This is a genomic window from Novosphingobium sp., from assembly GCF_039595395.1.
Lineage (GTDB): Bacteria > Pseudomonadota > Alphaproteobacteria > Sphingomonadales > Sphingomonadaceae > Novosphingobium.
Genome location: NZ_JBCNLP010000006.1, coordinates 120,343 through 178,013, shown reverse-complemented (window position 1 = coordinate 178,013; position 57,671 = coordinate 120,343). Strand labels below are relative to the sequence as shown.

Below are 57,671 nucleotides of genomic sequence, written 5' to 3'. Positions count from 1 at the left end.
GCGCCGGGCGGGGCGATCATCCCCGCCCGGCGCTCACCTCAGAACCAGCTCTTAATGCCCAGCACGAAGACACGGGCCAAGGGGCTTTCCCCATCGGCGCGGCGGTAGTCGGCCGTGCGCCCGCCCGCCCATGTCCATGAAACGCCCAGATAGGGCGCGAACTTGCGGCTGAACTCATAGCGCAGGCGGAAGCCCAGCTCAGCGGTGGTCAGCCCCGCGCCCAGCCGCTGCTGCGGCATATCCTGCGCTGAAAGGTTGAACTCCACGCGCGGCTGCAGAACGATGCGTCGCGTCACCCGTTCATCCACCGAGGCCTCGATCCGCCCGGTCCACTGCCCCTTGTCGGAGAGATAGGCCGCCGCCAGCATCTCGAAGCGATAGGGCGCCAGCCCCTCGAGCGCCAGCATCGCATGGGTGCGCACCGGCCCGGTGCCCAGATCCTGACGCACACCCGCCTGCAGGTTCCACCAGGGGCTGATCGCGCGGGAATAGGCGGCTTCCACCTCGGCATCCTCCAGACGGCCACCGACCGGGCCTTCGCCGCGGCTGCGGACCCACAGGCGGTTGGTGTCACCCAGCCAGCCCTCGCCCTCCCAGCGCCAGGAGTCGCCATTCTTGCCGAACTGATATTCGGCGATGTCCATCTTCACCGCGCCATAAAGCGGGGCCGGACGCTCGGTCATCATCGCGTGATGCGCCTGCGCCATCGCCTGCGGGTCCCAATAGCGGCTGCCCGCCAGATCATGCGCGACGGGCGGCGGCTCGGCGCTGCCCGGGGACTGGTCGGTGCCCTTGGGCTCGTCGCTCGCCCCCTCCGTAGCCGGAGCGGCAGGCGCTGCCGGCTGATCCGCCGCCTGTTGCGCGGGTGGAGCCGGGGCATGGTGATGCTGATGGCCGCCCATATCCATCCCCGGCATCGTGTCCTGCGCATGGGACATGGCCGGCAGGGCCAGAGCCAGCGCGGCCAGCGCGGCCAGCGCGACGGCGCAGCGATGAGTCATGATCCTGCCCCCCATCACGCCGGACGCACCTGGACGACACGCATCATGCCCATCGCCATATGCAGGAAGAGGTGGCAGTGAAACGCCCAGTCGCCGGGCTCGGCGGTGACATCGAAGCTGGCCTTGCCGCCGGGCTGCACCGTCACCGTATGCTTGCGCGGCGAATGGTCGCCATGGCCGGTGACCAGCTCAAAGATATGGCCATGCAGATGGATGGGATGCGCCATCATCGTGTCATTGACCAGCGTGAAACGCACCCGCTCGCCCTTGCGCATGGGGATGGGTTCGTGGGCCTGGCTCATGGTCTTGCCGTCCATCGACCACATATAGCGCTCCATGGCGCCGGTCAGATGGACCTCGATCTCGCGTTCGGGCGCGCGCAGGTCCGGGTTGGGATGCAGCGCCACCAGATCGCGATAGGTCAGCACCTTGTGGCCGACATCGCCCATGCCGATGCCGGGGTCGCCCATACGGTCCTCGGGCATGGCGCTGATCATGTCGACGCCCGGCCCCATCTTCACCTGCGGCGCCAGCGAGCCATCGCGCATCTTCATGGACATGCCTTTCATCGCCCCGCCCGACATATCCATGCCCATATCCTTCATGGTCAGCAGCGGCCTTGCGCGTCGCGGCGGCACCGGCGCCGCCATCCCCGCGGCAGGGGCGAGCGTGGCGCGTGCCATGCCGGAGCGGTCCATCGTCTCGGCGGCAATCGTGTAGGCGCGGTTCTGCGGGGTAACGATCACGTCATAGGTTTCACCGGCGCCAAACTGGAATTCCTCCACGGTGACGGGTTGCACATCCTGCCCGTCGGCGGCCACCACCTGCATCGCCAGCCCCGGAATGCGGACGTTGAAGAAGGTCATCGAGGCGGCGTTGATGAAACGCAGCCGCACCGTCTCGCCGGGGGTGAACAGGCCGGTCCAGTTCTCGTCCGGGCCATGGCCGTTGGCCAGATAATGCATCACCGATGCCGTGACATCGGCGATGTCGGTGGGCGACATGCGCATCTTCGCCCACATCAGCCGCTGATCCATCGACAGCTCATGCCCGGCCATCAGGCCCGACAGCGTCTGGGGCTGGCGGTTGTAGTAATCGGCCTCGACCTTCAGATTGCGCGCGATGCGGGCCGGGTTCACAAAGCTGTGGTCGGAGAGCAGCACCACATGCTCGCGCATGGAAGGCAAAGGCGCCGGCAGCGCCTCGGCGGGTTCGATGACGATGGGGGCATAGCAGCCCATCATCTCCTGCAGGCCCGAATGGCTGTGATACCAATAGGTGCCGTGCTGAACGATGGGGAACTCATAGGTAAAGCTGGAGCGCGGCGGAATGCCGGGGAAGGACACCCCCGGCACGCCATCCATCTGGAAGGGCAGCACCAGCCCGTGCCAGTGCAGCGAGCTTGGCTCATCCAGCTCGTTGATGACGGTCAGGCGCAGCATCTGGCCTTCCTTCAGCCGCAGCATCGGGCCGGGCACGGTGCCGTTGATAGTGATCGCCTTGGCGGGCTTGCCGCCGATGGTCACATGCCCCTTGCCGATGCGCAGGGTGATCGCCTCGCCCGACAGCACTTCGGACGAGGGCAAGGCAGCCCCGCCTTGCGAGAGGGTCTTGGCCCAGCCGGGCGTGGCCTGCCCGGCCAGCGCGACGCCGCCAAGCTGACCGACGGCCCCCAGCAGGGCGCGTCGGTCGATGATCCAGGATGACATGATGTTTCTGTCCCGAAAGATGGTCTGCCTGTTGATACGCGGCCCGGCCATCAACCCCTCAAAAGGACCGCCAATTTTTCTCGGGCGCGGTACAGGCGGGTTTCGACCGCCTTTTCGCTGATGCCCAGCAGGCTGGCAACCTCGCTCTGGCTCATGCCCTCCAGCGTGCGCAGCACCAGCACCTCTTTCAGCCGGTCGGGCAGGCGGGCCATCGCCGCCATCGCCCGGCGCAGCTCCTGCGCATCGGCAAGCTGCGTGTCGGCAGCGACCTGCGGCGCGGCGATCTGCGTGGCCTCGTCGAGCGGGCGGGCGAAGCTGAAGAAATCGCGCACCTTGCGGCGGCGGCCCCAGTCATGGCACTTGTTGAGCGCGATGCGCGCCAGCCAATGGGCAAAGGGCCGCGCGCGATCGTAACGGGCCAGCGCGGCAAAGGCGCTGACGAAACTCTGCTGCGTGATGTCCAATGCGGCATCGTCATCGCCGCAATGGTTGCGGGCAATGCGGAAGACCAGCGCGCGATGGCGGTCGAGCAGCAGGCGATAGGCCGCCTGCCGCCCGGCCATGGCCAACACGGCAAGATCCCCATCGCTGAGCCCGGCCAGATCAGCCAAGAACCGCCTCCCGCCTGCCTGTCCCTGCCGTCATTTGGCCGGACCGGTCAGGGCCTTCACGATCGCCGCGTCGAAGCGGCTCGCCTGATCGGGGCGCAGCACGCTGCGCATGGCAAAGACATGCTCCAGCGTGGCTTTCTGCAGCTCCCCCATGGCATGGTGCGATTTGTCCACGGCGGTGGCGACGCGCGGGCCATAGCCATGCTCGGCCTCGATGGCGGCGGCCAGATCGACATTGGCGGCGCGCAATTGCGCCTCCAGCGCGGCCTTGCGCAACGCGAAATCCTTTTCCAGCGCCTCGACCCGCGCCGACTGGGCGGCATCGAGGTTGAGCTGTTCATGCAGCAACTGATGCATCTGGCTTTCCACCGGGCGCGGCGGGGCGATCACCATATGCCCGAGGCAGACCCCGCCGACCGCCGCCACGAAAGCCAGCGCCGCCGCCAGGATCAGCGAGGAGCGCCGGTTCACGGCTCCTCTCCCAACAGGGTGGAGGGCATCAACTCACGCGGCACCCCGATCGGCGTAGCACTGCCCGCCAGCGCCGCCGGAGCCGGCCACGCTGTGGCCAGAACGCCGCCCAGCATGGCCAGCCCGGTCAGCACACCCAGCGCCCCGCGCGACAGGGCGGGCCGCTGCTCGGCCTCAAGCCCGGCAAAGACCGAGGCATCGATCGCGGCAAGGCGGGGGTCGAGCGGCCTGTCGCCAAGGCCGGCAAGCAGGTGGTCAAGGTCGGTCATGCGCGAAAATCCTCTGGTGCACGCCTCTCCATACGCAGCATCGCGCGGCATCCCTCACGATTTTTGCCCGAAGCAAAAATTTTCGAGGGGGCCGCGCCGCCGCTGCGTATCCCCGGAACAACCAAACGGGAGTTTCCTCGATGCGTCATCGTCTTCTCGCCGCCGTTCTGTCTGCCGGTCTTGCCGTTGCGGGCCTTGCCGCCCCCGCCATGGCCCATCCCAAGCTGGTTTCGGCCAAGCCTGCCGAAGGCGCCGCCGCCAGCAATGTCACGCAGGTTTCGGTGACCTTCAGCGAGCCGCTGATGGCCGCCATGTCGGGCATGGATCTGATGATGACCGGCATGCCGGGCATGGATCACCACCAGCCGATGAAGATGACCGGCGTGAAGACCAGCGTCGCGCCCGATGGCGTGACCCTGCTGGCCAAGCTGGCCCGCCCCCTGCCCGCCGGCACCTATGAGGCCGACTGGCATGTCGTTTCCACCGACACGCATCGCGTCACGGGCAAGCTGACCTTCACCGTCAAATGATGGACGGGGCGCAGGTCTGGCTGCGCTGGGCGCAGTTCATCGATCTGGCGCTGGTGTTCGGCGTTCCCTTCACGGCATATCTGCTGGGGGAACGCCGGATCGGCGGGGCGGGGCGGCTGGTTCTGGGCATCGGCTGTCTGGCCGGGCTTGGCATCGGCACGCTGGGCTTTCTCCTGACGATGGCCGCGATGATGGGCTGCGACCTGACCGATCTCGACCGGGATATGGTCATGATGATGGCCTGCCATTCCGCGCTGGGCTGGAGTGTGCTTGCGCGGCTTTGTGCCTTGCTGATCGGCCTGATCCTCGCGCTTGCTGGCGGCTCGCTGGGCACATTGGCTGTGGTTGCGGGTGTGGCCGCGGCCAGTCTGGCATGGGGCGGCCACGGTGCCGCTTCGCAGGGAGGCGCTGGTCTGATCCGGCTGGCGGGCGACATGGCCCATCTGTGGTGCGGCCTTGCCTGGGTGGGGGCGTTGCTGCTCTTCACCGCCCGCCTGTGGCGTGCTCAGGCCGAGGACCGCGTGTCTCTCTCGCAACTGTTGCGCATGCTCTCCGGCTTTGCGCTGATCGGCGGTGTGCTGGTGGGCGTGCTGCTCGTCAGCGGGCTGGGCAATCTGCTGTTCCTCGCGGCACCGGGCGAATGGCCCGCCATCGCCCATACGCCTTATGGGCAGTTGATCATCGCCAAGCTGGCGCTGTTTGCCGGCATGTTCCTGCTGGCCGCGCACAACCGCTTTCATCTGGTGCCCGCACTGGAGCGGGCCTCTCAGCCCTTGGCCCGGCACAAGGCTCTCGCGGCCCTGCGCGGCAGCGTCTCGCTGGAGATGCTGCTCGCCCTTGGCGTGATCTGGTGCGTGGCTCTGGCCGGGACGCTCGACCCCACCGGAGCCTGATCCCGGATATGAGAGGGCGGGTGGCGCATCCACCCGCCCTCTTCATCTCACCCGCGCCGCATGCGACCGACCCAGGCGGTGATGGCGGGCAACACCAACAACGTCAGCGCGGTCGAGGTCACCAGCCCGCCGATCACCACCGTGGCCAGCGGGCGCTGCACCTCGGCGCCGGTGCCGGTGGCCAGCGCCATGGGCACAAAGCCAAGGCTGGCGACCAGCGCGGTCATCAGCACCGGCCTGACCCGCTCCATGGCGCCGCCGATGATCGCCTGCTCGTCCTGCGCGCCCTCGCTCTGATGGCGGCGGATCGCCTCCATCATCACCAGACCGTTGAGCACCGCCACGCCCGACAGCGCGATGAACCCCACCGCCGCCGTGATCGAGAAGGGAATGCCGCGCAGCAGCAGGGCAAAGACCCCGCCCGCCAGCGCCATCGGCACCGCGCTGAACACGATGCCCGCAGGGGCAAATCCGCCCAGCGCCAGATAGAGCAGGCCATAGATCGCGGCAAAGCAGACCGGCACCACCAGCATCAGCCGCAGCCGCGCCGATTGCAGGCTTTCAAAGGTGCCGCCCCGGCCGGTGTACATGCCGGGGGGCAGATCGATGGCCTCGACCTTGCGCTGCGCCTCCTTCACGAAGCCGCCCAGATCGCGCCCGCGCACATTGACCTGCACGGTCACCATGCGCTTGCCATTCTCGCGGCTGATCTGGTTGAGACCCTGCGTGTAGCTGAAACGCGCCACCTCGCGCAGCGGGATCGATCTTGCGATCTGCCCCTCGGCCGCCGGAAGCATGATCGGGATCGAACCCAGCACCTCCAGATCGTCGCGCTGCACATCGGGCAGACGCACCACCACCGCAAAACGCCGATCGCCTTCGAACAGCAGCCCCGCCTCGCGTCCGCCCAGCGCCGAGGCAACCGTATCGGCCACCTCCTGCACGGAGAGGCCGAAACGGGCGGCGGCCATGCGGTCGATCTTCACATCGAAGGTCGGCGCCCCCGCCGTCTGTTCGGCGCTGACATCGCCCGCGCCGGGGATCTTGCGCAGAATGCCGGCGATGCGCTGGGCCTGCACGGTCATCTGGTCGAGATCGTCGCCATAGAGCTTGACCGCCACATCGGCGCGCACGCCCGCGATCAGCTCGTTGAAGCGCATCTGGATCGGCTGCTGGATTTCGGTCCGGTTGCCGATCAGCGGCTTCATCTTCTCCTCGATGTGGCGCAGGATATCGGCCTTGCTTTTGACATCGGCGGGCCACTCCTTCTCGGGCTTGGGAATGACATAGGTGTCGGAAGCGTTGGGCGGCATGGGATCGGTGCCCAGATCGGCATTGCCGTTCTTGGAAAAGACCAGCGCCACCTCGGGCAGGCTTTTCAGGGCATTCTCGATCTGCATCTGCATCTGCGTCGACTGATCAATCGAGGCGGAGGGCACGCGGAAATTGGTGACGGTGATGTCCTTCTCGTCAAGCTGAGGCATGAACTCCTGCCCCAGCAGGCCAAAGCCCAGCACCGCCGCGACAAACACCCCTGCCCCGCCCAGAATGAAAGGCATGGGCCTTGCCACGGCCTTCTCCAGCCATGGGGCATAGCGCTGTTTGAACCACAGCACGGGCCTGACCTCGCTTTCGCTGACCCTGCCCGAGATCAGAATGGCCGTCATCGCGGGCACGAAGGTGATCGAGAGCACGAAAGCCGAAGCCAGCGCGATCATCAGCGTGATCGCCATGGGCGAGAAGGTCTTGCCCTCCACCCCCTGAAAGGTGAGCAACGGCACAAAGACAAGAAAGATGATGAGCTGGCCATAGACCGTCGGGCGCACCATGGCGGTGGCCGAGGCGATGGTTTCCTCCATGCGCTCCTTCAGCGTCAGCAGGCGGCCCTCATGCTCCTGCCGCTCGGCGAGATGGCGCAGCGTGTTCTCCACGACGATCACCGCGCCATCGACGATCAGCCCGAAATCGAGCGCGCCTAGGCTCATCAGATTGCCCGAGACGCCCAGACCGTTCATGCCCGAGGCGGTCATCAGCATCGTCACCGGGATCACCGCCGCCGTGATCAGCGCGGCGCGAATGTTGCCCAGCAGCAGGAACAGCACCACGATGACCAGCAAGGCCCCTTCCACCAGATTCTTGCTGACCGTGGCGATGGTGGCATTGACCAGCTTGGAGCGGTTGTAGACCGGCTCGGCAAAGACATCGGGCGGCAGGGCGCGGTTCACCTCGGTCAGCTTGTCGCTGGCCCGGTTGGCGACGACCCGGCTGTTCTCGCCCACCAGCATCAGCACGGTGGAGATCACCGCTTCCGACCCCATCAGGCTGCCCGAACCGGTGCGCACCGCTCCGCCGATCACCACCTGGCCGACATCCTTCACGCGCACCGGCACGCCGCCGCGCGTGGCCACCACGGCCTCCTGAATATCCGCGATGGATTTCAGACGGGCATCGGCGCGGATCAGAAAGCTTTCCCCCGCGCGGCGCACATAGTTCGATCCCGCCGAGACATTGGCGCGTTCCAGCGCGGCCGCCAGTTCGGTGATGGACAGGCCATAGGTCGTCAGCGCCGTCAGATTGGGTTCGACCAGATATTGCTTCACATAGCCGCCGTTGGAATCGACCCCGGCGACGCCCTCGACATTGCGCATCTGCGGGCGGATGATCCAGTCCTGCACGGTGCGCAGATAGGCCGCCTTTTCCAGTTCGGTGGTCAGCCGCTCGCCCTCGGGGGTGAGATAGCTGCCATCCGACTGCCATCCCGCCTTGTCGTTGGCGATGGTCGCGCCCTTGCCGTCGGGATGGCGGAAAGCGATGGAATAGAAGAAAATCTCGCCAAGCCCGGTGCTGAGCGGGGACAGCGTGGGCTGGATCCCGGCGGGAAAACTGTCCTTGGCCTGATTGAGCCGCTCGCTCACCTGCTGGCGGGCGAAATAGATGTCGGTGGCATCGGTGAACACCGCCGTCACCTGGCTGAAGCCATTGCGCGAGAAGGAGCGGGTCATGGTCAGGCCGCGAATGCCCGCCAGCGCCGTCTCGACCGGGAAGGTGACCTGCTTTTCGATGTCGACCGGCCCCAGCGTGGGAGCAAAGGTGCTGATCTGCACCTGACGATTGGTGACATCGGGCACGGCATCGATCGGCAGACGCATGATCTGCATCACCCCGAAACCGACCACCAGCAGGGTGAGCGCCGCCACCAGCCAGCGCTGGCGGACCGAGAGCGCAAGGATGCGGGCGATCATTCGTCGCCTCCTTCGCTCTTCTCGATCTCGGCCTTCAGCAGGAAGGCATTGCTGGTGGCGATCTTCGTCCGGGCACTCAGCCCCGAAGCGATGGAGACCAGCCCCTCACCCCGGCTGCCGATCTGCACGGGGCGCGCCTTGAAGCCATTGGCCGTCCGCACGAAGACCACCGAGCGATCCCCCAGCGTCTGCACCGCGTCCTGCGGCACGATCACGCCGCTTTTCACGCCGCCGCCATCGGCCAGCCCGGAGGCGAAAATACGCACCTGCGCCAGTTGCCCCGGCACGAAAGAGCCGCCCGAAGGTTCGATCACCACCGTGGCCGATCTTGTATCGGCCGTGGCCACGCCGGTCGATGAGCGCACGCGCCCCTCGATTTTCCCGCCATCGCCGCTCGTCAGTTCCACCTTGTCCCCGGTGCGCACCCGCGCGGCATCGCTGACCGGCAGGCTGGCCGTGATCTGGATGCGGCGAGGATCGGCGACGCGGACCAGCTCGGTCTCCGCCGGGACAAACTGCCCCAGATTGGCCGGGAGCGCCGTGATCCGCCCGCTGATCGGGCTGACCACCGCCACGCTGCGGCCATCGCGCGCCAGGCGCACGGCCCCGGCCGCCCCGGCGGCGCGGCGCGCCTCGGCCTGAGCCACCGCGAGATTGGCCTGAGCGGTTTCATAATCGGCGCGGGCCGACACGCCCTGCGCCACCAGCGACTGCTCGCGCGCCGCCTGCTGCCGGGCCAGAGCGACACGGGCCGCCGCCGCCGCCTGATCCCCCGCGATCTGCGAGGCATCGCGGCTTTCGACCAGCAGCAGCACCTCCCCCGCGCGCACCGGATCGCCAATGCGCTTGAGGATGCGGGTGACCGTGCCGGGGGCATGGGCCGTCAACACGGCCTGCGCATCGGGCATGGCCTCCACCGTGGCCGAGGCCATAACGGCCGCATCGAGCGCGCCCGTCATCGCCGGAGCCACCGTGATCTGCGACTGGCCGACATCCTGCGCGGACATGGTGACGCTATCGCCGGGGGCGGCAGGCTTGTTGTCCGTCTGGGGCGCGGCGGGGACCGGCTGAGTCAGGCGGGCGGCACCGAAGCCGAGCGTGGCTGCAACGGCCAACCCGAGAGCGCCGCCGACATAGAGCTTGTTTTTCTGGTTCATTGGACCGGTTCTCCGGTAATCGTGAGCCCTTGCAGGCGGGCAAGATTGGCACGGGCATCAAGGCTGGCGGCACTGGCATCGAGCCGGACGCCACGCGCAACACCCAGCCCATGACGGGCGGCGAGCAGTTCGATCAGCGGGGACTTGCCCGCCTCATAAGCGATCCGCGCCAGCCGGTAGGTTTCTTCCGCTGTCGCCAGCGTTCTGGCCGTTGCCTGTGCCCGCGCTTCTGCGGCTTCCAGCAGGGCTTGGCCAGCCTCGACCTCGGCTCTGGCTTCCAGCCTGGCATCGGCCAGCCGGGCCTGCGCGCCGCGTTCCTCCGCCTGCGCCGCGACAATGTTGCCCCGGTTGCGGTCGAAAAGATGAAGCGGCACGGAAATCCCCGCGACCAGCGCGTTGGAGCGCTCCTGCTCCAGCCGCCGCACCCCGAACTGCATGGTGACATCAGGGATGGCCGCCTTGCGCTGAAGCGTGACGCGGCGCCTTGCGGCATCGCCCTCCGCTTCGGCGACGCGGACCATGGCCATCTGCATCGGGTCGATCGGCCCCATCGCCGGGCGCGAGGACTGGCGTTCGAGCAGGGACTCGCCAAGCGCCGTGAAGGGCGTCTCGACACCGGCCAGAGCGGACAGGCGCAGGAGCGCGGCCTTGCGATTGGCCTGTGTGACCACAAGGTCGGCCTGAAGCGTGTTCAGCTCCGTTTCAGCCTGAAGCGACCGCAGCCGCGCCTCCTTGCCCGAGGCCACCAGAGCGCGGGCCAGCATGAGATCGGCGGTGGCTTCCTCCACCTCATCCTCGGCCAGTTCGATGCGCTTGTCGGCGATCTCGACCGAGGCATAGGCGCGGGCCAGATCGAAAGCGTAGGTCAGGCGGCCTTCCTGGCTGCGCAACCGGGCGGCGGTGACGCCCGCCTGCCCCGCCTCGATCCGTGCGGTGCGCTTGCCGCCCAGTTCGAGCGGCTGATTGACCTGAAACGTCGTCTGCGTGCCGCCAAAGCCGTTGTAAGGCGCCGAACCGGCGAAATTCTCGCCATAAAGGCTGACGGTGGGATTGGGACGGGCGCGAGCCTGCACGGCCAGCCCCTGTGCCCGCTCGACATCGGATTGCAACGCCTCGACATGCGGCGATTGCTGGGCCTGCCGCAGAAGCTGCGCGAAAGGTGGCGCCGGTTCAGCCAGCGCCGAGCCCGCCAGCATTGTCGCGGCGAGCATGCCGATCGGCGCAAGACTGCGCCGTCGACCGGAATGGTCGGTCATGATGATGATCCTTCACGAGACACGTCTCCCGCCTGCGCGGCTGCGCGGGCGGCGAAGGATCAGAGCGAGGGAGGTCGCAGCGGTGTGGCGCCAGGGATACCGCTGAGCAAAGGCGTTTCGCGCAGCAGGCGAAGATGCAGGCCGCTGGTCCACAAACGCGGCGTTACCGCCAGCGGCGGCGTCACGAACCAGTGTCCGATGGCATGGGCGACCAGATGCACGCCGCTGTCAGGGTCATCATGGCCCGTGCTGTCGTGGTGATCCAGAGCCGCGACATGGGCGGCATCGTCATCGTGGAAAGCGGCACTGTGCCAACCTGCGGCAAGGCTCATCCCCAGCACGGCCAGCAGCGCCAGCGCCCCCAACAGCGCGGATGAGCGAAATGCCCTCATGACAGGCAGCCTAGTGCCGACTCGGGAGCGCGGCAAGGCCGTCATGACCGCGATGGCCAGAGCAGCATCGCCGCCACAGTGCCGATGGCGGCCATCACAGCCATGGCGCCGAAGGCGGCCGCCATCCCGATGCGCGCGCCGATCAGCCCCACCAGCGGATAGCAGATCAGCCAGCAGGCATGGCTGAGCGCGAATTGTGCCGCGAAAAGCGCGGGACGATCGGCAGCCTCGCCCGAGCGGCGCAGCAAGCGTCCCGAAGGGGTGACGCTTGCCGAATAGGCAATGCCCAGAAACAGCCAACCCAGCAGCAGCACATGCCAATAGGGCGTGCCATGCCGCATCGAGGCGGTCACCGCCGCCAGCAGCGCCAGCATCAGCACCATGCCCACCGCCGCCAGCAGCATCACCGTGCGGTCCGCCACGCGATCGAGGATACGCGGCAGGGCAAGCGCGGTGAGGATCGAGCCCGATCCGAAAGCAGCCAGCGTGAGCGCCACCTCGCTCTGCCCAAGCCCCAGCCCGCGCACGATCACCACCGTGTTGACGATGACCATGGCGCTGGCGGCAGCGGCGGCCAGCGTCAAGGCCAGCAGGCCGCGCAGGCGCGGCGTGCCCAGATACAGGCGGGCGCCTCTTGTGGTGCGGGCATAGACGCCCCCCTCATGCGATGCGGGTTCGGCACGCGGCAGGATGGTCGACACGACCAGCAGCGCCGAGCCGATAAAACCGATCACCGTGCCTGAAAACAGCCAGTGATAGCTCATCACCGTCAGCAGGGCGGCGGCCAGCATCGGGCTGGTCAGGCTTTCCATGTCATAGGCCAGGCGCGAGAGCGACAGGGCCCGCGTATAATCCTGCTCATCGGGCAGCACATCGGGGATCGTGGCCTGAAAGGTGGGCGTAAAAGCAGCCGATGCCGATTGCAGCACGAAGATCAGCACATAGACCTGCCAGACCTGTGTCACAAAAGGCAGGCTGAGGGCCACGCAGGCCCGAGCCAGATCCATGGCGACCAGCAGCGCACGGCGCGGCACGCGATCGGCGAAAGCTCCGGCCAGCGGGGCGACGCCGATATAGGCGATCATCTTGATCGCCAGAGCCGTGCCCAGCACCGCGCCGGCCTGACTGCCGGCGATGTCATAGGCCAGCAGGCCCAGCGCCACGGTGGCCAGCCCGGTCCCCACCAGCGCAATGATCTGCGCCAGGAACAGGTGCCGATAGGTGCGGTTGGCGAGAACAGCGAGCATGCCCCCTCATATCCCCCTGGGGGGATAGCTGTCTATCCCCCCAGGGGGATATTTTTCACCCATGCCGCGCCATGGCTCGACGGCGCCCGTTCCTTGTGGGACAAGGCCGCATGGCCCACCATCAACATAGCTCCCATCCCAAAATCATCCTGCGCCTCAACCGGGCGGCGGGGCATTTGCGCAGCATCGTCACCATGATCGAGGAAGAGCGCTCCTGCGTCGATGTTGCCCAGCAGATGCAGGCCGTCGAAAACGCCATCGCCAGCGCCAAGCGCGAGCTGATCAACGAGCATATCGACCATTGTCTGGTTCATGCCGAAGAAGGGAACGGTCCTCAGCAGGCGATCGAGGAGTTCCGGGCCATCTCGAAATATTGGTGATCCGCGTCCGCTGACAAAGCCGAAACGCCGGACCTCGAAGCCCGCTCCTTGCGAGCGGCGCTTCGTTCAGGTGACAGAACGCATCGCCCGCCAAAGCAGAAAAGTCAGGGGAAGCAGCCCCAGCTCATTGGGCATCAGGCCATGAATGGCCGGGAAAGGGCATGATAGAGCTTTTCGCGGCACACCATTGCACTCACGGCGTCCGCGATAAGAGCCGTCGCGAACAAGGGCAGGATCATGGTGCGGTCCGCCGTCATCTCCATCATGATGATCACCGACGTCATCGGTGCGCGCACCACGCCGGTGAAATAGCCCACCATGCCCAGCAGCACGATGGCCCCCGCCGAGCTGCCCGGAAAGAGCATGGCGATCAACTGGCCAAGCCCGGCACCGACCGACAGCGAGGGGGCGAAAATGCCGCCGGGCGCGCCGCTCAGCGCGGTGGCGATCGTGGCAATGAATTTCGCCGGGCCGAAGATGACGGGAGCCGTCTGGCCCATCAGCAGATGGCGGGTTGTCTCATAGCCGGTGCCCCAGCTCAGCCCGTGGCTCAGCCAGCCGGTGGTGGCGACGATCAAGCCGCAAGCCGCTGCCAGTAGGATCGGATGCGAACGGATCTGCATCAACACCCTGTTGGGTGACTGGCCCATGGCGATCAGGGAGCGGGAAAAGCCGCCGCCCGCCAGGCCGCCCAGAATGCCCGCCACCGGCGCGACCATCAGCATGGTCTTGAGCGGCATGGCGCCGCTCATGGCGCCGAAATAGACATAGTCGCCGGTCAGGCCCAGGCTGACGAGGCCCGAGATCATCACGGCGGCCATCACCAGCACGGCGACCTTCTGCTCGAAGGCGGAGGCCAGCTCCTCAATGGCGAAGGCCACGCCCGCCAGCGGCGTGTTGAACGCCGCCGCCACGCCCGCCGCGCCGCCCGCGATGATGATCCCTGCGGAGACCGGCACCCGCAGCCAGCGATGCACCGCCACCATCAGCGCGGCGCTGATTTGCACCGTGGGGCCTTCACGCCCCACCGAGCCGCCGCTCAGCAACATGGCCAGCGTGCAGCCGAATTTGGCCAGAGCCGTGCGCAGGGAGACAAGATTGCCCTGCTTTTGGGCTTCCGGGTCGTGGCTGGCGGCCATCACTTGCGGAATGCCCGAGCCGCGCGCCGCAGGCCACCAGCGGCGCGTCATCCAGACCACACCGGCAAACATGGCCGGGGTGAGCACGAAAGGCACCATGGGGAAAGCGACGCTCAGGCGGATGAACAGGCTCTGCGCGATCTCGCCAAGCCGGGCGAAGGCGATGGCGGCCAGACCGAGCAGGACCGCGCCGGCCAGGGCGGCCATGCGCCTTCGCGCGACGGTGATGTGGTGCCGATTGAACGAGCGGGGGAGACGGCGCTGCATCGCATGCGCTTAGCCCTTCATGGGGCAGCCCGCTACCATCCTTATGTCGACTTTGTCTTCGCAGCCTGGCAGACGGCTGCTCCTCCTGGCGGCGATCTCGCTCACGGTGCTGAACGCCTCCACTATCCACATCGCGGCCATCGCGCCGATCAGCCAACACCAGTCCGCGACGGAGCCGGCATGGCTCAAAGCACGCGAACTCGACGGGCTGAGCCGATGCCGGGCGCTCACGCCGCCCAACTGTGGCACTGCAACAACTTCATGACGCAAATAACTGATCGGAATGCCACGTTGCACTGGTCAACGCCCTCGCAAAGGCATACATTGTTATTCGTTGACGGACACTTTTGGTGGGAGTCGATCATTGGCTGACAGCGATCTGTTTTCCGATTTCATGCGGAAATTCGACGAGCGACGCCAGTCGGAGATATCGCTGGAAGATTATCTCATCGGATGCCGCAAGGATCCGCTGATGTATGCGACCGCCGCCGAAAGGCTGCTGGCCGCCATTGGCGAGCCGCAGATCATCGATACGGCGCAGGATCAGCGGCTCGGCCGGATCTTCATGAACCGGACCATCCGCCTCTACCCCAGCTTCACAAGCTTCTACGGCATGGAGGAGGCGATCGACCAGATCGTCGCGTTCCTGCGCCACGCCGCCCAGGGCCTGGAGGAGAAGAAGCAGATCCTGTACCTGCTCGGCCCGGTGGGCGGCGGTAAATCCTCGCTGGCGGAACGCCTCAAGGCGCTGATGCAGCGCGTGCCCATCTATACCCTCAGCGCCAACGGCGAGCTCAGCCCGGTCAACGAAAGCCCGCTCGCGCTGTTCGACCGCCGAACTCCACGGCGCGACGATCGAGGACAAATACGGGATTCCCCGGCGCCGCCTGACCGGGCTGGTCAGCCCGTGGTGCCGCAAGCGCCTCCACGAGTTCGGCGGCGACATCACCAAGTTTAAAGTCGTGAAAGTGCGCCCTTCCATTCTGGAACAGATCGCCATCGCCAAGACCGAACCGGGCGACGAGAACAACCAGGACATCTCCGCGCTGGTCGGCAAGGTCGATATCCGCAAGCTGGAGGATCCACGCGCAGAACGATCCGGACGCCTACAGCTATTCGGGCGGCCTGTGCCGCGCCAACCAGGGGCTGATGGAATTCGTCGAGATGTTCAAGGCGCCGATCAAGGTGCTGCACCCGCTGCTGACGGCGACCCAGGAAGGCAACTACAACGGCACCGAGGGCATCGGCGCCCTGCCGTTCAACGGCATCATCCTGGCGCACTCCAACGAGTCCGAATGGCAGACCTTCCGCAACAACAAGAACAACGAAGCCTTCCTCGACCGCATCTACATCGTCAAGGTGCCGTACTGCCTGCGCGTGTCGGAAGAGATCAAGATCTACGACAAGCTGCTGCGCCACATCGAGCTGGCCCACGCGCCCACTGCGCGCCGGACACCCTGAAGATGCTGTCGCAGTTCTCCGTGCTGTCGAGGCTGAAAGAGCCGGAAAACTCGAATATCTACTCGAAGATGCGGGTATATGACGGCGAAAACCTGAAGGATACCGATCCCAAGGCCAAGTCGATCCAGGAATACCGCGACTCGGCCGGCGTCGACGAAGGCATGGCCGGCCTCTCCACCCGCTTCGCCTTCAAGATCCTCTCCAAGGTATTCAACTTCGACCCGCACGAGGTGGCGGCCAACCCGGTGCACCTGCTGTACGTCCTCGAACAGCAGATCGAGCAGGAACAGTTCCAGCCGGAAACCCGCGAGCGCTACCTGCGCTTCATCAAGGAATACCTGGCGCCGCGCTACGCCGAGTTCATCGGCAAGGAGATCCAGACGGCCTACCTGGAATCCTACAGCGAATACGGCCAGAACATCTTCGACCGCTATGTCGCCGTACGCCGACTTCTGGATCCAGGACCAGGAATACCGCGACCCGGAAACCGGCGAGATCCTCAACCGCGCCGCCCTCAACGAGGAACTGGAGAAGATCGAGAAGCCCGCGGGCATCAGCAACCCGAAGGACTTCCGCAACGAGATCGTCAACTTCGTGCTGCGCGCCCGGGCCGGCAACAAGGGCAAGAACCCCACCTGGACCTCCTACGAGAAGCTGCGCGTAGTGATCGAGAAGAAGATGTTCTCCAACACCGAGGACCTGCTTCCGGTCATCAGCTTCAACGCCAAGGCCAGCAAGGAGGACCAGCAGAAGCACAACGACTTCGTCAAACGCATGGTCGAGCGCGGCTACACCGAAAAGCAGGTCCGCCTGCTGTCGGAATGGTATGTCAGGGTCAAGCAGGCTGGGTGATGGAGGCGCGATAGGCCCATATGTATATCATCGACCGACGTCTCAATCCTGGGGGCAAAAGCCTGGTCAATCGCCAGCGCTTCCTGCGCAGGGCCAAGGCGGCGGTGCAGCAGGCCGTCCGCGACAGCCTGAAGGATCGCAGCATCAAGGACCTCGACAGGGAGGGCCAGATCAGCATCCCGCGCGGCGGCATCAGCGAGCCCACCCTGCGCCGCGCATCCCGCGGCGGAGACCGCGAAAGGGTCTTTCCGGGCAACAAGGATTATCTTGAAGGCGACCGGATCGCCCGCCCCAGCGGCGGCTCGGGCAGCGGATCGCAAGCGGGCAGCGGTGATGGCGAGGACGAATTCAGATTCGTCCTGTCGCGCGAGGAATTCCTCGAACTGTTCCTCGACGATCTGGAACTGCCCGACCTCGCCAAGCGCAAGCTGACCGGCGAGGATTCGAGCACCTTGCGCCGCGCGGGTTACACCACGGTCGGCTCGCCCGCGAACCTCTCGGTGCAACGCACGATGCAGAAAGCGATGTCGCGCCGCATCGCCCTGCGCCGGCCCAGCAGCGGCGAGCTGGAGCGGATCGAGGAGGAGATCGCACAGATTGAATCCCGCGATCCACTCGAGAAGAGCGACACAAAGCGGCTGGAAGAGCTGCGCAAGGAGCGCGAGCATATCCGGCACCGCCGCGCGCTGATCTCCTACATCGATCCGGTCGACCTGCGCTATCGCCGCTTCGAAACCGTGCCCAAGCCGGTCACCCAGGCGGTGATGTTCTGCCTGATGGACGTCTCGGGTTCGATGACCGAGCATATGAAGGATCTCGCCAAGCGGTTCTTCGCGCTGCTCCACCTGTTCCTGACACGGTGCTACCAGCACGTCGATGTCGTCTTCATCCACCACACCGACCGCGCCGCCGAAGTGGACGAGGACACCTTCTTCCACAGCGCCGTATCGGGCGGGACGCTGGTCTCAAGCGCATTTGAGGAATTGCTGACGGTGGTGGAGGCGCGCTACCGCCCCGAAGACTGGAACATCTATGTCGCGCAGGCGTCCGATGGTGACAATATGAGCCACGACAACCTGAAGACGGTCGGCCTGCTCAAGGACGCGATCCTCCCGATCTCCCAGTACTTCGCCTATATCGAGGTTGGCCCCGAGGAACAGCCGATGGCCAGGACCGAAAGCGACCTGTGGACCGCCTACGAAAGTCTGACGGCGGCCCATCGGCACTTCGCGATGCGCAAGGTCAACCACCGGCGCGAGATTTACCCGGTGCTGCGCGAGCTTTTCCGGAAGCGCGGCGCACTGGCTCCGCTGGACGCCTGATGCTGGACCGCGCCTCCTTGCCCCTGTTCGAGGGAAGCGATTGGGACTTCGCGCTGATCCAGCGCGTCTACGACGCGGTCGAGTCGATCGCGCTGCATGACCTGAAACTTGACGTCTATCCCAACCAGATCGAGATCATCAGCGCCGAGCAGATGCTCGACGCCTATTCCTCGACCGGCATGCCGCTGTTCTACAAGCACTGGTCGTTCGGCAAGCAGTTCGCCGCCAACGAAATGCTCTATCGCAAGGGCTTGCGCGGTCTCGCCTATGAGCTGGTGATCAATTCCGCCCCCTGCATCAGCTACATCATGCAGGAAAACAGCGCGACGCTGCAAACGCTGGTGATCGCGCATGCCGCATTCGGCCATAACCACTTCTTCAAAAACAACTATGCCTTCCGGCAATGGACCGATGCCGAGGGTATCCTCGACTATCTGGAATTCGCCAAGAGCTTCATTGCCACCTGCGAAGAGCGTCATGGCCAGCAGGCGGTCGAGCGGCTGCTGGACGGCGCCCATGCCCTGATGCATCAGGGCGTCCATCGTCATCCCAGGGTGCGCGCGCGCGATCTCAAGGCCGAGGCCGCGCGCGAGGTCCAGCGCCAGGCCTATCGCGACCAGATCTACGACGATCTCTGGCGGACCCTGCCGACGGGGCCCAAGGCGCCTGAAGTGAAGGCCGACGAACGCCGTAAAGCGCTCAACCTGCCGCAGGAGAACATCCTCTATTTCCTCGAGAAGACCGGGCCACGGCTCGAACCGTGGCAGCGCGAAATCCTGCGGATCGTCCGGCTGATCGCGCAGTACTTCTACCCCCAGCGCCAGACCAAGGTCATGAACGAAGGGTGCGCCACATGGTGCCACTACCAGATTATGACCAAACTCCACGAACGCGGCCTTATCACCGACGGTTCGTTCCTCGAATTTCTTCAGTCGCACACCAATGTCGTTTATCAGCCCAACTACGACTCGCCGCAGTTCAATGGCTTCAATCCCTATGCGCTTGGCTTCGGGATCATGGAAGACATCGTGCGGATCAGCGAAACCCCCACCGACGAGGACCGTGAGTGGTTTCCCGATTTCGCCGGAAAGGGCGACGGGATCGGCGTCCTCAAGGATGTCTGGGCGAACTACCGCGACGAGAGTTTCATCGCCCAGTTTCTCAGCCCCCGCATGATCCGCCACTGGCGGCTGTTCCGGGTCAGCGACAAGCAGTCCGAGTCCCGGCTGAACGTCGCGGCGATTCACGACGAACGCGGCTATCGCCGGATTCGCCGCGCGCTGGCGCGCGAATATGACGTCGGGCGGCAGGAGCCGGACATCCAGATTGTCGACGTCAACCTGACCGGCGACCGCAGACTGGAGCTTGAACACCTCGTCGCAGACGGCATGCTGCTCGATGAGAGCGACACCAAGATGGTCCTGCAAAACCTCGCCAATCTGTGGGGTTACGAGGTCCGTCTGCGCGAACTCAACGCCGCCGACCGCAAGGAGCTCAAGACCCATATCCGGCAACCACAGCTTCAGGCGTGATTGGCCGCATCCGTGCCGGAACACCGGTCGAATCCCGTTCCAATCCCGCGAAAGCCGTGGTATTCTCCCCGGCGCAAAAAGGGCCAGCTCCCCGGCCGTTTGCTATCCTCCATTCTGGGCGGGTCCGGCAGTGTTCGGGAAGCATGGGTTAGGAGTTTGTCCCATGACACATTCGAACAATCAGTCGGATTGCTTCGAAAGGGCGCAGATGCACGAGAGGCTTGCCGCCTCGACCAACGACACGGCAGCGCGTCAGATGCATCAGGCGATGGCTGCCGAATTCAGACGCCGCGCCGCGCAACCCGGCAGCGAAGATATGCCGCAGCAGCCATCAGCACGCGGACCGCTGCTCGAAATGTCTGCGCCGCAATAAATCGGCCCAACCGGGGGCTCAACAGAGCCGCCGTTGGGCGAATTTAGGCTTATTGCTTAAGCTGCCTCGGCAATTCCTTTTTCAAACGCTCTACAAGCATGCTGACCTTGGGCAGAATATGGCGTCGGGGTGGATAGACCGCCCAGATCGGCTCATCCGGCGGCGCCAGCTCTGGCAGCAGCGCTTTCAGCGCGCCTTGCTCGATCAGATTGTGAACGTAGAAATCCGGGAGTTGGCAAATTCCCATGCCGCTCAATGCGGCCTCGACAATCGATTGCCCCGAATTGCAGCGCCAACGGCCCTTGGGCCGATAGGCCTGTTCCTGGCCGGCATTGGAAAACGTCCAGAGCGTGTTCGTCCCGATCAGGCATTCATGCCCGTCCAGATCGCCAATGGAGCGCGGCTCCCCATGCGCAAGCAGATAGGCCGGCGATGCGCAAAGAATGAGGCGCCGTGAAGCGATGCGCGTGGCGATCAATTGGGAAGCAGGAAGGTCCCCGGTCCGGATGGCAATGTCAAAACCTTCGGCAACAAGATCCACAATGCGGTTTGTCAGAGCGATACTGACGCTGAGGGCGGGAAAATCGATCGCAAACTGCCTCACCATCGGCACCACATAACGCTCTCCCAGAGCTATGGAGCAAGTCAGGCGTATGTGGCCGACCGGAGAACTTGTGTCGGCGACGCTGGCAAAGGCATTGTCCCGTTCCTCGATCAGACGCAGGCAGTGCTCCAGAAAGGTTCGCCCGGTATCCGTCAGCTTGACCACCCTCGTCGTGCGATGCAGCAGTTGGACCTGAAGCCGCTTTTCAAGCGCCATCACCGCGCGGCTGACATGGGTCAGCGAGGCTCCGAGCATCTCGGCCCCCTTGGTGAAGGAGCCACCCTTGGCGACCGCCACAAACTCCTCGATCCCGTCCCAGTTTGACATTGATTATTCCAGATGCGGCATAATGACCCCGATAGAGCAATTTTTATCACAACGGCTGGCTGTGGGTAAGAGCGCGTGATGCCTTTTCAGTCAGCACATTCGTCAAGACGATATCACCCTCCCCCGCCGATCCCCACCTATCCTCCCCGCAAAGCAGCGCCCCAGCGGCCAGCGGGAGGATTCCATGAGCGACATGATCACACGGCGCGGTTTCAGTGCCTGGCTGGGTGCCGGGGTCGGGGCGGGCATGATCGCCTGCGCGGCGCCCCGGTCATGGGCTGCATCCGCCGTGACCGGCCACCATTCGCTGCTGGTTTTCAGCGATCCGCTGCCGGGGCAGGAAGAGGCCTTTGCGCAGTGGCACAAGGCGGAACCCGTCACACGCATGCGCGCCATCCCCGGCATCGTCGCGGCGCAGAGTTACGTGCCCGGCGCGCTGGAACTGCGCCATACCGCCCGGAAAACCCCGGCTCATCTGACGATCTACACGATCCGGTCCGCCCGTTTCGCCGCCGCCGCGCATGCGCTTGCCCAGCCCGGTGCATCGGGCCAGCTCTGGCCGCCCGAAAGCTGCGCCTCGGTTCAAACCTTTGCCTATCGTTCGTATCGCCCCACCACGCCCGGCGTGGGCGGCGAACCGCAAGGCGCCGCGCCCGGCAGGAAGGAGCGCAGCATCATTCTGGCTTTCGGCGATGCGGTCGCGGGGCAGGAGGCGGCCTATGACACATGGTACGATCAGGTGCATCAACCCGAACTGATGGCCAAGGCAGGCGTGGTGAGCGGCACGCGCGATATTCTGGCCGATATCCAGCCCGGCCCGCACGCCGATCGCCCGCGCTATCTCACCATGGAGCTGCTGACCAGCGATCTGGCCGCCACCTTCCACGGCATTCTCGATGGTGCGGGGGCGCCCTCTCCGGCGCTGGATCGCACGCGGGGCTTCGGCTTTACCTATCGACCCGTTTGAACAGGCGCCTCAGCGATACATGGCAAGCATCGGGATGGCCCCTTTGCCATCGTTTCTCATATACCCGAAATCGCACATCCTCCCTTTCGCCATCATATCTTTCATGGTGATGCTTCGCGCCAGCGGTCGAAAGAACCCGGCGATTAGGGAGAGCCCGAATGAACAAGAGGAAATGCGGCTTGCTGACCTGCGCCGCAGCGCTGTCGATCATCATACCTGTCGCCGCGCAGGCGCAATCCGCCCCCGCCCAGCCGGCGGCGGACGATCAGGCCAGCGCCCCCCAGCCCGCCGCCACCGACAGCGGCGTGGGCGACATCATCGTGACCGCGCAGCGCCGCTCCGAAAATCTGCAGAAGGTGCCGATCGTCGTCACCGCGCTCAACAACACGCAGTTGACGCGCTCGGGCGTGGTCAGCCTGCCCACGCTCAGCCTGGTGGCGCCGGGGCTCAACTCGCGCACCTCGGGCGGTGGCGTGTTCCAGCCCTCGATCCGCGGCATCGGCACGTCGAGCAATGTGGTGGAGAACCCCGTCGCGCTCTACATCGACGGCGTCTATCTGGCCAACCAGAACGAGAGCAACCGCGAACTGCCCGATGTGGAACAGATTGCCGTGCTGAAGGGCCCGCAAGGCACGCTGTTCGGCCGCAATTCCACCGGCGGCGTGATCCAGATCACCACCAAGCGCCCGACGCAGGAGTTTGGCGGGCAGGTCAAGGCCGAGATCGACAATTACGCCACCTTGCGCACCGGCGCCTATGTGACCGGTGGCGTCGCCAAGGATCTGGCGGCCAGCATGTCCGTCGATTACGCGACGCAAGGGCGCGGCTGGGGCACCAATCTGGTGACCGGCCATGACACGTTCAAGCTGGCCCATTCGCTCTCGCTGCGCGGCAAGCTGCTCTATGAGCCGAGCGCGGATACGTCCCTGCTGCTGATCGGCGATTATATGGATCGCAAGCAGTATACCTACACCTTCGTGCCCTATCCCGGCACGAGCTTTGTGGGGCCCAGGACGCTGTCGGCGGGCAAGCAGGACACCGCCTCGCCGATCGATCCCTATGCCGCCTATCACGGCGGCGGCGTCAGCCTGACGGCCGAGCACAGGCTCTCCTTCGCCAAGCTGACCTCGATCACCGCCTATCGGCAAGGCACCACCAGCTATCTGTTCGATGATGCGCCCAGCGGCACCCCCATCTTCTATGTCGGCGTGGCGCCGGGCAATCAGCCGAACAAGTCCTTCTCCTAGGAACTGCAGCTTTCCTCCACCACCAGCGGCCCGGTGAAATACACCTTCGGCGTGTTCTATTTCTTCAACCGCAACAGCAATTCCCCGGTCTTCCGCGACTTCTTCCCCACCTTCTATGGCGCCACCAATGGCCCGCCCACCGCGAACCAGAGCACGCTGACCTATGGCTCTGAAAAGACGCAATCGGTCGCCCCCTTCGGCCAGATGGACATCACCCTGCTGAACGACACCACGCTGACGCTGGGCGCGCGCTACACCTATGAAAAGCGCGAGCTGGTGGGCAATGCGCTGCTCAACCTCTACAATGGCAACACCATCAATGTGAATTACAACCCCGCCCCGCTGACGATCAACAAGCCGACCTGGCGCGCGGCGCTCAGCCATCAGTTCACGCCGACGGTTCTGGGCTATGTCTCCTACAACCGCGGGATCAAGAGCGGCGGCTTCAACATCCTCACCCCGGCGAACCCGGCCTATCTGCCCGAAAAACTCGACGCCTATGAGGCCGGTTTCAAGACCGAACTCTTCGGCCGACGGCTGCGCCTGAACGCGGGCGGCTTCTACTACAATTACGACAATCTGCAGGTGACGCAGTTCGTCGGCGTGTCGCAGACGGTGGTGAACGGGGCCAAAGCCCGGCTCTATGGTCTGGATGTCGATTTCAACGCCAAGCTGTCGTCAGAGTTCAGCCTGAGCGGCGGCTTTGAAATGCTGCATGCCCATTTCACCTCCTATCCCAATGCCGTGGGCAGCATCCCCAAGGCCACGGGCGGGGCCACGCTGATCAGCGTCGATGCTTCGGGCAACCGCATCCCGCAATCGCAGAAATTCGTGGGCACCCTGGCGCTGGACTATGAGAAGCAGTTCTCCTCCGGCACGTTCCACGCCAATGTTACCGGCAATTACAATGGCAATTACAAGTTCGAGGCCGATAATTTCCTGACGCAGGGCGCCTATACGCTGCTCAACAGCTCGGTAAGCTGGCAGCCCGCGCATAGCGCGCTGACGGTATCGGTCTGGGGGCGCAATCTGCTCAATGAGATCGTGCTGAACAATGCGACGTCGCAGGCCATCGGCTATCCGGTGTCTTACGGCCAACCGCCGCGCACCTTTGGCGTGACGGGCAAGGTCACGTTCTAAGCGATGCCATAGGGGGGGCGGCACAGGATGCCGCCCCCCCTTTTTGCGTTCAGGCCACCAACTGGATCGGGGCCTCGATCAGATCGCGCAGAGTGGCCATAAATTGCGCCGCGACAGCGCCATCGATGGCACGATGATCGAAGCTGGCGGTGGCCGCCATGATCGTGGCCAGAGCGATCTCACCCTTCACATTCCATGGCTGGCGCACGCCCGCCGCCGTGCCCAAAATCAGCGCCTGAGGCGGATTGATGACGGGGAACATCTCGTCCACGCCGAACATGCCCAGATTGGAGAGCGAGACGGTGCCGCCCTGATAATCCTCAGGCGTCAGACGGCCATCGCGCGCCTTTTCGGCCAGCGCCTTGCTCTGCGTGGCAATCGCCGAAAGCGAGAGCACCCCCACATCGCGCAGCACCGGCGTCACCAGCCCGCCCGGAATCGCCACCGCCATCGAGACATCGACCCGGCCAAAGCGATGCAGCACATCGCCGCCGAACTGCACATTGGCATCGGGCACCGCCACCAGCGCCAGAGCCAGCGCCTTGATCAGCATATCATTGACCGAAAGCTTCACCCCGCGCCCGGCAAGGCCCGCGTTGAGTTCACCACGCAGCGCCAGCAAGGCATCGAGATTGCAGCGCGAGGTCAGATAGAAATGCGGCACCTGCTGCTTGGCTTCCGTCAGGCGGCGAGCGATGGTCTTGCGCATGCCCGACAGCTTCTCGCTGACCACCGGCACACCCTCGGGCGGCGGCGCGATCACCGGAGCGGCAACGGCCAGCGGCGCGGTGGGAACCGTGCGCGTGACAATCGTCGCGCCCAGATCGGCAACCACAATGCGCCCGCGCGACCCGCTGCCCTGCACCTTGCCCAGATCGACACCCTTGATCGCCGCGACCCGCCGCGCCAGCGGCGTGGCCGGGAACACCAGCGGCGCGGCGGCCACAGGGGCCTCCACCAGAGCCGCGACAGGCGCAACCTTCTCCACCACAACCGGCGCGGCGGCAGGCACGGTAGCAGCCTCAGCTACCGTCTCCCCAGCATCGCCTAGCACCGCGATCACCGTGCCCACGGCGACATTCTCGCTGCCCGCCGGGACCAGCAGGCGCAACACGCGCCCGCCATCGGCCACCTCGAATTCCATCGTCGCCTTGTCGGTCTCGATCTCGGCGATCTGGTCGCCGGGGTTGATGAGATCGCCTTCGCTCACCAGCCAGCGGGCCAGAGTGCCCTTCTCCATCGTCGGCGACAGCGCCGGCATGCTCAACTCAATGGCCATGTCAGTTCCCCAGAAACAGTTCGGCGGCAGCGTCGATGATCGCCTCGCTGTCCAGCCGGTAGGTGCGGTAAAGGTCTGAAAGATTGCCGGTCTGGCCAAAACGGTCGGTGCCCAACGGGCTGATGCGATTGCCCCGCACCCCACCGATCCACGACAGGGCGGCAGGCGAGCCATCCAGCACCGTCACCAGCCCCGCCCCCGGCGCCAGATCACCCAGCAGGCGGTCGATATGCGAGGGTACCGGCGCCTCATCCTTCCAGCGCGCCCCGCGCGAGGCCGACCAACCGCGATGCAGCAGATCGGGCGAGGTGACATTCAGCAGACCCAGCCCCGGAATATCGTCGACCAGTTGCTCCCAGGCCGCCAGCGCCTCGGGCGCGACAACACCGGAGAAGATGATCGCCGCCGTGGCGTCCACACCGGGGCGACGCAGCCAATAGGCGCCCGCCAGCGCATCGGCCTTCCAGCTGTCATCCTCTCGCGTCACCTGCGGAATGCTGCGGGTGGAAAGGCGCAGATAGACCGAGGAACCGTCCGGGCGCTGCATGATATCAAAGGCATGCGCCATGGTCAGCGCCACCTCATCGGCAAAGGCCGGTTCATAGGTGGTGAGGCCGGGCTGACCCATGCCGATCAGCGGCGTGTTGATCGACTGATGCGCCCCGCCTTCAGCCGCCAGCGTGATGCCCGAAGGCGTGCCGACCAGCAGGAAGCGGCTGTCCTGATAGCAGCCATAGTTCAGCGCATCGAGCCCGCGCGCGATAAAGGGATCATAGACCGTGCCCACCGGCAGCAGCCGCGTGCCGAAATGCGGGCCCGCCAGTCCCAGCGCGGCCAACACCAGGAAGAAATTGCTCTCGGCGATGCCCAGTTCGATATGCTGGCCTGCCGTATGCTGCAGCCATTTCTGGGTCGAGGGGATCTTGGCCTTCAGGAACACATCGCCCAGCTCCTGACGGCGGAACAGCCCGCGCTGGTTGACGAAAGCGCCCAGATTGGTGGTCTGGGTCACATCGGGCGCGGTGGTGACGATCCGGTCGGCCAGCTCCTCGCCGCCCTTGGCCAGTTCGTGCATGATCTTGCCGAAAGCCGCCTGCGTCGATTGCTCGGCGCCGGTGGGAGCCGGGATCGCGGGCACCGGCACGGTGGGCGCAGCACTTTCGCGGCGATGGTGAGCGATGGGGCTGTCGTTGACGAAAGCCTGCAGCGCTTGCGCGGCATTCTCGCCCAGACCGCACCATTTGTCCCATTCAGTGCCCGGCGTGATGCCCAGCGAGTCACGGAACTGCTCCATCTGGGTCGGGCTCATCATGCCCGAGTGATTGTCCTTGTGCCCGGCCAGCGGCAGCCCCTGCCCTTTCACCGTATAGGCGATAAACAGGGTGGGCCGATCATCCTGAGCGCTGTCGAAAGCATCGATCAGCGATTCCACGCAGTGCCCGCCCAGATTGGTCATCAACCGCGCCAGACCGGCATCGTCGAAACTGTCGAGCAGCGCCTTCACATGGGGCTTGTCGCCAATGTCGGCCATCAGGCGCTCACGCCAATGGCTGCCGCCCTGATAGGTCAGCACCGCGAATTCGGCGTTGGGGCAACTGTCGATCCACTCCTCCAGCGCCTTGCCGCCGGGGCGGGCGAAGGCCTCGCGCTGGTGGCGGCCATGTTTGAGCGTCACGACGCGCCAGCCGCAGGTCTCGAAGATATCGTCGAAACGGCGGAACATGCGGTCAGCAGTGGTGGCATCAAGCGACTGGCGGTTGTAATCGACCACCCACCAGCAGTTGCGCAGATCGTGCTTGTAACCCTCGATCAGGCATTCATAGATGTTGCCCTCGTCCAGCTCGGCATCGCCCATCAGCGCGATCATGCGCCCGGCGTTTTCCTCCTTCACCTGACCATGGGCGATCAGATAGTCCTGAACCAAAGAGGTAAAAGCCGTGATCGCCACGCCCAGCCCGACCGAGCCGGTGGAGAAATCGACCGGGATCACATCCTTGGTGCGGCTGGGATAGCTCTGCACACCGCCAAGGCCGCGGAAAGCCTCCATCTTCTCGCGCGTCTGCTCATCCAGAAGATAGTGGATGGCATGCAGGACCGGCCCGGCATGGGGCTTCACCGCCACCTTGTCGTTCGGCCCCAGCGCGTGGAAATAGAGCGCCGCCATGATCGCCGTCATCGAGGCGCAACTGGCCTGATGGCCGCCCACCTTCAGCCCGTCGGTCTTTTCGCGGATGTGGTTGGCATTGTGGATCATCCAGGAGGACAGCCACAGCAACCGCTGGTCCATCATCTCCAGCGAGGCGACCAGCTCCTGCCGGTCGGACGAGATCGTGGTGGTCATCGGGGTGAGCTTTCCATCGGGGCCCTGGATCGGGCCGGGTTGAGGTGGGGTTTGAGACATCACAGCAGGGCTTCCGCATCCTGAGCCAGCATCCGGCGGTCAGGCAGGCGGTCGTGGGGGCCCAGCAGCATCTGGTTATGCGCCGCGCCGCTGGGCACCATGGGATAGCAATTGTCGAAACGGGCCACGCGCACATCCACCAGCACCGGGCCGGGGTGAGCGATCATCTCGGCGATGCCCGCTTCCAGATCGGCGGGGTCATCGATGCGCAGACCGTGCCAGCCATAGGCCTGCGCCACCGCAACGAAATCGGGCAGGGATTCCGAATAGCTGGCGGCATAACGCCCACCGTAATCGACATCCTGCAACTGGCGGACCATCCCCAGCAGCTCATTGTTGAGCAGGAAGATCTTGACCGGCAGGCGGAATTGCACGGCGGTCGACATCTCCTGCATGTTCATCTGGAAGGAGGCATCGCCCGAGACATCGATCACCAGCGCCTGCGGATTGGCCGCCTGAGCACCGATGGCGGCGGGCAGGCCATAACCCATGGTGCCAAGCCCGCCGCTGGTCAGCCAGCGGCGCGGGGCCTCGAAACCCAGATGCTGGGCGGCCCACATCTGATGCTGGCCCACCTCGGTGCTGACGATGGGATCGAGATGCGCCACCTGCCGCCACAAAGCCTGCAAAGCGGCCTGAGGGGCGATGCCCTCGGGCGGTTGTTCAAAGGCGAGGCAATCGCGCGCGCGCCAGCCGTCGATGCGATCCCACCATGGCGAGAGGTCCAGTGCCCGATGGCCGGCACCCCGCCATGCTGCAATCATGCTGCGCAACGCCTGCCCCGCATCGGCGTTGATCGCCAGATCCACGGGCACATTCTTGCCGATGGAGCTGCGATCGATATCGATATGCACCTTGCGCGCATGCGGCGCGAAGGCATCCAGCCGCCCCGTCACGCGATCGTCGAAACGCGCGCCCACTGCCACGATCAGATCGGCCTCATGCATCGCCAGATTGGCCTCATAGGTGCCATGCATGCCCAGCATCCCCAGCCATTGCGGCGAGGAAGCGGGAAAAGCCCCCAGCCCCATCAGCGTGGAGGTGACCGGCGCTCCGGTCAAAGCGGCAATCTCACGCAAGGCCGCGCTGGCCTGCGCTCCCGCATTGATGACGCCGCCGCCGGTGTAGAACACCGGGCGCCGCGCTTGCGCCAGCATCTCCACCGCGCGGGCCACGGCCTGATCCTCGGCGGCAAAGGCCGGGCGGTAGGAGGCGCGCATCGGCGCGGCATCGCCCGGCCACGGGGCGCGGGCCAGTTGCACATCCTTGGGAATGTCGATGGCGATGGGGCCGGGGCGCCCCGATCCCGCGATGTGGAAGCCTTCGCGCAACACGCCTTCCAGCCTGCCCACATCCTTCACCAGATAATTGTGCTTGGTGCAGTGGCGCGTGATGCCCACCGCATCGCATTCCTGAAAGGCATCGGTGCCGATCAACGGCGTGGGAACCTGTCCGCTGAGCACGACGATGGGAATGGAATCCATCATCGCATCGGCCAGCCCGGTCACCGCATTGATGATGCCGGGCCCCGAGGTGACCAGCACCACACCGACCTTGCCGCTGGAGCGCGCATAGCCCTCTGCCGCATGGGCCGCGCCGGCCTCATGGCGGACCAGCACATGGCGGATGCGCGCCTCGTCGAACAAAGCGTCATAGATCGGCAGCACCGCGCCGCCCGGATAGCCGAACACCGTGTCGACCCCCAGATCAACCAGCGTGCGCACCAGAATCTGCGCGCCGGACAGGATGGACAACTCCCGCATTTTTCCCCTCTCTCTTTTCTGGCGCGATCCTATCGCAGGTCTTGCGGAGAGTCCTTGCGAACTATGCCCTGATTGACTCGATTTTTGGCATGATCTACCAATTTGGAAAATTCAGTGGCAGATCATGCCATCATCCGGAGAATTCCATGTCATCGCGAGTCATTGACCAGATCGACCGGCGCATCCTCAACGAGCTTCAGGCGGACGGGCGGATGACCAATCAGGATCTGTCGGACCGGGTCGGCCTGTCGCCCTCGCCCTGCCTGCGCCGCCTGCGCCAGTTGGAGAGCGACGGCGTGATCTTCCGCTATGTCGCGCTGGTCGATCCGATCACCGCCGGGCTGCCGGTCACCGCCTTTATCCGCGTGCGGCTGGACCGGCAGGATGACCGCAATCTGGCGCTTTTCGAGGAAGCCGTGGCCGGTTTCCCCGAGGTGATGGAATGCTACATGATGACCGGCGATTCCGATTACCAATTGCGCGTGCTTTTCGAATCCCTGGGCGCCTTCGAGGATTTCCTGCGCCAGAAACTGACCCGCATCCCCGGCGTCTCGCAGGTGACCACCAGCTTTGCCCTGCGGCCGGTGGTCTACAAAACATCGCTGCCCTTATGAGGCATGGGCGACCTCTTTGGCCACAAAGGCCTCGCTGACTTCGTAATTGTGCACCAAATCTTCGGGCAGTTTTGGCCCCCAACTGGTCAGGCTGTCTTCCATGGCATAATTGGTCGGCGTCCACAGCGCATGGTCGTCGATAAAATCCATTTCGGCATAATATTCGAACCATGATCCCCATGGGTCCTGAATATAATGAAAGAAGTTCGACCCGATCGTGTGGCGGCCAAAGCCCCATGATATCGGTGACCGCAAAGCTCCATCCTTACGCCGCGCCGATCGCGCACGGCATCGGCGCCAGGCATCCGCGCAAGCTGCGCGCCCCCCCTTCCCCGCAAGGTGATCGCGAAACTCTCCGCCGACGGCATCATCTGCATCATTTTGAGATCACGCGCCCGACGCGGCGCCATCCTATCCACATCGTCAACAAGGGAGCAGCCGGCGTTTGCGCGCCTCCTGACATCCCGAAGAATGGGAGAAGACTTCATGAGCCGTTTCAAGACCTTCCTGCTGACCGGCGCCGCCATCGCCAGTCTGCCCACGGTCGCCGCCGCGCAAAGCGCCGCCACCAAGCAGACGGCGGATGCGACAGGACAGGCCGACGATCAGGGTCTGAAGGACATCGTCGTCACCGCCACGCGGCGCAGCACCGGCCTGCAGCAGGTCGCCGCCACCGTGGCCGCCGTGCCCGCCGCGACGCTGAAAACCTACAACATCACCGGCGTGCTGCAATTGCCCAGCCTGGTCTCGGGTCTGGTGGTGACGCCCTCGGGCGGCAACAACATCTATATGCGCGGCATCGGCTCGGCCAGCACCGGCTTCAATGAGGCGCAGGTCGCGATGTATATCGACGGCCTCTATCTGGCCAACCCCACCGCGGGCATCACCTCCTTCAACAACATCGACCGGATCGAGGTGCTGAAAGGTCCGCAGGGCACGCTTTATGGCCGCAATGCCACCGGCGGCCTGATCTCGGTCACCACCCGCGATCCGGGCGAGAAGACCAAGCTCGACGTTTCGATCGGCTATGCCAATTACAACACGGCGACGGGGCAATTGTATGCCTCCACGCCGATTACCGACAATCTGAGTTTCAACGTCGCCGTCTATCACCAGAAGCAGAGCGATCGCTGGAGCATCAACACCTACAATGGTCATGACGCGCAAAAATCGGTCGAGACCGGGGTGGAAACCAAGCTGAAATGGCAGCCGGGCGCCAATACGAAGATCACCGGCAGTTTCATCTTCGATTACAACAACCGCGACACCGGCTATGCCTATCAGGTCTATCCCGGTACTCTGGGCAGCGACGGCACGCCCTATCTGGGCAAGTACCGCTTTGCCTCGCGCATCGATGCCGGGGCGCCGACCACCATCTACATCGGCACGGTCAAGGTCGAGCAGGATCTGGGCTTTGCCACGCTCTCCAGCCTGTCGGGCTTTCAGACCAGCACGGCCAATGTGCTGTTCCAGGGTGGCCTGCCCATTCTGGGTCAACCGGTGGCCGGGCAGCAGGCGACCTACAACCCCTTCTACGAACACAATCAGACCTATACCGAGGAACTGCAGATCACCTCGAAACCGTCGTCATCGCGGCTCGACTGGGTGGGCGGCGCCTTCTACTATCAGGATCGCACCGAACTTCGCCTCGATACCTACAACACCTGCGTGAACAACACCTGCGCGCCCGGCGCCGTGGCGCCCAACCGCAATGACGGCTTTCCCAACACCTTTTCCGCCTCGGTCTATGGCGACGGCACCTATCGCTTCTTCAAGGCGACGCGCCTGACCGTCGGCCTGCGCTACACCAATGAGCGCAAGACGCTTTCGGGGCAGGTCACCCCGCTGGCCGGGCAGCCCAATTCGGTAACGACCCTGCCCGCCAGCACCGTCTTCTATCCGGGCCAGCCCTTTGCCGGCTATCCCAACGGCATCCCCACCAGCCTGCATTTCGAAAAGCTGACCTATCGCTTCGTGCTGGCGCAGGATCTGACGCGCGACATCCACCTCTATGCCTCGCACAATCTGGGCTTCAAATCGGGGGCCTTCAACGCCAATGCCTTCAACAATCCGCCGGTGCGCCCCGAACTGCTCTATGCCACCGAGGCGGGGCTGAAATCGGAATGGTTCAACCACCGCCTGCGCACCAATCTGGCCTATTTCCACTACACCTATAAGGACGTGCGGGTCCGCTCGCTGGTGCCGCCCGCGACCAGCGCCGCGCTGCTGCTCAACGCCGCCAGCGAGCGTGTCGATGGCGTCGATGGCGATTTCACCATCGCGCCCTTCAGGGGCCTGGTGATCAACGGCAGCTTTGAATATCTCGACGGCAAATATGTCAGCTTCCCCGGCACCACCATCGCCACGCCCCGGCCCACGGGCGGCGCGATCATCCAGCAGAATGTCAATCTGGCGGGCTATGCGCTGCCCTTCGCGCCGCCCTTTTCATCCTCGCTGGGCGCCACCTATACGCTGCTGACCAATGCGGGCAGTTTCGCGCTCAGCGCCAATGGCCGCTACAATGCCTCTTACGCCATGGCCTCGGACAACAGCATCCGCCAGGGGCAGCATACGCTGGTCGACATGTCGCTGAACTGGACCTCGGTCGACAAGCATTACGACGTCAACCTCTTCGTGCGCAATCTGACCAACCAATACACTTACGCCGCCGCGCTGGTGAGCAGCAACTTCGCCGTCGTGCCGGGCGCACCGCGTACCTTCGGCGTGACTTTGGGTTATCATTACTGATGCAAGGCGTGCCCCCTGTCCGGACGGGGGCACGCCATAAAAGAAAGGGACGATGCCGATGACTTTCGTGAAAAACGCCTGGTATATGGCCGGCTGGGCGAGCGAATTGGGGCAGGCGCCGCGCGCCATCACCATGTTGAACAATCCCGTCGTGCTGTTTCGCGGCGAGGACGGGGTGGCGGGCGCGCTGCTGGATGTCTGCCCCCATCGCGCCGTGCCGCTCAGCCTTGGCACGGTGGCGGGCAATCACATCGTGTGTCCCTATCACGGCATCGAGCTGGATCGCGGCGCCGTCTGCCGCAAGAATCCGCATGTTCAGGGCGCCCCCGACCGGCTGAAAGGCCTCGCCTACCCCATCGAGGAACGCCATGGCATGCTCTGGATCTGGCCGGGAGACGCGGCGCTGGCCGACCCGGAGCAGATCCCCGACTATAGCTGGTTCAACACGCCCGAAAAATTCACCACCGGGCGCGGCTATCTGCATATCCAGGCCGACTATCGCCTGGTGATCGACAATCTGCTGGACCTTGCCCATGCCGATTACATCCACCCCGGCACGGTCGGCCAGCCCGGCGCCGCCGAGGTGCAGCAGGTCACCGTGCTGCGCGAGGGCAACAGCGTCTCGGTCAACGCCATCTGGCCCGATCTGCCGCCCAGCGCCCTGCACAAGCGCGCCTGGACCCAGACCGAGCGGGTGGACAAATATCTCGACATGAAGTGGCTGCCCGCCAGCAATCTGCTGCTGGATCTGGGCATCATGGCGCCGGGCGCGGCGCGTGAAACCGGCATCCGCACCCCCGCCGCCCACATCCTGACGCCCGAGACCGAAAATTCCACCCATTATTACTGGATCTCGGCCCGCGACTTCGACCTCGACAATGACGAGCTAACCCAGCATCTGGTCGGCGTGATCAACCGCGCCTTCCTCACCGAGGACAAGCCGATCATCGAGGCCGCCCAGCGCAACATCGAGCGCACCGGCGCCACGCTGGTCAACTTCACCAAGGGCGACGCGGGCTCGGCCATGGTGCGCCGCGATCTGGACAAGCTGGCTGCTCAGGAATGAGCTGAACCACGGTGGCTGGCCGGGTCGAACCTGCGCCAGCCGCCTTGGGCTGTGGATCACCTCACCCCGCCAGCATCGCCAACATGCCATCGCGCTGCGCCACCTTGCGGCGCATCAGCGGGATGAGGTCGCGGCCAAACTCCACAGCATCCTGCTCCGGATGCGCGCCGCGCAGCAGGATGTGTTCGATGCCGATGTCATAGAAATCCATCAGGGCGCGGGCGATCTGCTCGGGCGTGCCGATCAGGGGAATGGCGTCGTGGTGCATGGTCAAACCTGCGGCACGCTGCCGGGCCGCCGCCGGGGTTGCTCCCAGAACGGGGGCCACGGCGATCAGAAATCCCGGATAGCGCCCCTGATGCGCCGCGGTCCGCCGCGCCGCGCGAACGGCCTGAGTCACCTGTTTCAGTGGCCCCGGCGGCACCAGCAGGAGATCGGCGGCGGACGCTTCATTGGAGTCGATGCGCTCAACATGGTCTGGCGCGGAGGCCTTCTCCGCCCGAAGATGCCCCGTACCAATGGGCAGCAATGCACCATCGGGTTCGATCAGGATGCGGTCGAAGCCATGGTTCTCATAGAACCCGGCGCGGATGGAAAGGGCATGATCATCTGCGGCAGCGGGGCCGATGAAGGATATGGGCATAGCGATCGCTCCTGAACAGCAGCGCAGGCGGGGCTTTCCGCCTTGCATGCGGGCCGTCAGATAGATGACCGGGACCACCCCATTTCAATTGAGCTTTTCATGACTGCTTATCAGCAATCTTCAAGATGAAGGCATGGCATCCAAATTCTCAAAAATACCTCTTCATTTCCATGAACTTACCAAAACATCCTGATCACCAAAGAATTTATTTCGCCCACTCAACGCCCTATTCTTCGCAACCCCTCGACTGACCGAAGCATGCGGCCAAAACCGCTGTTTCTCGGGGCTTTCCTCAACCGCCATCCTGTCGCGCCTGCCTCCTATGGGCTGGAACGGCCAAGCCCCTGAAAACCCACATTGCCTCCCGCATCGAAAAACTTTATTCCTAGTTTTTAAGTAGGAATTACTAATCGCCCCTCCTGCTGCTCCGCCAGGCTCAAAAAGCGGCGGCGCAACCGTCAATGGGGGACAATCATGGACAAGCCTTTCGGGCGCCCTCGCGCCCTTTTCCTGTGCGGCGCGGCGCTGATGCTGACTGCAAACCCGGCCCGCGCCGCCGAACCGGCCCCCGCCAATGCCGAGACGGACGGCGACGGCACCGCCATCATCGTCACCGGAACGCGGCAGAGCGCACGCACCGTCACCGAAAGCCTTGCGCCCATTGATGTGCTCTCCGCCAAGGATCTGCAAACCAGCGGCAAGCAATCGGTGCGCGACCTGCTGGGCACGCTGGTCCCCTCGATCAATGTCTCGAACAGCGGGTCGGGCGCCAGCTTCGCGGTCAAGACGCTGTCGCTGCGCGGACTGGCGGGCGATCAGGTGCTCATTCTGGTGAACGGCAAGCGGCGCCACAACACGGCAACGCTGTTCATCAACGGCTCCACCCAGAACGGCCAGTCACCCGCCGACCTCGATCTGATCCCCGCCAACAGCATCGCCCGGATCGAGGTGCTGCGCGACGGCGCCTCGGCGCAATATGGCTCCGATGCGATCGCGGGGGTCATCAACATCATCCTGAAGGACGACACATCGGGAACCGGCTCGCTGCTGGGCGGCACGACGAAGGATGGCGGCGGCACCACGGGCCGCTGGTCCTTCGACAAGGGTTTCGCGCTGGGCGAGGCGCGCGTGCATCTCTCGGGCGAGAGCTGGCTGCAGGATCGCACGATCCGCTCGGCCCCCAACCCCAGCCAGTTCTACGCCCGCGTCGGGCAACTCTCCACCGCCACCACCGGCACCCCGGACCCGCGTGAAGCCAGCGTCGATCGCAACGTCAACAAGGGCGGCCAACCGGCCAGCGAAGGCTTCAATCTGGGCTATGACCTCACCGTGCCGCTGGGGGCGGTGCAGGTCTACAGCTTCGGCACCTTCAGCCATCGCCACAATGACGCCTTCCTCACCTATCGCGTGCCCGATGCGGCCAACAACATTCCCGACGTCTTTCCCAATGGCTACAGCCCTCACCTGCATGTCTATGACCATGACGGCCAGTTTGCGCTGGGCGTGAAGAGCACCGGCAAGACCGGCTTTCGCTTCGACCTCTCCACCACCTATGGCGAGGATCGGGTGTCCTACACCGAAAGCACCGCGCTCAATGCCTCGCTGGGGCCGGCCAGCCCGACCAATTTCTACATCGGCCGGGTGAAGTCCACCGAATGGACCACCAATCTGGATGTGCAGAAGGACATCCACTGGGCCCCGGCCCAGCCGCTGTCGCTGGCAGTCGGCGGCGAATATCGCGAAAGCACCTATGGCATCGAGGCGGGCGAACCGGCCTCCTACATCGACGGCAGCTACCGATCGACCAGCGGCGCGCAGGCGGGCGTGCTGCGCACCAGCGGATCGCAGGGGGTGACCGGCTTCTCGCCCGGCTCGGCAGGCCTGTGGCGCCGTCATGCGTGGAGCGCCTATGTCAACGCCGAGCAGACGCTGGCCCGGGGCATCGAGGTCGCTTTGGCGGGCCGCCATGAGGACTATTCGGACTTTGGCACCACCAACACCGGCAAGGCCTCGCTGCGGGTGGAGCCGGTGCGCGGCCTGGCCCTGCGCGGCACCGCCAGCACCGGTTTTCGCGCGCCGACCCTGCAGCAGGAGCATTATTCCTCGGCCAGCACGATCAATGTCGGCGGGCAATTGCTACCCGTTTCGGCCCTTCCGGTGGATTCACCGGCGGGGATCGCGCTAGGCGCCAGACCGCTCAAGCCGGAGCGCTCAGTCAATTACTCGCTAGGCTTTGTGTTCAACGCCCTGCCGCGTTTCAACCTGACGGTAGACGCCTATCAGATCCGCATCAAGGACCGCATCCTGCTCTCCTCCACCCTGCAGGGCAGCACGGTGATCAGCGTGTTGCAGGCGGCCGGGATCACCTCCTCGGCGGGGGGCTTCTATTTCTCCAACGCGACCGACACGCGCACGCGCGGGCTCGATATCGTCAGCACCTACAAGGCCGGTCTGGGCAATCTTGGCACCGCTAACCTCAGCCTTTCGGCCAATTTCAACAAGACGGTCTTCACCCGCGTCGATGCCGCGCCCGCCGTGCTGGCGGCATCCGGACTGGTGCTGATCGGACGCGACCGGCAGGGCGATTTCACGCTGGGCACGCCGCGCAACAAGTTCATCGCCAATGTCGCATGGGAAAAAGGCCCCGCCGCGCTGAACCTGCGCGCCACGCGCTATGGCTCGGTCACACAGGTCAACGCCAGCGCCACGGGGCTCGATGCCTCGATCGACCCCAAGGTCATCGTCGATCTGGATGTCAGCTATCCCCTGACCAGCGGCATCAAGCTGACGGTGGGCGCCAACAATCTGTTCAACATCTATCCCAACAGGCTGCCCGTCTCGCTGCAGGGCAGCGGCTTCAGCCAGTACAACACCTATTCGCCCTATGGGGTGAGCGGCGGATTTTATTATGCAAAAGTTGCTTTCACCTTCTGATCGGACCGGGGGGAAAATGCCCCTCGTTCGTCTACCCCACCACACGCATCCTATTCCCGGAGACAAGAGTATGAAGGCTGGCAAGGGCACACAGGCTGGAATGGGACCTATCCGCGCCGTATCGACATGGGCTCTGGCGCTGGGCACCATCCTTGCTCCCGCCCCTTTTGCCCCCCTTGCCGCGCATGCCGCTCCCGCCAATCCGTCGCCGCCCGGCGTCGGCAAGACGCAGGCCTTCGATGTGCATGCGGGCACCTCCTATTCCGTCTCCGTCTCCCCCGATGGGCAATGGCTGGCCTTCGACCTGCAGGGCAGCCTGTGGGTCGTCCCGGCCAAAGGCGGCGAGGCCAGACGCATCACCGACTATTTCAACGATGCCCATCTGCCCGTCTGGTCGCCCGATGGCTCGCGCCTGGCCTATTACGCCTATCGCGACGGCGACTACGATCTGTGGACCGTGCGCCCCGATGGCAGCGATGCGCGCCAGCTCACCCATGGCGAGGATGACGACCGCGACCCGGCCTGGTCGCCCGATGGGAAGACCGTCGCCTTCGCCTCCGACCGCGACGGCAGCTATGACATCTGGGCGGTGGATGTCGCCAGCGGCGCCACACACCAGATCACCAAGGGCCCGCGCGAGGACCGCGCCCCCACATGGAGCGCTGACGGCCAGACCATCGTGTTTTCCGGCACGGCAGGGGCGCAGAACGGCATCTTCACCGTCGCGGCCTCGGGCGGCGAAGCCGCACCCTTGCGCCCCGCCCCCACCGGCGCCCATTACGACGCGCCCTCCTATGGCCCCAAGGGCGAGCTGGCCTATGTCTCGCTCGATAGCACGGGCAGCCATCTGGAGATCGACGGCAAGGCGGTCAGCGGCAAGGAGAATGTCTTTCCTTTCCACGTCAGTTGGCAGGGCGGCAGCGCCTATTACATCTCGGACGGGCTGATCCGCCGCCGCAAGGGCGCGACGGTGACCACCGTGCCCTTCTCCGCCCGTCTGGAGGCGACGAAGCCCGAGTACATCCGCGCCAAACGCGATTTCACCTCGACGCAGCCGCGCCGCGTGCTGGGGATCGACCATCCAGTCCTCTCGCCCGATGGCCAGAGGATCGCCTTTGCCGCGCTGGGTGATCTGTGGGTGGTGTCCTCGCAAGGCGGCAAGCCCGAGCAACTGACGCATGATGCCGCACTGGAGGCCGATGCCGCATGGTCGCCCGATGGCAAATCTCTGGCCTATACGTCGGACAAGGGCGGCGGTCTGGTGCAGATCTGGGTCCGCGATCTGGCCAGCGGCAAGGACCGGCAGCTCACCAACATCACCGATCAGCCGCTGGGTTCGGCATGGTCGCCCGATGGCACCAAGATCGCTTTCCTGAGCACCGATGGCCGCTGGGGCGTCGCCGGGCTGGAGGTGGTGGATGTGGCCAGCGGCGTGGTCACGCGGCTGCAGCCCTCGCTGCCCCAGCCGGGCAAGCCGACATGGAGCGGCGATGGCCGCTATGTGGCGGTCGCGCTCTCCAAGGCGTTCTCCGCCAGCTTCCGCGAAGGGCGCAACCAGATCTGGGTCGTGCCATCGGACGGGAAAGGAAAACCCTTCTGGCGCGACGCCGACCCCATCGCCTCGCTCGACACGCGCGGCGGCGGCGGGCCGGTGTGGTCGCCTGACGGGCAGAAAATGGCGGCCATTCAGGATGGGCTGCTGAAGGTCTGGCCGGTGGCGGGCGATGCCAGCCGTCTGGGCCCGCCACGCAGCTACAGCGCTGAAATCTCATACTATCCGAGCTGGAGCGGGGATTCCCAAAGCCTGCTTTATCAGGCGGCCGACAAGCTCAAGATCGTCAATGTCGGCACCGGGGCGACCCGCGAGGTGCCGCTGGACTTCACCTATCGGCTGGACAAGCCGGCTGGCAAGATCGTGATCCATGTCGGCAAGCTGGTCGATGCCGTGCATGACGTGACCCAGACCGACAAGGACATCGTGATCGAGGGCAACCGCATCACCGCGGTGCAGAACCATGATGCCGCATCCTATGCCGGGGCCGAGAAGGTGATCGAGGCGCCGGGCCTCACCGCCATTCCGGGGCTAGTCGATCATCACGCCCATTCGCAGAAGGATTTCGGCGCCAATCTGCATCTGGCCTGGCTGTCCTATGGCATCACCACGGTGCGCGATCCGGGCAACCAGCCCTATGACGGCGTGGAAGACCGCGAGGCCAGCGAGGCGGGCGTGCGCATCGGCCCGCGCATCTACACCACCGGACCGCTGCTGGAATGGCGGCGGGTGTTCTATCGCATGGGCGTGGCGGTCAGCGGCCCGGCGCATCTGGAGCGTGAGCTGGATCGCGCGCGGGCGCTGCATTACGATCTGGTCAAGAGCTATGTCCGCATGCCCGATCTGCAGCAGCGCCGACTGGTCGAGGCCGCGCATGAGATGGGCGTGCCGGTGGCCACGCATGAAATCTTCCCCGCCGCCTACACCGGCGTCGACAACACCGAGCATCTGGGCGCCACCAGCCGCCGGGGCTTCTCACCCAAGCAGGGCCCGCAGGGGCGCGGTTACGAGGATGTGATCCAGCTTTTCGGCCGCAGCGGGCGCACGCTGACCCCGACCAACTTCGGCGCACTCAACAATTTTCTCGAGCGCCATCCCGAAGAGCGCAAGGACCCGCGCCTGACCTTCTACCCCGCATGGGCGCAGAAAACCGTCACCGAAGGCGAAGCGCTACCCGCCGCATTGACCCTGGCGCAAAAGGGGCAACTGGCCACGCTGAAGGCGCTGTATGATGCCGGAACGCTGGTGGTGGCGGGCACGGATACGATGATCGCGCCCAATCTGCATGCGGAGATCGCCTCTTATGTCGATGGCGGCTTCACCCCGTTTCAGGCCTTGCAGACCGCCACCGTCAATGCCGCAAAGGCGCTGAACCTCGACGCCGGAATGCTGGAGCCGGGCAAGCTGGCCGATATTGTGCTGGTCGAGGGCGATCCGCGCAAGGATATCGCGGCCACCATCCGGGTGAGGCAGGTGGTCGCCAATGGCCGCCCCTATACGGTCGAGGAGCTGCTGGCCAAGGCCGCGCGCAAGCCCTGAGAGTCTGTTTGGAAATCCGGCGAGGCCGGATTTGCTGCACCGGCCCACTCCCCCCACCCGGCCACCCATAGAATACTACCGTTGGGTGTCCGGGTGGGGAAATGGGCCGGTGCCGCGCTGAACATGCGCTCTGACGCCATGCTGATCGGGGAGGGCGGATCATCACCGCCCTTCCCGTTTTGCTCACTTCTTGCCGCCCTTCCCGGCCTGCTGGTCATAGAACTCCGGCCCCGGAGGGTTGTCGGGCAGCTTGTCGGGAATGTCCGATCCACGATTGCCATCGGCACCCACCCCGCCCGGCCCCGGCCCGATATGGGCGGCGTCGATGTTGTTCTCCGCGCAGGAATATTCGCTCAGCCCCTCGCCCGGCGCGCCCAGCACCCAGGTGCGGCTGAAGGGGAAGGGATGGGTGTAGAATTTGGGATCGTCGACGGTCAGTTCCAGATGGATATGGTCGGCATCGGGCCGGGTCCATTTCTCGACGGTGTGCATCCTGTCGCTGGCCGGATTGCCGTTTTCATCGATCCAGATCTTCTCGCCCTTGAAGCCGATGGAATCGATGACCAGCGTGTCCCCCTCCCAGGTGCCGACGGGATTGCCGAAGAAGCGCGGCTCCAGATCCTCGACAGGCTCGCGCTGGCGACCATCGGTCGGGATGAAGCGATGGGTGGAATAGAGGTAGAGAAAGGCGAGCCGCGCCGGCGTCTGCAGCACCTCGAACGGCAGGCCGGAGGCATCGTGGCGGGGAATGCCGCCCAGCACGCAGAGCGCCTCCGGATCGATGGTCTTGGTGAGATTGTGCTGCAAGGCGGCCTCGCCCTCGGGCGTGAGCGGCAGCTTGAAGCCGGGCAGATCCTTGCCGATGTTGCCGCCCGGCTTGGTCTTGTCGCGGATCGGCTTCCAGAAACCGGTGAGGTCGGGATGCCCCGCCTGATCGCGCGGCACCGGGCGATGCGGATCGCGCGCGGCGGCATCGGCGGCGGCAAGCTGGACGTGTTCACGCCCGCCGTCGCCCTGCGCCATGGCCGGGGTGGCAAGAGCGGAACCGGCCAGCGCCAGCAGGAGAAGATGTTTCATAGCTTCGGAAATCCCCCTTTCGAAATGTCACAGAAAGCCGATGATGCGCCCGGCCACCCCCACCGACAGCCACAGCGCCAGCGAGATGAGCGCGGCGCCGCGCAGCGCCGGTGAAGGCGTCTCGGCACTTGCGGAAAAGGCGCGGTAAAGGGCGATGGAGGAGGCGATGGCCAGCACCAGCAGCAGCATCTTGATGCGGAAGGTGCCGTCCAGATAATAGCGGATGGGCTTGGAGGAGACGAGCAGCACGCCCGAAACGATCAGCGCCACCAGCGCCCCCGCGCCAAAGCCGCGCAGCCCGCGCTGCACCGCCGCCGGGCTGGACTGGCGCAGGATCACCCCCGCGCCCGCCAGATTGGCCACCACCACCACGCCGCCCAGAGCCGTCAGCCCCAGCAGATGAACCGTCTCGACCGAGGCGAAGCCCCAGTCGGAATCGCGCATGTAAAGCCCCACCGGCGTCGCGCCCAGCCAGCGGAATAGGTTCTCAAGCACGTGGGTATCCCTCAATGCACATAGGCGATGAAGCGCCCGGCGATGATGATGGCGGTCCATGTCGCCAGCGAGGTGATCGCCGCAACACGCGCCTGAGCCGGGGCGACCGCCGCCTGCTCCCAGACCGCAACCCGGCGATAGACGGTGGCATGGAAGATCCAGGCGTTGAGACCGGCCAGCAGCAGCAGCACCAGCTTGAGCTGGAACAGCGGATTATGCGACAGCTTGACCGCTTCGGAGGCAAAGAGCGCCCCGCCCGACAGCGCCATCACCGCAAAGCCGCCCCATGTCAGCGGCAGCAGGCGCCGGGCGATGGCGGTCAGGCGGATTTCGCCCAGCGCCAGCCCGAGCACCCGCAGATCGACCAGCGCCACCGTGCCCGCCACCAGCCCCAGCGCCAGCACATGCACGCTTTCGACGATGGGAAAGGCCCATTCGGATTGGGCCAGCGTCTGCGATGGCGGCAGATCGTTCAGCCATTGGCAGAAGTCGACAAGCAGGGTCATGGATCAGCCGTTCGCATTGTCGCCGGGGCCGCCGTCGCCGGGGGTGCCGCCATAGATCTGGCGCCCGTCCGGCAGCTTCAGGCGGCGCGCGTCGATCAGTCTGGCGCCATCCTTGGCCAGATAGCCGTCGACGATCAGCGTATCGCCGATCTTCACATCGCCCTTCTTCCAGCCGCGACGCGACAGGGCGCCGGGGCCGCCGCTTTCGCAGGCCCAGGTGGCGGTCTTGCCGTCGCGGCCGGTCACATCGAGGTAGAAGTAGGAATGCGGGTTCGTCCATTCGATCCTGGAGATCTTGCCGACCAGCCGCACCGGCTTCTTGCCGTCAAATTCGGCGGAGAAGGAATGGTGGGCCAGCGCCGGGGCGGCGGCCAGCAAGGTTAGCGGCAAGGCCGCGAGAGAGGCGAGTTTCATGGAATGTCTCCTTGGTCAGGCAGGTCAGGGATGGCGCGCCGAGGCGCCGAAATGGTCGGGATCGGGCAGGGCCAGCGGAGGCGTGCGCGGATACCAATAGGCCGCGTGGCAGGCCTCGCAGGCGGCATCGATGGCCGCGCCCGCCGCGATCAGCCCTTCGGCATTGCGGGCCCGCGCGGCGGCGCGCGCGGAGAGCGCGGCCTCTTCCAGCGCTCTGGCATGGCGGGCGAAGCGGGCCGGGTCGGCGCGAATGTCGGCGGCGATCTGGGGCGCGGTGCGGGTGCCGGGGGTGTCGGCGTCGGCCAGACGGCTATGGGCGGTGGCGCCCACCGGCAGGCCCGGCCGCTGCAGATGGCGTGCCCCCGCCACCAGCGTCTCGGCCAGAGCACTCACCTTTTGCCAGCCTGCCGCGCTGCGCGGCGCGCGATGGGTGGTGCCTTGCGCGGTCTCGACCGTACCGACCGAGGCCCAGAGCGCGTCGGAGGCCGGATCGATTTTGGTCAGCATGGTCTGCTGGATGCTGGCTGGGGCCGGGGTGGCGGCGCGCAAGGGCTGCAGCCACACGCCAGCGCTGACGGCCAGCGCCAGAACGACCGTCGCCGAGGCGAGAATGCGGGGGAAGAAGGTGGAAGAAGTCATATCCCATCGCTTTTATGGGATATTGATCTCCAGACAATTGAACTCTGCAAATATGGGCCGAGGTTAGGGGCATCCGCGCGCCTAGAACAGGACCAGACTGGCCTGTCGCAGCAGGGGCAGCAAGCTTTGCCCCTGCCGTTCGATCTCCTGCAGATAGGGCGTGTCGGACAGCACGAAATGGCTGATGCCCAGAGCCTGATAGTTGAGCAGCGAGCGCGCCACATCCTGCGCCGACCCCACCAGCCAGGTCGTCGCCGCGCCGCCGCCGCCAAACTTGCCGGGCGTGGTGTAGAGATTGTCGTCCAGCACCTCGCCGCGCTGCTGCAGCCCGAGCAGCCGCTGTTGGCCGACCGCGGCAAAGCGGCGATGATCCTGATCCTCCCCGGCCTCGCGCGCCATCTGCGCCACCCTGGCCTCGGCGGCGGCCCAGGCCTGCTCGGTGGTGTCGCGCACCAGCGTGGTGATCCGCAGGCCAAAGCGCAAAGGCGGCAGATCGCGGTCCAGCGTGGCGCTCAGGGTTTTGAGGCGGTCGATGCGTTCCGCAATGTCCGCCAGCGGCTCGCCCCAGAAGAGCTGGACATCGGCCTCGGTCGCGGCGACCCGCTCGGCGGCGGGCGAGGCGCCTCCGAAATAGAGCGGTGGGTGCGGGCGGCCCTGACGGGTTTCGATACGCGGCAAAACCGTCGAGCCGGTGACGTGAAAATGCTCCCCGTCATGGGTCACATGCTCCTCGCTCCACAGGCGGCGGACCAGCCGCATGAACTCCTTGGTGCGGGCATAGCGCTGGGCCTGATCGCCCTCACTGTCGCCATAGGCCGCCAGATCATCCTGCCCCGAGACGATGTTGACCCGCACCCGGCCCTCGCTCAGATGATCGAGCGTGGCCGCCGCCGCAGCGAAATTGGCCGGGCGCCAATAGCCGGGGCGGATGGCGATCAGCGGCTCGAAACTGGTGGTGCGGGCGGCCAGCGCGGTGGCGACGGTGAAGGTATCGGGCCGCCCCCAACCCGCCCCCAGCAGGGCGCCCGTCCAGCCATGGCGTTCCAGCGCCCATGCCTGCCGGGTCAGCGTGTCCAGGCTGTTATGGTCCGCGCTGACGGTATCGCCGCGATGGCCGGCGATCGCCTGATTGGGAATGTACCAGAGATAGTCGGGGGTCATGCCGATGGAACCTCGCAGAGGGATGGACCCTATTCTAGTTAAACCCAATCAATTTACTAGAGAATATGGATTGATAGGCGCAAAGCCCAACTTCCCCATCCCGCTGGCGGACATTGACCACGGCGGGACAGGTCTGGAAAAACAGCCTTATGACGGAACGCTTTCACATCATCACAGGCGGGCCCGGCTCCGGCAAAAGCACGCTGATCGAGGCGCTGGCCGCAAGGGGCATACCGCATAGGCCCGAAGCAGGGCGCGCCATCATCCGCGATCAAGTGAGCCTCGGCGGCACAGCCTTGCCCTGGGCCGATCGCGAAGCCTTTGCCGGGCTGATGCTCGCATCGGACATGCGGTCATGGCGCGAGGCTGCCGCCATCCCTGGCCCTGTCCTGTTCGATCGCGGCATTCCCGATGTGGTCGGCTATCTGCGCCTTTGCGGCCTGCCTGTCCCCAGCGCGGCGATGCGGGCGGCGGAAAGCCTGCGCTATGCCAGACAAGTGTTCCTCGCCCCGCACTGCCCCGCCATCTTCCAGCAGGATGCCGAGCGCAAACAGTCACCCGAAGAGGCCGAGGCCACCTGTCGCGCGATGACCGAGGTCTATGCCGAACTGGGCTATGAGCTGATCCGGCTGCCGCTCGCATCGGTTGCGGAGCGGGTCGATTTCGTGCTCTCGCATATCGCGTGACGGGGCGCTTTACCCATCGTGCCGGGTGGCCCACCAAAAGGCCAGCGCGAGGGTGCTGACAAGCGCCCCTGCCGTGCAAACGCCGCTCCAGCCAAAGCCCGCATAGAGGATGGTCGAGAGCATCGACCCCATGGCCGAGCCGATCGAATAGAAGATCATATAGGCGGCGGCCAGGCGGCTGCGCGCCTCTGGCCTCAGGCGATAGATGAGGCTCTGATTGGCGACATGGGCGGCCTGAAGCCCGAAATCCATGGTGATGACGCCGACAATCAGCCCCCATAGCGAGACCGGCAGCAATGCCACCGCCAGCCACGACAGCAGCATGGTCAGCAACGCCGCGCCGGTCACCTTCTGCGCATGGCCCCGGTCGGCGAGCCTGCCCGCGCTCGATGCCCCCACCGCGCCCATCGCCCCGGCCAGCCCGAACAGCCCGACCTGCGTGTGCGAGAGCGAAAAAGGGGGGGCGCTCAGCGGCAGCACCATGGGGGTCCAGAGCAGGGTCATGGCCGCGAAGATCAGCAAGGCGAGAAAGGCCCGGCGGCGCAGCAGCGGCTCCTCGCGCAGCAGGGTGAACAGCGAGGCGATCAGACGGGGATAGGGGATGGCAGAACCGCGCGCCTCACCGGATGGGAGCACGCGGGCCAGCGCGATCACCACCATCAGCGTCGCCGCCGCCGAGGCGAGATAGACCGAACGCCAGCCAAACAGATCCGCCAATGTGCCCGAAACGGTGCGCGCCAGCAGAATGCCGATGATGATGCCGCTGGTGACCGTGCCGACCACCGCGCCGCTTTCCTCGGGGCGGGCGAGCGTGGCGGCATAGGCCACCAGAATCTGCGTCACCACCGCCAGCAGGCCGACACAGCCCATGGCGATCAACAGCACCATGCCATTGGGCGCCAGCGCCACGCCCAGCAGCGCGACGATGGACAGCAGCGACTGGCCCAGGATCAGCCGCCGCCGGTTCAGCCTGTCGCCCAAGGGCACCAGCAGCAGCAGCCCCAGGCCATAGCCGATCTGGGTGATGGTGATGACCAGCCCGATGGCCGCGCGGGAGATGCCGAATTGCGCGGCCATCGTGTCGAGCAGCGGCTGGGCGTAATAGGCATTCGCCACCGCCAGCCCGCAGGCCACGGCAAAGAGCAGCGTCACGCCGCGAGACAGGGGTGCGCGCATGGCGTTAGCCCAGCGCGGCCTGAAAGGCGGCGGTGTTCTCAAAAATGCGCCAATGGGCGATCTTGCCCGCGGCAAGGGTCACCACCAGCGCGAAGCCACTTTCCACGGTGGCGCCCGATTGCCGCACGCGGTGGCGCATGGCGCCATGGGCGAAGACCGTGTCGCCTGTTTCGGCCCATGTGAAGATTTCGAAGCTTTCAGTGTCGAACAGGTCGCCCAGCGTGCGGAACAGGCGCGCGGCGCCCTCTCTGCCCGCGAAATGGCCATAGATGGGGAGGTCGGCAGGCCCTTCGGGCGCGAAAACCGCATCCGGCGCCACGAGATCGAGGGCAGCGGGCAGATCGCCCGCAGCAAGGCGGGCGAGGAATTCCTGAACAGGGTTGGGCATTGCCATCTCCTTTGGATTGCGCACAGGGCTGGGAGTCGGTGCGAATCTTGTTTCAAATTGCAACAAATTGACATCTAACTTTCTTGTTCTATCTTGCAACCAGATTATGCGGATGATGCCATCCGCCGATCTGCCGAAGGAGAATGTGATCATGGCCAAACGGCGCAGTCTGGCGGCATCGCCATGCCCGGTTGGGCGCTCGATTGATGCGGTTGGCGATTGGTGGTCGCTGATGATCGTGCGCGATGCCCTCGATGGTGTGAGCCGCTTCAGCGATTTTCTCGCCAGCCTCGGCATCGCCAAGAACATGCTCTCCGCCCGCCTGCGCACGCTGATCGAGCGCGGCATCATGGAGACCGTGCCCGCCTCCGACGGCAGTGCCTATCAGGACTATGTGCTGACCGAAAAAGGCAGAGGCCTGTTCCCGGTGATCGTCGCCCTGCGCCAGTGGGGTGAGGATTTCTTCTTCGATTCCAGCGAAAAGCATGTCCGGCTGATCGACCGCGCCGATCGCCAGCCGGTCCGCCGCCTTGAGCTGCATGCCCATGACGGCCGCCTGCTGCGGGCCGAGGATACGCTGGTGGTGGCGCTCGACACAGCAGAGCCGCTTGCCTGAAACGCCTCATGGTTTCATATTAAAACACGAATCATCCTCTGGCTGGAGCCCCTATGACCCGGATCGCATCGGAACGCGCCCTGATCGCGCAGGCGGACGCGCTCGCTCAAACCTATCTGGAGGGCATCGACCAGCGCCCGCCCTATCCCGATGCCGCCGCTCTGGCGGGCCTTGGCGCCTTTGCCGAAGATCTGCCCGCCCAAGGGCGCGATGCGGAGGAAACGCTCCGCCTGCTCGACATCTACGGCTCGCCAGCGACCACGGCCTCCAACGGGCCACGCTATTTCGGTTTTGTCATCGGCGCAGCGCTGCCCTCCGCCGCTGCGGCCGAGCGGCTGATGCTGGCCTGGGACCAATGCGCCTCCTCCTTCGACAATTCGCCTGTCGCCGCGACGGTCGAGAAAATCGCGGCGGGCTGGCTGCTCGACATCCTTGACCTGCCGCGCGAAAGCGCCGTGGGCTTTGGCACCAGTGCCACGGCCTGCACGCTCAGCGCCCTGTCCGCGGCGCGACGGTCGCTGCTGGCGCGGGCGGGCTGGGATTTCGACCGCGACGGGCTGATCGGCGCGCCCGAGATCAAGGTTGTGATCTCCGAAACGGTGCATATCACGGTGAAAAAGGCGCTGCGCCTGCTGGGCTTCGGCATGGCGCGGCTGATCGTCGCGCCGGTCGATGCGCAGGGCCGGATCGATCCCGACCGCCTGCCACCGCTCGATGATCGCACCATTCTATGCCTGCAGGCGGGTGAGGTGAACACCGGCGAATTCGATCCCTTCGTCCCGCTGATTGCCGCGGCGCGCAAGGCAGGCGCCTGGGTGCATGTCGATGGCGCCTTTGGCCTGTGGGCCCGCGCCTCCTCGCGCCATGCGCTGACCAGCGGCGTGGAAGAGGCCGACAGTTGGACCACCGATGGCCATAAATGGCTGAACACGCCCTATGACGGCGCCGTCACCATCTGCCGCGATGCCGATGCGCTGGCTCAGGCGATGAATGCCGATGCGGTCTATGCCACCAGCGCAAGGGACGCACAAAAGAACCTGACTCTGGAATTTTCGCGCCGTGCGCGCGGCATTCCGATCTGGGCGGCGCTGCGCACCCTGGGCCGCGAGGGTGTGGCCGCGCTGGTCGATCAGCATTGCGATCAGGCATCATGGCTGGCTGACCAGTTACGCGCAGGCGGGCTGGAGGTGCTGAACCGGGTGGTGCTCAATCAGGTGCTGGTGCGCTGCGGCAGCGATGCCGAGACGGCCCGCGTACGCGAAACGGTGCTGGCCACGGGCGCAGGCTGGTTCGGCAACACGGTCTGGCAGGGGCGCCCGGCCTTTCGCCTCAGCCTGTCCTCCTGGCGCACCGCGCGTGAGGATGTCGCGCGCCTGGCCGAGGAACTCCTGAAGGCGGCGCGGGCCTGAACGAGGCTGTCCTACAGGGCGGTGATGCGGGACAAGGAGCCCTGACGACTCGGAGTCGCGTGATCGCGCGCCGGTCGGCAGGGCCGCCTGCCCTCATCCGGGCTTTGCGCTGAGGCGTTTCACCCTGTGCAGGGCTGATCCCGGTTGGGTTTTCCCGGCGGGCAAGGCAGGTTGCGCCATCGACCGATGCTCCGCCTATCCCTTTCAAACTTAAGGGACATGGCCGGAGGACCACGACTCTTCGCTGCATCGAATCAGGAGGAAAACCATGGCCGAGCAGACCCAGCCCCTCGCCGGAAGCCATCGCGATGCGCCCAGGGATATGCGCGCCACCGGGCGCGTGCCCGCTGATGAGCCCATCGCCGTCAGCCTCTATCTCCGCCCCGCCGACAAGGCGACGGAGGGCGCCACCGACCGCGCCGCCCTGCATGCCGCGCGCAGCACCGAACATGCCGATGATATCGCCGCGATCGAAGCTTTCGCGAAAGCCCAGGGTCTGACCGTGGCCGAATGCTGCCCCGAACGCCGCCTGATCCGCCTGACCGGCCCCGCCTCCGCCGTGGAGCAGGCCTTTGGGACGCAGCTTCACCACTATGAAGGCCATGGCCAGACCTGCCGGGGCCGCCATGGCGCGCTGCATGTGCCCTCCCATCTGGCCGACCGCATCACCGCTGTGCTGGGCCTCGACACGCGGCCCATCGCCACGCCCAAGTTCGTACCACACAAGGGGCCGACGCCGCCTGCTGGCTTTTTACCGACGGATGTGGCCGGGCTTTATGGCTTCAGCGGGGTGGACGCCTCGGGCCAGTGCATCGGCATCATCGAGCTGGGCGGCGGCTATACTGACGCGGACAATCAGGCCGCTTTCAAGGCCATGGCGCTGGCGGTCCCGCCCATCGTGGCGGTGGGCGTGGATGGGGCAAGCAACGATCCTTCCGACAGCAGCGGCGCCAATGGCGAGGTGGCGCTCGATATTCAGGTGGCGGGCGGGGTGGCGCCGGGGGCGAAGCTCGCGGTCTATTTCGCGCCCAACACCGATCAGGGTTTTGTCGATGCCATCACACAGGCGGTGCACGATCAGGACAACGGGCCCAGCGTGCTGTCCATCAGTTGGGGCTCGGCGGAGAGCGGCTGGACCCAGCAGGCCATCGCGGCGATGGGACAGGCCTTCAAGGATGCCGCGCAACTGGGCGTGACGGTCTGCGCCGCATCGGGCGATGGCCTCGCCACCGATGGGGTGAGTGATGGCAAGGCCCATGTCGATTACCCCGCCTCCGATCCCTTTGTGCTGGGCTGTGGGGGCACAAAGATCACCGCATCGACGGATACGATCAGCGATGAAACCGTGTGGAACAGCAATGGCGGCGGCACGGGCGGCGGCGTCAGCACACTGTTCGCCCTGCCTGACTATCAGGCCAAGGCGGGTGTTCCTGCCACCAGCGACAAAAGCGGCGGGCGCGGCGTGCCCGATGTTGCGGGCGATGCCGATCCCGACAGCGGCTATCGCATCATCACCGATGGGCAGACCGGGATCATCGGCGGCACCAGCGCGGTGGCGCCTTTGTGGGCGGGGATCGTGGCGGGGCTCAATGCCGGGCGCAAGGCGCCGCTGGGCCAGATCCATGCCCAGCTTTACGGCGATCCTGCGGCGCTGCGCGATATCGTCAGCGGCAACAACAAATCGGGCGACATCGGTTTCGAGGCTGCCAAGGGCTGGGATGCCTGCACCGGTCTGGGCTCACCCGATGGCGCTAAATTGAAGACATTGCTGTCATAAAAACGCCATAACATAACTGTCACATCCCGGCGCTATCGGCGGGCGATTATCCATCGCCCGCCCGAGGACCGCCCGAAGTGCAACTGCTGCTTGTCGAGGATGACCCGCTGATCGCGCAGGAGCTGACCGGCAGCCTGAGCACGCTGGGTCATGACTGCACCCATTGCGCCACCGGAGCCGGGGCGATCGGCGCCTTTGCGCAAGGGAGTTTCGACGCGATCATCCTCGACCGCATGCTGCCCGATCTGACCGGCACCGGCCTGCTCGACCATCTGCGGGCGCGCGGGCCTCTGCCGCCGGTGCTGATGCTTTCGGCTCTGGGCAGCGCGCGCGACAAGGTGGAGGGGCTCAACGCCGGGGCCGACGATTATCTGGCCAAGCCTTACGATATTCACGAGTTGAACGCCCGGCTTGCCGCGCTGACGCGGCGCGGGGCACAGGTGCATGGCGATGCGATCACGCTCTCCATCGGGCGCCTGAGCCTGGACGCCGCCAATCACAAGGTGCGTTTTGGGGCCAGCCAGGCGCATCTCAACCGCGTGGAATTTTCGCTGCTGCTGTTCCTGATGCGCCATGCCGACAAGCTCGTCACCCGCGCCATGCTGCTGGAAGGCGTGTGGAGCTATGCCTTCCAGCCGGTGACCAACATCGTCGACACCAACATTTCGCGGTTGCGGCGGCGCCTGCAGGAGCTGGGCTGCGATCCCATCATCACGCGGCGCGGCGAAGGCTATATGCTGATGGGTGACCAGTGCGTCTGAGCGAGGGTGAGCCCCGCATTGGCCGCCTCTCGCTGCGCATCGGTGCGGCGGTGGCCTTGGGCATGGCGCTGGCGGCGCTGATCGTGCTGACGCTGACCAGCCTGCAATTCTCGCGCGATCTCGATGCCTCGCTCTTCAAGGAGATGGGCAAGCTGATGCCCGCCGGAGCGCCGCAGGATACCGCTTCGGTGGCGGATCGGGTGGTGAAGCGGGCGGCCTCGCGCTCCACCTCGATGAAGATCGCGTTGCTGTATGATGCCTCGGGCCGCCGCATCGTGGGCCGCGTGGACCTGCCGCTGCAGCGCGACGGCGTGGTGACGCTGAGCTATCGCGATGGCGATTCCAAGCCCAAGGATGGCCGCGCCTACACCATCCGCCTGCCCGATGGCGCGCATCTCACCGTGTTGCACCACGATGAGATGAAGGAGGTGGTGCAGCATATGCTGCCCGCTCTGGTGGCCTGTCTGGCGCTGGCGGGGGCGCTGATGGGCATTTTCGCCAGTCGGGCGATGGCGCGGATGATCGCCGCGCGTCTGGCGCTGACCCGCGCCACCGCCGATGCCATTGCGGCGGGCGATCTGTCCAAGCGCATCCCGGTCGAGGGGATGGAGGGCATTTTCGCCGCTCAGGCCGACAGTTTCAACAGCATGATCGCCCGCATGGAGGAGATGGTGGAAGGCCAGCGCCATTTCGCCAGCCATCTGGCGCATGATCTGCGCACGCCGCTCACCCGCCTGCGCGCGCTGCTGGGGCGCGAGACCGGGGATGCGGAAGATTTCGCCACCATGCGTCTGGCCGCCGAGCGCGAATGCACCGCGATCATCGCCACCTTCGAGGCCATGCTGCGCCTCTCCGAAATCAAGGCCGGGCGCCATGATGCCCCGCGTGAGCCGCTCCCTCTGGCCGAACTGCTGGAGGATGTGGGCATCACCATGGAACCGGTGCTGATGGAGGCCGATTGCGCTTTGGCCATCGGACCTTTCGCCCCTGCCACGGTGGTGGGGGATCGCAGCCTGCTCCAGCAGCTTTTCGTCAATCTGCTGGAGAATGTGGCGCTGCACACCGCACCGGGCACCAAGGCCCGCCTCGCCCTGCGCCGCGAAGGCGATGAGGCCGTGGTCACACTGGCCGACGATGGCCCCGGCCTGCCCGAGGCCGACCGCGCCCGCGTGTTGCGCCCCTTCGAGCGCGGCAGGGTTGCAGCATCCTCACGCGGCAGCGGGCTTGGGCTGGCGATCGCTCAGGCGATTGTACGCTTTCATGACGGCGGCTTGCGGCTGCTTGACGGAGCGCCGGGGATGATCGTGGAATTGCGCTTTCCGGCACAGCCCCTGGCCCCGCAATCGACTATGACGGCGACAGAAAAAGCGAACCTTGCAAGCTTGTCATCTTTGGCCGGGGGTTCTGTCATACCGCTCACCTAGGCGGCCTTCCAACCCCTTCTGGAAGGTTCCCTCATGCGCTGTCCGATCCTGCTCTGTGCCACATCCCTGCTTGCCGTCGCCACACCGGCGCTGGCCCAAAGCGCGCCGTCTGAAACCGATGGTGACGCCCGCGCGATCACGGTGATCGCCACGGCGCTGCCGCTGGCGCCATCCTCGATGCCGCTCAATGTCACGCAGCCGACCTCGGTGATTCAGGAAGGCTTTATCGCCAACAACATCGCCCCGCTGGCCAGCATCGACGACATCATCAAGTTCCAGCCCAGCGTCTGGAGCCAGAACCCCAACGGCCCCGGCATTGGCAAGGCCGAGACCATGGCGATCCGCGGCTTTCAGGATGGCCAGTACAACGTCACCTTCGACGGCATTCCTTTCGGTGACTCGCAGGATCTGCACCACACGACGTCTTCGCTGTTCATCGCCCATGCGCTGCAGCAGGCACAGATCGATCGCGGCCCCGGCAGCGCCAGCACCATCGGCAAGGCGACCTTCGGCGGCACGGTGGGCTTCCTCTCGAAAGACCCGCTCGATCACTTCGATGTCGATGCCTATGGCACGGCGGGCAGTTGGAACACCTTTGCCGGCGGTGGGCGCGTGGACACCGGCGACATCGGCGGCTTCCGCATGTTCCTCGAAGGGCAGCATGAGCAGACCGACGGCTATCTCACCGGCTCGAACGAGAAGCGCACCAATGTCATCGGCAAGGCGATCTATGACGTCAGCCCGACCACGCGCCTGACCGCGCTGGGGAGCTGGAACCGCGAAAACCAGTTCACCACGCAAGGCGCCACGCTGGGCGAATATGCGCAATATGGCAACAATTACGGCCTGTGTCAGAACAAGGCCGCCATGTGCTATTACGGCTATCAGCCCAGCCGTTATGAGACCGACTTCGAATATATTCGCCTCGAAACGCGCCTCGGCCCGGTGAAGATCGACAATCAGGTCTATCACAACGGCTTCATCCACGATTACACCGAGTCCAGCGACGCATCCGACACCAACACCGCCGACAATGGCGTGACCTTCTACAGCCCGACCAAGATCGGCAGCAAGGTTGCCACTTACGCCAGCGACATCAAGGGCAAGGCCACCGACGCGGTGGTCAGCACCTGGGGCGATACGCTGCGCTTTGCCGTCAACACGAAGATGGCCGACATCAAATGGGGTGTGTGGTTCGATTCCCAGCATGACGACCGCTTCTCCGAAACCGTCGACATTTCGCAGGGCGCGATCCCCGTCACCGGCAAGACCGGCACGGCCTATTCCTATATTTACGAAGACAAGGGCACGACATGGCAGCCCTATCTGCAGGTCGATCTGCATCCCGTAGAGGGCCTGACCATCAACCCCGGCATCAAATACACCAATTACAAGCGTGACCTGAACGCCACGCTCAACAAGACCGGACCCAATGGCCTGACCAGCATCACTTATGATGCATGGCAGCCCTCCATCGCCGCGAACTATCGCCTTGCCGAGGGTTGGTCGGCCTATGCGCAGGTGGCGCGCGGCTTCCTGGCCCCGCCGATCGCCGTCTTCCAGGTGCAGGACCCCACGCAGTTGAAGCCCGAACTGACCTGGAACTATCAGCTCGGCACCGTGCTCCACGGCAAGCACTGGAGCTTCTCGGCTGACGGTTACTACATCGATTTCAGCAACTTCCTCTCGCCGCAGACCACCATCGTCAACGGCACGGCGGAAAGCAGCTATGTCAATGCGGGCGGCGCCATCTACAAGGGTCTGGAGTTCGAGGGGCAGTATGTGCTGGCCCATGGCCTGTCCTTCTACGGCAATGCCACGCTGAACTCGGCGCATTACAAGGGCACCGGCGCCACGCTGGAGGAAGCCCCCAAATGGACCGCCGCCACCGGCCTGATCTATGAAAACAAGCATGGCCCCTTCGGCTCGCTGATCGGCAAATGGGTCGGGCCGCGCTATGGCAATGACAATGGCAATGTCGCCATGGCCGCCGGCTATCTCAACGGCAGCACGGCCATCGCGGCGGGCACCATCGACGATCCCACCAGCCATATCGGCACCACCTTTTCCGCCGATCTGGCCGCGGGCTGGCATTTCGACAAGGTCTATGGCCCGCTGCATCAGGTGACCGCCTCGATCAAGGTCGGCAATCTGTTCAACAGCCATCAGGTGACGGACTATGCCGGCACCCAGTCGGCGGTGCAGAGCGGACAGCAGGCGGCCTACAACCTCTATTGGCGCCAGCCGGGCCGGAGCATCTTCTTCAATCTGGAGGCGCATATCTGATGCGGGGCGTTCTGAAATCCTCGATGGCAGCGCTGATGGCGCTGTCGATGCCAGCCAGCGCCGCCTTTGCTGCCGATGCCGCTCCGGGCTGGACACTCGACCGCGTGGTGGTGGTGATGCGCCACGGCATTCGCCCGCCAACCAAGGCCATGGCCCTGCCGCAAGGCATGGAACCCGCAGCATGGCCCACTTGGGATGTGGGTTGGGGCGAACTCAGCCACCACGGCGAACAGGCCGTGGCCCTGCTGGGCGCCTTCGACCGGGCCAGCTATGCGCCGCTGCTGGGCAACGGTTGCCCCGCGATCCATGCCGTGGCGGATACCGATCAGCGCACTGTGCGCACCGCGCAGGTCTATGTCGCGGCGCTGCTGCCCGGCTGCGCGGTGAGCGTTGAACACAAGGGCGCCGATGAAAGCGACCCGCTGTTCCAGCCCTTTGAGAGCGGCGCCACCCTGCTCTCGCCCGAGCAGACTTTGGCCTCGGCCAACAGCGTGTTGCCGCGCGGCGGGGCTGCGGCGCTCGATCGCAGTCTGGCCCCGCAATGGGCGCTGATCGACCGCATTCTCGCCTGCAGGACCGCCCCCTGCATCGCCGCCAAACCCACCACGCTGAGCGCGGGCGAAGGCAAGGTGAAACTGGCGGGCGCGCTGGGTCTGGGCGGCAGCTTTTCCGAAACGCTGGCGCTGGAATATGCCGATGGCAAGCCGATGAGCGAGGTCGGCTGGGGCCGCGCCAGCCGCGCGCAGATCACCAGCCTGCTGGCCCTGCATGCGCAGGAGTTCGCGGTGACGGCGCGCCCGGCGGCCATCGCCCGCGCCGGTGCCGCCAGGCTGCTGGGCGCGGTGGCGAGCGCGCTTTCCGCCACCGATGCACCCGCCTTCAGCCTGTTTGTCGGCCATGACGGCAATCTGTCGCTGATCGGCGGCGCTTTGGGCCTGCACTGGCACGCGACCCAATTCGCTCCCGACGACCCGCCCCCCGGCGGCGCGCTGATCTTCGAGCGCTGGCGCAACAACGGGGGTCGCTATCGCCTGACGCTCCGCTTCCGCGCCCAGAGCCTCGACGAGATGCGAGGCCTCACCCCGCTGGCCGCAGAGGATGTGCAGCCCCTGCCTTTCGCCGCCTGTCAGAGCGAGGGATGCGATGGCGAAGGGCTGCGCAAGGCCCTGTCCCCGCAATAGGTCCGCGCATGATGCCGGGAGGAGCCCTCTCCCGGCATCATCTCATCGCTGCAACAAGCCTCTCATGGAGAGCACAAAAGCCGCGCAGGCAGGCATCGCGCGAGGCCACCAGACGGCTCTCGACACCCACCGAGGCCAGCGCGGCGGCATAAAGGCGCGACAGGGGCTCATTGCCGATCAGCGGTACCGGCGCCTCGGCCAGACCGGGGCAGGCATCGAGCGCATCGGCGATCTCCGCGCCGATCAGCAGGCCGCGAATGTAGGACGCGCTCTCACCGCGCGGCAGATCGCCGCGCATGACCCGCGCCCGCGCGCCAAACAGCAATGTGCCAAGCCCCAGCCGCCGCAATCGCCCGGTCGCCACACCGGCCTGAAACGCCTCGCCCTCCCTCGCTTCGCCCTCGACGATCGAGGCGAGCAGGCCCTGCCCGGTCAGCCGGTCATAGATCTCGCCCGACATGGCGGTGAAGAAATCAACGATCCGCCCGCCTTCCAGCCGCACCCATTTGGTATGCGTGCCCGGCAGGGCAGCGACGCCATCGCCATGCCCCATGGCGACCAGCCCCAGCAGCTCGACCTCTTCGCCGCGCATCACATCGGGAGCATCGTCGAAGGCACGGCGGCAGGCCACGCCGGGAACGATCCGCACCACCGTTTCCCCGATCAGCGCGGACAAAGCGGATCCGGCAATGTCGTCCGCGCCCGCCGGAGCATCGGCGTAAGGCGCCTCGGCCCAGCCGATGTTCG

General features: G+C 65.4%; 48 protein-coding genes and 1 pseudogene (1 of these 49 running past the window's edge). 23 read left to right on the top strand and 26 right to left on the bottom strand.

All coding sequences use genetic code 11. The features are described from left to right. Window positions 1-38: 38 nt before the first annotated feature. From ABDW49_RS21045 to ABDW49_RS21025, 5 genes are all read right to left on the bottom strand, one after another. Window positions 39-1,001, bottom strand: a complete 963-nt coding sequence (locus ABDW49_RS21045; RefSeq protein ID WP_343614952.1) for a copper resistance protein B — start codon at window positions 999-1,001, stop codon at window positions 39-41. Between the two features lie 14 nt (window positions 1,002-1,015). Next, entirely contained in the window at window positions 1,016-2,710 is a 1,695-nt protein-coding gene (locus tag ABDW49_RS21040) for a copper resistance system multicopper oxidase (protein WP_343614951.1), read from the bottom strand. A 50-nt stretch (window positions 2,711-2,760) separates the two neighbouring features. After that, a complete protein-coding gene (locus ABDW49_RS21035; RefSeq protein ID WP_343617339.1) occupies window positions 2,761-3,273 on the bottom strand; it encodes a sigma-70 family RNA polymerase sigma factor in 513 nt (170 codons plus the stop codon). Window positions 3,274-3,351: 78 nt separating this feature from the next. After that, window positions 3,352-3,792, bottom strand: coding sequence for a periplasmic heavy metal sensor (locus tag ABDW49_RS21030; RefSeq protein ID WP_343614950.1), 441 nt, complete (start codon window positions 3,790-3,792; stop codon window positions 3,352-3,354). After that, window positions 3,789-4,061 carry a hypothetical protein gene (locus ABDW49_RS21025; protein ID WP_343614948.1) on the bottom strand — a complete coding sequence of 91 codons (273 nt, stop codon included), beginning with the start codon at window positions 4,059-4,061 and terminating at the stop codon, window positions 3,789-3,791. The genes ABDW49_RS21030 and ABDW49_RS21025 overlap by 4 nt, the downstream gene beginning before the upstream one ends. 140 nt (window positions 4,062-4,201) lie before the next feature. On the opposite strand from ABDW49_RS21025, the gene copC reads away from it, so the two are divergent. Together copC and copD are read left to right on the top strand one after the other, a co-directional pair. Continuing rightward, window positions 4,202-4,591 carry a copper homeostasis periplasmic binding protein CopC gene (gene copC / locus ABDW49_RS21020; RefSeq protein WP_343614946.1) on the top strand — a complete coding sequence of 130 codons (390 nt, stop codon included), beginning with the start codon at window positions 4,202-4,204 and terminating at the stop codon, window positions 4,589-4,591. Beyond that, window positions 4,588-5,484 carry a copper homeostasis membrane protein CopD gene (copD, locus tag ABDW49_RS21015; protein WP_343614944.1) on the top strand — a complete coding sequence of 299 codons (897 nt, stop codon included), beginning with the start codon at window positions 4,588-4,590 and terminating at the stop codon, window positions 5,482-5,484. Before copC ends, copD begins: the two co-directional genes overlap by 4 nt. 47 nt (window positions 5,485-5,531) lie before the next feature. Here copD and ABDW49_RS21010 read toward each other — a convergent pair whose 3' ends face one another. From ABDW49_RS21010 to ABDW49_RS20990, 5 genes are read right to left on the bottom strand one after another with little or no spacing between them, the layout of a single operon-like run. Continuing rightward, a complete protein-coding gene (locus ABDW49_RS21010) occupies window positions 5,532-8,726 on the bottom strand; it encodes a CusA/CzcA family heavy metal efflux RND transporter (RefSeq protein ID WP_343614942.1) in 3,195 nt (1,064 codons plus the stop codon). After that, a complete protein-coding gene (locus tag ABDW49_RS21005) occupies window positions 8,723-9,883 on the bottom strand; it encodes an efflux RND transporter periplasmic adaptor subunit (RefSeq protein ID WP_343614940.1) in 1,161 nt (386 codons plus the stop codon). The genes ABDW49_RS21010 and ABDW49_RS21005 overlap by 4 nt, the downstream gene beginning before the upstream one ends. Further along, on the bottom strand, window positions 9,880-11,139 hold the full coding sequence (locus ABDW49_RS21000; RefSeq protein ID WP_343614938.1) for a TolC family protein: 1,260 nt from the start codon (window positions 11,137-11,139) through the stop codon (window positions 9,880-9,882). The genes ABDW49_RS21005 and ABDW49_RS21000 overlap by 4 nt, the downstream gene beginning before the upstream one ends. Before the next feature lie 59 nt (window positions 11,140-11,198). Beyond that, window positions 11,199-11,531 carry a hypothetical protein gene (locus ABDW49_RS20995; protein ID WP_343614936.1) on the bottom strand — a complete coding sequence of 111 codons (333 nt, stop codon included), beginning with the start codon at window positions 11,529-11,531 and terminating at the stop codon, window positions 11,199-11,201. A 41-nt stretch (window positions 11,532-11,572) separates the two neighbouring features. Continuing rightward, window positions 11,573-12,778 (bottom strand): MFS transporter, encoded by a 1,206-nt coding sequence (locus tag ABDW49_RS20990; RefSeq protein WP_343614934.1) that lies wholly within the window; start codon window positions 12,776-12,778, stop codon window positions 11,573-11,575. A gap of 110 nt (window positions 12,779-12,888) precedes the next feature. Between ABDW49_RS20990 and ABDW49_RS20985 the strand changes: the two genes are divergently transcribed. Further along, window positions 12,889-13,158, top strand: a complete 270-nt coding sequence (locus ABDW49_RS20985) for a metal-sensing transcriptional repressor (protein WP_343614932.1) — start codon at window positions 12,889-12,891, stop codon at window positions 13,156-13,158. A 134-nt stretch (window positions 13,159-13,292) separates the two neighbouring features. Here the strand turns inward: ABDW49_RS20985 and ABDW49_RS20980 are convergent, their stop codons facing one another. Beyond that, entirely contained in the window at window positions 13,293-14,564 is a 1,272-nt protein-coding gene (locus ABDW49_RS20980) for a chloride channel protein (protein WP_343614930.1), read from the bottom strand. A gap of 394 nt (window positions 14,565-14,958) precedes the next feature. Here ABDW49_RS20980 and ABDW49_RS20975 point away from each other — a divergent pair. From ABDW49_RS20975 to ABDW49_RS20960, 4 genes and pseudogenes are all read left to right on the top strand, one after another. Then, a pseudogene (locus ABDW49_RS20975) lies at window positions 14,959-16,877 on the top strand (PrkA family serine protein kinase). Window positions 16,878-16,897: 20 nt separating this feature from the next. Further along, complete coding sequence (locus ABDW49_RS20970) at window positions 16,898-18,199, top strand: YeaH/YhbH family protein (protein WP_343614928.1); 1,302 nt, start codon at window positions 16,898-16,900, stop codon at window positions 18,197-18,199. Further along, window positions 18,199-19,731, top strand: a complete 1,533-nt coding sequence (locus ABDW49_RS20965) for a SpoVR family protein (RefSeq protein ID WP_343614926.1) — start codon at window positions 18,199-18,201, stop codon at window positions 19,729-19,731. The genes ABDW49_RS20970 and ABDW49_RS20965 overlap by 1 nt, the downstream gene beginning before the upstream one ends. A gap of 163 nt (window positions 19,732-19,894) precedes the next feature. Further along, complete coding sequence (locus tag ABDW49_RS20960; RefSeq protein WP_343614924.1) at window positions 19,895-20,104, top strand: hypothetical protein; 210 nt, start codon at window positions 19,895-19,897, stop codon at window positions 20,102-20,104. 49 nt (window positions 20,105-20,153) lie between these two features. Here the strand turns inward: ABDW49_RS20960 and ABDW49_RS20955 are convergent, their stop codons facing one another. Next, entirely contained in the window at window positions 20,154-21,035 is an 882-nt protein-coding gene (locus ABDW49_RS20955; protein ID WP_343614922.1) for a LysR family transcriptional regulator, read from the bottom strand. A 184-nt stretch (window positions 21,036-21,219) separates the two neighbouring features. Here ABDW49_RS20955 and ABDW49_RS20950 point away from each other — a divergent pair, with 184 nt between their 5' ends. The 3 genes from ABDW49_RS20950 to ABDW49_RS20940 all read left to right on the top strand — a co-directional run bounded on the left by ABDW49_RS20950 (window position 21,220) and on the right by ABDW49_RS20940 (window position 24,389). Then, the gene (locus tag ABDW49_RS20950; protein WP_343614920.1) at window positions 21,220-22,002 is read left to right on the top strand and encodes a hypothetical protein; all 783 of its coding nucleotides are present in this window, start codon (window positions 21,220-21,222) and stop codon (window positions 22,000-22,002) included. A 158-nt stretch (window positions 22,003-22,160) separates the two neighbouring features. Next, a complete protein-coding gene (locus ABDW49_RS20945; RefSeq protein ID WP_343614917.1) occupies window positions 22,161-23,249 on the top strand; it encodes a TonB-dependent receptor plug domain-containing protein in 1,089 nt (362 codons plus the stop codon). Between the two features lie 33 nt (window positions 23,250-23,282). After that, window positions 23,283-24,389, top strand: coding sequence for a TonB-dependent receptor (locus ABDW49_RS20940; protein WP_343614915.1), 1,107 nt, complete (start codon window positions 23,283-23,285; stop codon window positions 24,387-24,389). 49 nt (window positions 24,390-24,438) lie between these two features. Here the strand turns inward: ABDW49_RS20940 and ABDW49_RS20935 are convergent, their stop codons facing one another. From ABDW49_RS20935 to ilvB, 3 genes are read right to left on the bottom strand one after another with little or no spacing between them, the layout of a single operon-like run. Beyond that, on the bottom strand, window positions 24,439-25,668 hold the full coding sequence (locus tag ABDW49_RS20935; RefSeq protein ID WP_343614913.1) for a dihydrolipoamide acetyltransferase family protein: 1,230 nt from the start codon (window positions 25,666-25,668) through the stop codon (window positions 24,439-24,441). A 1-nt stretch (window position 25,669) separates the two neighbouring features. After that, window positions 25,670-28,009: a transketolase gene (locus ABDW49_RS20930; protein WP_343614911.1), complete on the bottom strand. Its 2,340-nt coding sequence runs from the start codon at window positions 28,007-28,009 to the stop codon at window positions 25,670-25,672. A gap of 59 nt (window positions 28,010-28,068) precedes the next feature. Beyond that, a complete protein-coding gene (gene ilvB, locus ABDW49_RS20925; RefSeq protein WP_343614909.1) occupies window positions 28,069-29,832 on the bottom strand; it encodes a biosynthetic-type acetolactate synthase large subunit in 1,764 nt (587 codons plus the stop codon). Between the two features lie 146 nt (window positions 29,833-29,978). Here ilvB and ABDW49_RS20920 point away from each other — a divergent pair, with 146 nt between their 5' ends. Continuing rightward, window positions 29,979-30,446, top strand: a complete 468-nt coding sequence (locus ABDW49_RS20920; protein ID WP_343614907.1) for an Lrp/AsnC family transcriptional regulator — start codon at window positions 29,979-29,981, stop codon at window positions 30,444-30,446. On the opposite strand, the gene ABDW49_RS20915 is transcribed toward ABDW49_RS20920, so the two are convergent. Further along, a complete protein-coding gene (locus ABDW49_RS20915; protein WP_343614905.1) occupies window positions 30,441-30,701 on the bottom strand; it encodes a hypothetical protein in 261 nt (86 codons plus the stop codon). The two genes, ABDW49_RS20920 and ABDW49_RS20915, sit on opposite strands and share 6 nt — an antisense overlap. Window positions 30,702-30,932: 231 nt before the next feature. On the opposite strand from ABDW49_RS20915, the gene ABDW49_RS20910 reads away from it, so the two are divergent. Together ABDW49_RS20910 and ABDW49_RS20905 are read left to right on the top strand one after the other, a co-directional pair. Then, complete coding sequence (locus ABDW49_RS20910) at window positions 30,933-33,194, top strand: TonB-dependent receptor (protein ID WP_343614903.1); 2,262 nt, start codon at window positions 30,933-30,935, stop codon at window positions 33,192-33,194. 52 nt (window positions 33,195-33,246) lie between these two features. Then, window positions 33,247-34,260, top strand: coding sequence for an aromatic ring-hydroxylating dioxygenase subunit alpha (locus tag ABDW49_RS20905; protein WP_343614901.1), 1,014 nt, complete (start codon window positions 33,247-33,249; stop codon window positions 34,258-34,260). A 61-nt stretch (window positions 34,261-34,321) separates the two neighbouring features. Here the strand turns inward: ABDW49_RS20905 and ABDW49_RS20900 are convergent, their stop codons facing one another. Then, on the bottom strand, window positions 34,322-34,903 hold the full coding sequence (locus ABDW49_RS20900) for a hypothetical protein (RefSeq protein ID WP_343614899.1): 582 nt from the start codon (window positions 34,901-34,903) through the stop codon (window positions 34,322-34,324). Window positions 34,904-35,377: 474 nt separating this feature from the next. On the opposite strand from ABDW49_RS20900, the gene ABDW49_RS20895 reads away from it, so the two are divergent. Then, entirely contained in the window at window positions 35,378-37,837 is a 2,460-nt protein-coding gene (locus tag ABDW49_RS20895; RefSeq protein ID WP_343614897.1) for a TonB-dependent receptor, read from the top strand. A 70-nt stretch (window positions 37,838-37,907) separates the two neighbouring features. Next, entirely contained in the window at window positions 37,908-40,928 is a 3,021-nt protein-coding gene (locus ABDW49_RS20890; RefSeq protein ID WP_343614895.1) for an amidohydrolase family protein, read from the top strand. 183 nt (window positions 40,929-41,111) lie between these two features. Here ABDW49_RS20890 and ABDW49_RS20885 read toward each other — a convergent pair whose 3' ends face one another. From ABDW49_RS20885 to ABDW49_RS20860, 6 genes are all read right to left on the bottom strand, one after another. Further along, window positions 41,112-42,005, bottom strand: coding sequence for a hypothetical protein (locus ABDW49_RS20885; RefSeq protein ID WP_343614893.1), 894 nt, complete (start codon window positions 42,003-42,005; stop codon window positions 41,112-41,114). A gap of 27 nt (window positions 42,006-42,032) precedes the next feature. Then, on the bottom strand, window positions 42,033-42,500 hold the full coding sequence (locus ABDW49_RS20880) for a DUF6644 family protein (RefSeq protein WP_343614891.1): 468 nt from the start codon (window positions 42,498-42,500) through the stop codon (window positions 42,033-42,035). Between the two features lie 11 nt (window positions 42,501-42,511). Then, window positions 42,512-43,006: a DUF6644 family protein gene (locus ABDW49_RS20875; protein ID WP_343614889.1), complete on the bottom strand. Its 495-nt coding sequence runs from the start codon at window positions 43,004-43,006 to the stop codon at window positions 42,512-42,514. A 3-nt stretch (window positions 43,007-43,009) separates the two neighbouring features. Beyond that, the gene (locus ABDW49_RS20870; protein WP_343614887.1) at window positions 43,010-43,420 is read right to left on the bottom strand and encodes a DUF6152 family protein; all 411 of its coding nucleotides are present in this window, start codon (window positions 43,418-43,420) and stop codon (window positions 43,010-43,012) included. Window positions 43,421-43,444: 24 nt separating this feature from the next. After that, on the bottom strand, window positions 43,445-44,059 hold the full coding sequence (locus tag ABDW49_RS20865; RefSeq protein WP_343614885.1) for a hypothetical protein: 615 nt from the start codon (window positions 44,057-44,059) through the stop codon (window positions 43,445-43,447). Between the two features lie 81 nt (window positions 44,060-44,140). Further along, on the bottom strand, window positions 44,141-45,220 hold the full coding sequence (locus tag ABDW49_RS20860; RefSeq protein WP_343614883.1) for an LLM class flavin-dependent oxidoreductase: 1,080 nt from the start codon (window positions 45,218-45,220) through the stop codon (window positions 44,141-44,143). 149 nt (window positions 45,221-45,369) lie between these two features. Between ABDW49_RS20860 and ABDW49_RS20855 the strand changes: the two genes are divergently transcribed. Next, a complete protein-coding gene (locus ABDW49_RS20855; protein ID WP_343614882.1) occupies window positions 45,370-45,906 on the top strand; it encodes an AAA family ATPase in 537 nt (178 codons plus the stop codon). Between the two features lie 9 nt (window positions 45,907-45,915). Here ABDW49_RS20855 and ABDW49_RS20850 read toward each other — a convergent pair whose 3' ends face one another. After that, window positions 45,916-47,082 (bottom strand): MFS transporter, encoded by a 1,167-nt coding sequence (locus tag ABDW49_RS20850; RefSeq protein WP_343614881.1) that lies wholly within the window; start codon window positions 47,080-47,082, stop codon window positions 45,916-45,918. A gap of 4 nt (window positions 47,083-47,086) precedes the next feature. Further along, window positions 47,087-47,470 carry a nuclear transport factor 2 family protein gene (locus ABDW49_RS20845; protein ID WP_343614880.1) on the bottom strand — a complete coding sequence of 128 codons (384 nt, stop codon included), beginning with the start codon at window positions 47,468-47,470 and terminating at the stop codon, window positions 47,087-47,089. Between the two features lie 151 nt (window positions 47,471-47,621). Between ABDW49_RS20845 and ABDW49_RS20840 the strand changes: the two genes are divergently transcribed. The 7 genes from ABDW49_RS20840 (at window position 47,622) to ABDW49_RS20810 (ending at window position 56,924) form a co-directional block, all read left to right on the top strand. Continuing rightward, complete coding sequence (locus ABDW49_RS20840) at window positions 47,622-48,086, top strand: helix-turn-helix domain-containing protein (protein WP_343614878.1); 465 nt, start codon at window positions 47,622-47,624, stop codon at window positions 48,084-48,086. 53 nt (window positions 48,087-48,139) lie between these two features. Then, entirely contained in the window at window positions 48,140-49,495 is a 1,356-nt protein-coding gene (locus tag ABDW49_RS20835) for an aminotransferase class V-fold PLP-dependent enzyme (RefSeq protein WP_343614877.1), read from the top strand. Window positions 49,496-49,763: 268 nt separating this feature from the next. Further along, entirely contained in the window at window positions 49,764-51,272 is a 1,509-nt protein-coding gene (locus ABDW49_RS20830; protein WP_343614876.1) for a S53 family peptidase, read from the top strand. 77 nt (window positions 51,273-51,349) lie between these two features. Beyond that, entirely contained in the window at window positions 51,350-52,033 is a 684-nt protein-coding gene (locus tag ABDW49_RS20825; protein WP_343614875.1) for a response regulator transcription factor, read from the top strand. Beyond that, window positions 52,024-53,457 carry a HAMP domain-containing sensor histidine kinase gene (locus tag ABDW49_RS20820; RefSeq protein ID WP_343614873.1) on the top strand — a complete coding sequence of 478 codons (1,434 nt, stop codon included), beginning with the start codon at window positions 52,024-52,026 and terminating at the stop codon, window positions 53,455-53,457. The genes ABDW49_RS20825 and ABDW49_RS20820 overlap by 10 nt, the downstream gene beginning before the upstream one ends. 33 nt (window positions 53,458-53,490) lie before the next feature. Then, a complete protein-coding gene (locus ABDW49_RS20815) occupies window positions 53,491-55,743 on the top strand; it encodes a TonB-dependent receptor (protein ID WP_343614872.1) in 2,253 nt (750 codons plus the stop codon). Then, complete coding sequence (locus ABDW49_RS20810; protein WP_343614871.1) at window positions 55,743-56,924, top strand: histidine-type phosphatase; 1,182 nt, start codon at window positions 55,743-55,745, stop codon at window positions 56,922-56,924. Before ABDW49_RS20815 ends, ABDW49_RS20810 begins: the two co-directional genes overlap by 1 nt. 37 nt (window positions 56,925-56,961) lie before the next feature. Here the strand turns inward: ABDW49_RS20810 and ABDW49_RS20805 are convergent, their stop codons facing one another. Continuing rightward, window positions 56,962-57,671, bottom strand: the 3' portion of a protein-coding gene (locus ABDW49_RS20805; RefSeq protein WP_343614869.1) for a 2-dehydro-3-deoxygalactonokinase. 217 nt of this gene lie beyond the right edge of the window; only the last 710 of its 927 coding nucleotides appear in the window; the start codon falls outside the window, past its right edge; its stop codon occupies window positions 56,962-56,964.

Excerpts from the sequence above, each read along its gene's own strand:
- copD (WP_343614944.1), top strand. The coding sequence starts at position 4,588 with ATGATGGACGGGGCGCAGGTCTGGCTGCGCTGGGCGCAGTTCATCGAT.
- ABDW49_RS20990 (WP_343614934.1), bottom strand. The coding sequence starts at position 12,778 with ATGCTCGCTGTTCTCGCCAACCGCACCTATCGGCACCTGTTCCTGGCG.
- ABDW49_RS20945 (WP_343614917.1), top strand. The coding sequence starts at position 22,161 with ATGAACAAGAGGAAATGCGGCTTGCTGACCTGCGCCGCAGCGCTGTCG.
- ABDW49_RS20895 (WP_343614897.1), top strand. The coding sequence starts at position 35,378 with ATGGACAAGCCTTTCGGGCGCCCTCGCGCCCTTTTCCTGTGCGGCGCG.
- ABDW49_RS20930 (WP_343614911.1), bottom strand. The coding sequence starts at position 28,009 with ATGACCACCACGATCTCGTCCGACCGGCAGGAGCTGGTCGCCTCGCTG.
- ABDW49_RS21025 (WP_343614948.1), bottom strand. The coding sequence starts at position 4,061 with ATGACCGACCTTGACCACCTGCTTGCCGGCCTTGGCGACAGGCCGCTC.
- ABDW49_RS20840 (WP_343614878.1), top strand. The coding sequence starts at position 47,622 with ATGGCCAAACGGCGCAGTCTGGCGGCATCGCCATGCCCGGTTGGGCGC.
- ABDW49_RS20835 (WP_343614877.1), top strand. The coding sequence starts at position 48,140 with ATGACCCGGATCGCATCGGAACGCGCCCTGATCGCGCAGGCGGACGCG.
- ABDW49_RS20920 (WP_343614907.1), top strand. The coding sequence starts at position 29,979 with ATGTCATCGCGAGTCATTGACCAGATCGACCGGCGCATCCTCAACGAG.
- ABDW49_RS20985 (WP_343614932.1), top strand. The coding sequence starts at position 12,889 with ATGGCCCACCATCAACATAGCTCCCATCCCAAAATCATCCTGCGCCTC.
- ABDW49_RS20830 (WP_343614876.1), top strand. The coding sequence starts at position 49,764 with ATGGCCGAGCAGACCCAGCCCCTCGCCGGAAGCCATCGCGATGCGCCC.
- copC (WP_343614946.1), top strand. The coding sequence starts at position 4,202 with ATGCGTCATCGTCTTCTCGCCGCCGTTCTGTCTGCCGGTCTTGCCGTT.
- ABDW49_RS20900 (WP_343614899.1), bottom strand. The coding sequence starts at position 34,903 with ATGCCCATATCCTTCATCGGCCCCGCTGCCGCAGATGATCATGCCCTT.
- ABDW49_RS20950 (WP_343614920.1), top strand. The coding sequence starts at position 21,220 with ATGAGCGACATGATCACACGGCGCGGTTTCAGTGCCTGGCTGGGTGCC.
- ABDW49_RS20955 (WP_343614922.1), bottom strand. The coding sequence starts at position 21,035 with ATGTCAAACTGGGACGGGATCGAGGAGTTTGTGGCGGTCGCCAAGGGT.
- ABDW49_RS20910 (WP_343614903.1), top strand. The coding sequence starts at position 30,933 with ATGAGCCGTTTCAAGACCTTCCTGCTGACCGGCGCCGCCATCGCCAGT.
- ABDW49_RS20860 (WP_343614883.1), bottom strand. The coding sequence starts at position 45,220 with ATGACCCCCGACTATCTCTGGTACATTCCCAATCAGGCGATCGCCGGC.
- ABDW49_RS20855 (WP_343614882.1), top strand. The coding sequence starts at position 45,370 with ATGACGGAACGCTTTCACATCATCACAGGCGGGCCCGGCTCCGGCAAA.
- ABDW49_RS20995 (WP_343614936.1), bottom strand. The coding sequence starts at position 11,531 with ATGAGGGCATTTCGCTCATCCGCGCTGTTGGGGGCGCTGGCGCTGCTG.
- ABDW49_RS21040 (WP_343614951.1), bottom strand. The coding sequence starts at position 2,710 with ATGTCATCCTGGATCATCGACCGACGCGCCCTGCTGGGGGCCGTCGGT.
- ABDW49_RS20850 (WP_343614881.1), bottom strand. The coding sequence starts at position 47,082 with ATGCGCGCACCCCTGTCTCGCGGCGTGACGCTGCTCTTTGCCGTGGCC.
- ABDW49_RS20965 (WP_343614926.1), top strand. The coding sequence starts at position 18,199 with ATGCTGGACCGCGCCTCCTTGCCCCTGTTCGAGGGAAGCGATTGGGAC.
- ABDW49_RS20845 (WP_343614880.1), bottom strand. The coding sequence starts at position 47,470 with ATGCCCAACCCTGTTCAGGAATTCCTCGCCCGCCTTGCTGCGGGCGAT.
- ABDW49_RS20970 (WP_343614928.1), top strand. The coding sequence starts at position 16,898 with ATGTATATCATCGACCGACGTCTCAATCCTGGGGGCAAAAGCCTGGTC.
- ABDW49_RS20875 (WP_343614889.1), bottom strand. The coding sequence starts at position 43,006 with ATGACCCTGCTTGTCGACTTCTGCCAATGGCTGAACGATCTGCCGCCA.
- ABDW49_RS21010 (WP_343614942.1), bottom strand. The coding sequence starts at position 8,726 with ATGATCGCCCGCATCCTTGCGCTCTCGGTCCGCCAGCGCTGGCTGGTG.
- ABDW49_RS21045 (WP_343614952.1), bottom strand. The coding sequence starts at position 1,001 with ATGACTCATCGCTGCGCCGTCGCGCTGGCCGCGCTGGCCGCGCTGGCT.
- ABDW49_RS20935 (WP_343614913.1), bottom strand. The coding sequence starts at position 25,668 with ATGGCCATTGAGTTGAGCATGCCGGCGCTGTCGCCGACGATGGAGAAG.
- ABDW49_RS20980 (WP_343614930.1), bottom strand. The coding sequence starts at position 14,564 with ATGCAGCGCCGTCTCCCCCGCTCGTTCAATCGGCACCACATCACCGTC.
- ABDW49_RS20865 (WP_343614885.1), bottom strand. The coding sequence starts at position 44,059 with ATGACTTCTTCCACCTTCTTCCCCCGCATTCTCGCCTCGGCGACGGTC.
- ABDW49_RS20885 (WP_343614893.1), bottom strand. The coding sequence starts at position 42,005 with ATGAAACATCTTCTCCTGCTGGCGCTGGCCGGTTCCGCTCTTGCCACC.
- ABDW49_RS20815 (WP_343614872.1), top strand. The coding sequence starts at position 53,491 with ATGCGCTGTCCGATCCTGCTCTGTGCCACATCCCTGCTTGCCGTCGCC.
- ABDW49_RS21005 (WP_343614940.1), bottom strand. The coding sequence starts at position 9,883 with ATGAACCAGAAAAACAAGCTCTATGTCGGCGGCGCTCTCGGGTTGGCC.
- ABDW49_RS20810 (WP_343614871.1), top strand. The coding sequence starts at position 55,743 with ATGCGGGGCGTTCTGAAATCCTCGATGGCAGCGCTGATGGCGCTGTCG.
- ABDW49_RS21000 (WP_343614938.1), bottom strand. The coding sequence starts at position 11,139 with ATGACCGACCATTCCGGTCGACGGCGCAGTCTTGCGCCGATCGGCATG.
- ABDW49_RS20960 (WP_343614924.1), top strand. The coding sequence starts at position 19,895 with ATGACACATTCGAACAATCAGTCGGATTGCTTCGAAAGGGCGCAGATG.
- ilvB (WP_343614909.1), bottom strand. The coding sequence starts at position 29,832 with ATGCGGGAGTTGTCCATCCTGTCCGGCGCGCAGATTCTGGTGCGCACG.
- ABDW49_RS20905 (WP_343614901.1), top strand. The coding sequence starts at position 33,247 with ATGCCGATGACTTTCGTGAAAAACGCCTGGTATATGGCCGGCTGGGCG.
- ABDW49_RS20890 (WP_343614895.1), top strand. The coding sequence starts at position 37,908 with ATGAAGGCTGGCAAGGGCACACAGGCTGGAATGGGACCTATCCGCGCC.
- ABDW49_RS21035 (WP_343617339.1), bottom strand. The coding sequence starts at position 3,273 with ATGGCCGGGCGGCAGGCGGCCTATCGCCTGCTGCTCGACCGCCATCGC.
- ABDW49_RS20870 (WP_343614887.1), bottom strand. The coding sequence starts at position 43,420 with ATGAAACTCGCCTCTCTCGCGGCCTTGCCGCTAACCTTGCTGGCCGCC.